The sequence below is a fragment of the Mesorhizobium montanum genome (assembly GCF_033977145.1).
GTDB lineage: Bacteria > Pseudomonadota > Alphaproteobacteria > Rhizobiales > Rhizobiaceae > Mesorhizobium > Mesorhizobium montanum.
In genome coordinates this window covers 1-55,803 of sequence record NZ_JAVIJF010000025.1, presented here as the reverse complement: position 1 = coordinate 55,803, position 55,803 = coordinate 1, and the positions used below count along the sequence as shown (strand labels likewise).

The window sequence follows — 55,803 nt, the reverse complement described above, 5'->3', positions numbered from 1 at the left end:
ATGGAGCGCACGTCGGCCTCGCTATAGGCGGCCTGGGCCATGAAGAGCGCGTTCAAGGTGGTTTCAGCGAAGGCGTGCGGGACGAACAGCCCGCCAACGAAGACCGCGCCCAGAAGTGTCTTACCGATCGATTTCAGCATTTGTCTTTCTCCCATTTTTCGACAGCTGCGAGTGGGCGGCAAAGGCTGCGCCGCTTCCTCGAATTCGCATCGCGTGTGACCGGATCTGTCCCGAACGGCGTGCGGCGAGAGCTCGAGGCTTTTGCCGTCTTTTTGTAGAGCCGCCCGGGCTTCCCCTATTAAGTCAATTCGCTTGACTTAATTAGTCGATCAATCCCTTAATGGAGTCAAGAGGGGAAACGACAGTGCACGACATCAGCCCGATCCGCGCCAAAAGCGGCACCAACCAGGAAGGCACGAGCGCTCACAACCGCCGCATCATGATCGAAGCGCTGCGGCTCAACGGCGCGCTTTCGCGCGCCGACCTGGCGCGGGCAACGCAGCTTACCAAGCAGGCGGTTTCCAACATCATCGAGGATCTCGAGCAGGACGGCTTGGTCGTGGCGCTGGATGCGGTGCGCAAGGGCAGGGGGCAGCCTTCCACACCCTACCGGCTGGTGCCCGATGGCGCCTTTGCCATCGGGCTGCAGATCGACCGCCATTTGACACGCGTTGTCGTGGTCGACCTCGTCGGCAACGTCATGGCCCGCGCCGAGGCGGGGCTGCCATTCGACGAGCCCTCATCAGGCGTCGAGATCATCCTTGGCCTGATCGACCGCGTCAGAGGCGAACTCGCTTCTTTGTTTGCCCAGTCCGAGCGGCGGCTGGTTGGACTGGGTGTCGCCATGCCGGGGCCGTTCGGGCTGAAGAGCCCCGACAACAAATGGATGATGCCGGCCTGGCAGCAATTTCCGCTGGTGGAGGCCCTTGCGGCCGGTACCGGGCTCAATGTCGGCCTGCAGAACGATGCGGCGGCCTGTGCAACGGCGGAGCGGATCGTCGGCGCCGCGCACGGCGTCGATCACGCCGTCTGCCTTTATGTCGGTTACGGCATAGCCGCCGGGCTGATCCTCAACGGCGAACTCTATAGCGGCGGCAACGGCAATGCGGGCGAGGTCGGCATGGCGCTGCTTTCGCCGGCCGGTCCCGGCTCGACGCCATTGGAGCATCGCGCCTCGCTCGCCTCGCTCTACCAGCATCTCGGTCTCGACCCCACCGAGAGGAGGCTTTGCGAGAAACTCGGCACGCTGGCGCTTGCGCAAGACCCGAGGGTCATGAGCTGGGTCGAAAGAGCAGCGTCCGACCTGCGCTGGTGCGTTCATCTGATCGAAACGATCTTCGATCCGCAGACCGTCATCCTCACCAGCAGCGCACCGGAGGCGCTGGCCCGGCTTCTGCTTCAGGCCATGCATCCGCTGCTGCCGTCGATTGCGGATCGTCCCGTCCGGCGCCTGCCACGGTTGCAACTCGGCACCACGGATCCCTGGGCGATCGCCGTGGGCGCTGCGGCCGAGCCGATCAGCCGGGCTTTCGATCCACGTTTTTCGGCCATCCTGAAAGCCGGATAGAGAAGCGAGAAGACGCTCAGTCGGTCGCGTGCTTCACGCTGGCGGCGAAGGCGGCGTCGATGATGGCGAGCTTGACCGCCTGCGCGGTGACATATTCGCCGTAGAACTCGTTCGAGATCCACATGACGGAATGGCCGCGCCGCCCGAGCCAGCCGACGCTGCCGAGCGCCTCGGCGTCGCGCAGCTTGCGCGAGAGATGGGTGCGCGACAGCTTCAGCCACCTTGCGAAGTCGCCGATCGAAAGGACGCCGGTCGGGATGCGCTCCTGGCCGGCATTTTCGGGGTCGACGCCGGCGATCAGCCAGTCCATGACGACGCCGCCATTGTTGAGCCAGGTGAACAGCGAAAAAGTCTGTTGCGGCTCGCGCACCGGTCCGGAGGAAATCAGGCCGTCCGCGATCAGCGGCTGCAACTTGGCCAGCATTTGCGGCCTTGCCTGAAATGTTTCCAGCCGCTTGGCGCCGTCAAGAGCATCAAGCGTGCTCAGATGGATATGAATCCAGCCGATCAACGGCTCCAAGGTCATCACGGCGGGCAGTTGCAGGGGCCGAATGCGGCCGTCGTCGCCCGCCGGCCCAACCTCGATGAAATTATAGTGCTGCATTTCCTTGATGAAGGCATGAGCCGTGTTTCGGCTTGCCACCGCATGCTGAACGGTGACGTCGACAAAACGCGCCGCCGTCAGTTCCTTTCGGTAGTCGCCGGGATCCCTGCGGAAATGCAGGGCAAGACCGATATGGGCCATCAACCAGCGCTGCTGGGTGGCGAAGACCGCGGACGCCCGCGGGTTTCCTTCATAGGCCTGCTGCATCGCCCGCGCCTGTGCCTGGATACAAGCGCGCAGCGCGGGGTGGGCCGCAATCTCTTCGAAGTTCAGCGCCATCCCCCCAGACTCGGCCAAATATCGCAATATCGCGATGCGAATAGCAGTTTTGGCAGGCGCCCGCCAGTGCAACCGTAGGTTTTTGCCGACAGGGCCTGAGACGCGGCCTGCTGTGGGCTCAGCTCGCGGCTTTGTTGTAAAAACAAGCTTCGAAAGCTGCGTCGACGACCGCGAGCTTGGACGCCTGGACGGCCATGTATTCGTCGAAGAATTGCCGCGAGACCCACATCACGGAATGGCCGCGCTGGCCGACCCAGCCGATGCTGCCAAGCGCTTCGGCATCATGGAGTTTCCGCGCCAGATGGGTGCGCGAGAGCTTCAGCCAATGCGCGAATTCACTGACCGAAATGACGCTGGTCGGTATCCTGTCGAGATGGGCGTCCTCAGGATCGATACCGGACATCAGCCAGTCCATGACGATGCCGCCGTTATTTAGCCAGATAAATAACGAAAAAGTCTGTCCGGGTTCCCGCACGCGGTCGCTGGTCAGCAATCCGTCGGCGATCAACGGCTGCAGGGTGGGCAGCATCTCGGGTCGCTCGAGGAAGTTTTCCAGCCGGTTTCCGCCATCTATAAGGTCGAGCGTTCTCAGATGCGCATAAATCCAGCCGGTGAAAGTCTCGATGGTATCCTCCGTGACTCGCAAGGGGTGGGCACGGCCATCACCGCTGGCCGAAATATATTCGGCAATGTTGTAGTGCAGCATCTCCTTGACGAAAGCCTCGGCGGTGTTGCGGCTGGCCACGGAGTTGTGGCGCACGACCTCGATGAAACGCGCTATCGTCATTTCGGTGCGGCGGTCGTTGGGATCGCGCCGGAAATGCAGAGCCAGGCCGACATGACCGAGCAGCCAGCGCTGCTGGGTGGCAAATACGGCGGCAAGCCGCGGGCTTGTTTCATAAATATGGATGAGCGCCCGAGCCTGCTCCTGGACTCCGCGAAGCGCTGCCGGATGACGGGCGATCTCTGCGGCACTCAGCGGCATTCCTGCGGTACTCCATGCGATTCCAAGCAACGACAAATGAAGATTCCCAGTCTTCGCCGGTTGTGTCCAGTTGCCCTTTGGAACAACGATGAGAGAGTTGCCGCTGGCGATGCGCATACCGCCGATGCGACCACCGCGACTGCGCGGGTCAACAATCTGCCGGTGATGGCAAGGTAACCTGGCTTTGCAGCCCACCGATGGCGGCCTATCCTGCCGGCGGATGCCTGACCATGGCGCGGTCGCCGCCGCAGAGTGAAACGATGCCGAGAACAATCCGGAGCCTGACCGCCAGCGAAGTGGAAATGCTCGTCGACTGGGCGACGGGGGAGGGCTGGAATCCAGGTATCGGCGATGCCGCCGCGCTGCGGACGGCTGATCCGGAGGGGTTCATCGGCGCCTTCGTCGGCGGCGAGATGGTGGCCGGAATTTCGGCCGTCGCATACGGCTCGGGCTTCGGCTTCATCGGCCTCTACATTTGCCGGCCCGACCGGCGTGGCGAAGGCCACGGCAAGGCGGTCTGGGACGCCGGCATGGCGCGCCTCGCCAACCGCGTCATCGGTCTCGATGGTGTGGCCGAGCAGCGGGCCAACTACCAGCGCATGGGCTTCGTGCCTGCCTATGAGACCGTGCGCCACAGCGGTCGCCCCGCCGGATTGCCTGACGGCGGCGACATACGGCCCGTGACGGCCGCCGACATAGCGGAGATATTTGCCTACGATCGGCAGTGCTTCCCCGCACCGCGGGAAGCCTTCCTTCGGGAGTGGCTGCGACAGCCAAGGATCGCGCTGCTCTTAGCCGGACCGGCCGGGATTGCCGGCTATGGCGTGGCGCGTCGATGCCATGAAGGTTTCAAGGTCGGGCCGCTGTTCGCCGACGGGACGGAGCTGGCCCTGGCACTGGTGGCGGAGTTCTCGGGCAGGATCGGCGATGAGGCATTGCATATCGACGTGCCAGCCAGCCAGGGTGCATTCACCGCCATGCTTCAGGCCGCCGGCATGGTTGCGGGCTTCACGACGACACGCATGTACAAGGGCGGCAAGCCCGATAACGCCTCGTCGACGGTCTTCGGCATCACGACGCTTGAATTGGGGTGATCGCGCGCGGCACGGCCGACGCTGCCGAGACCATTGTTTTGTCGGACTGGTCCATGCGACATCACCCAATCACATGGTTTAGGCACATGGTTTGCCGCGTCCGGCGCTGCGTTTCGCGGAGGTTATCGAATGGCTGGCAGGACGGTCCTGATCGCCGGCGCCGCCGGGGGCATGGGTCTTGCGACCGGGCTGCGCTTCGCGGCTGACGGCGAGCGGATCGCGCTTGCCGATCTTCCCGGCCCCAGGCTCGACGCCGCCGTGGCCAAGATTGCCGTGACGGGGGCGGATGCGATCGGTTTGCCGCTCGATATCCGCTCCGTCGCTGCCTGCCGCGACGTGGTGGGCAACGCCAGGGACTGGGGCGGCGCCATGGACATTCTCGTCAACGCCGCCGGGGTCTGGCTCGAGGGACCGGCGCGCGAGGTCGAGGAAGACCAGTGGGACCTGGTGCTGGACGTCAATCTCAAGGGAGCATTCTTCCTGATCTCGGCGGCCGTTTCCCATCTGTCGGCGGCGCAAGGCGTGATCGTCAACATCGCGTCCGACGCCGGCATCGTCGGCAACAACGGGGCGGCCGTCTATTGCGCCTCGAAGGGCGGACTGGTGCTGCTGACCAAGGCTCTCGCCCTGGAACTCGCCCCGCAAGGCATCAGGGTCAACGCCGTTTGTCCCGGCGACACGGCAACGCCGATGATCGGATATCAGGCCAGGACCTATGGCGGAGACGACCCCGACGGCTACAAGCGCCGGCTGCTGGGGCACTACCCGCAAGGGGACAAAGCAAGGTCCATCCAGGCGGAAGAGATTGCGTCCTTCATCCACTATCTTTGCCAGCCGGGCGCGGCGCCGATCACCGGAGCCGCGCTTTCGATCGATTTCGGCGTCAGCGCCGGCTATTGAGCCGGGGATCGGTTTCATCGCTGGTAAATTTCCCGCGTCGATATGTCGGCGCTTGCGTCCTAAAGCGGTTCAGCGCTTCACAGAATCGCCGAACCGCTCTAAGTCTTTGTTTTTGCGCAATTCCGGGCCGAAACCGCTACGCACTTTTGCTGGAATTGCTCTGGAGAGGAAATGATCGTGTTTCGCAAATCCCGCAAGGCGCTGGTGACCGGCGCGGGCGCCGCCGATGGCATCGGCATCGCGACCGCGCGGGCGCTGGGCGAGGCCGGTCTCTCGGTCGTCATCACCGCTTCGTCCGCGCGGGTCGAACAGCGGGCAGAGGAACTGCGGGCGGATGGGCTGGATGTCCGCGCCTTGATGGCCGACCTGACGCTTTCTGGCGATGTCGAGCGTCTATGTTCCGACGCCGGCGAGATCGACATCCTCGTCAACAATGCCGGGATGGGTACTGTTGCCCAGCCGGCGCTGCAGCGGCGATTTCTCGATCTCAGCGAAAGCGAGTGGGACCGCGGCATCGACGTCAGCCTGAAAACCGCCTTCTTGAGCACGCGCGGATTTCTGGCCGGCATGGTGCAACGCGGCCACGGGCGCGTCGTCAACATGGCCTCGGTGACCGGGCCTTACGTCTCCAATGAAGGCGAGGCCGCCTATTCGGCGGCCAAGGCCGGCATGATCGGGCTGACGCACGCGCTTGCCCTGGAGGTCGGCCGCAGCGGCGTCACGGTCAACGCCGTGGCGCCAGGCTGGATCGCGACAGGCGCCTCGACGCCGGAGGAACTTGCCGCCGCCCGGAACACGCCGCTCGGCCGTGCCGGCAGCCCCGGAGAAGTCGCGGCCGCCGTGTTGTTCCTGGCATCCGATGGAGCGAGCTACGTCAACGGCGCTGTCCTCATCGTGGATGGCGGCAACATCCTGCAGGAACGCAAGGGCTGACCGCGAGCACGAAAGCAAAAGATGTGAGAGATGGTAGCGGGAGCGCGACCGTCTTTCCCCACACTCGTCGAGCCGCCAGTTCAGGCTTCGCTGCCATGGTTGAGCGAAAGTAGGCTTCTGGAGCACCGGGTTAGAAAGCTGAACTTTGGGTCGCATGCCTGCACAAGACGCGGTCTATGTACCCGTGTTATCAACTCAGCTTTCGCGGGCCGTTCGATCAAGAATATGATTTCGAAAGCAGTTCTGCATTTCTTTGAACGACCTGAAGCCAAGGCGTGGAGCGAGGCGAGATAAGGCTGTCGTTGACACGTTGCATCGACGTGCGATCGAGGCGGAATTCTCGAAGGCGACGTAGTCGGGCTCTACAAACATCACACGGGCGACCTCTTCCAACTTTGCCGGAAGGATGAGCTCCCTCTTGGCAACAAGCATTTTGAGTTCGGCGAGCGTTGGCGCCTCGGTGTTGCGGGCTATTATTTGTCGGACGCCCGCTCGTGAGGGATCAGATAGTCCCGCACGCATGATTGTCACCCTTTGGCTGTTTGCATGAAGCTGTCGAACTAAGCTGTCGAACTCGGCGTCTCCAATCGGAACTGTGTGCTCGTAGCCAGGATATCTGCCGGAATCGACGTCTGCCTTGTACTCCCTAAAGGCCGCCACACGCTCAGCGCCGGCTTGATCCGGCGCCGGCGCTTGACGGCGGCTGGCCGCTGCGCGGCAGATCTTGCTCACTGGCGCGGAATTGCCGTGCGAGCTCGGGGGCGTGCAGATCGAAAGCTTTGAGGTCGATCATCTCGCCTGCCATGGTCCGCTGCAACCGCCTTGTTGGCGATCAGGAAACGGTTTCGGTATCCTTGACCCATGAGTGCTCGGACTCAGTCGATAGGCGCTTGCTGGCATTGAGCTCGAGTTGCCGAGCACGAAAATTGTTGGGCCTGCAAGAGCGCAGCAGCAGCTGGTCGCTTCGTGAGAAAAGGAATCCACCGCGTTCTGGGCTGCCGCCTTCATCGGCTTTGCGGTTCTGTTTGCCGGTAGGCCCAAGCTGTCGCGTCTGAACGAGCGCCGGAATAGCGCTTCTTGAGGATAGACTGGCGACGCTCGGCTGCAATGGACGGCGTGGTGAACAAGTCCACGCAATTTCGGGGCAACCGGTTCCAAATTTGAGCTAGCGCAAAGTCCGCCTGCGAGCGTCGTCTTATAGACCGACGTGGATCGATCATCAGTGATCTCGTCAGATAAACAAGGACACGGAAGAAAATGCGTTCGATGAAACTCGCGCTGTCGGTTGCGACGGCCACTCTGATAGCGGTTGGTGCTGCTCATACCGCCGAGGTTGAGGTCAACATGATGAACATGGGTAAGCACGGGATGTTTCAGCTCGAGCCGTCCTTTCTCAAGGTAGCGCCCGGCGACACCGTCCATTTCGTCGCCAAGGACAAGGGCCATGATGTCGAATCCATTCCCGGTATGCTGCCGGACGGCGCCCAGCCGTTCAAAGGCGAGATGAACAAGGATGTCTCGGTCACATTCACCAAGCCCGGCGTCTACGGCATCAAGTGCAATCCCCACTACGGCATGGGCATGGTCGCCCTCGTCGTGGTCGGCGATCCGAGCAGCAATCTGAAGGCTGCCGAATCTGTCAATCAGCCCGGCAAGGCCAAGAAGGCTTTCGAGGAGCTGTTCAAACAGATCGGCCAATAGTGCGCCCGCACTGACGTTTCGCTGCATCAGCCGAGGGCAATGGCCGCGAGGCTCTGCATGGTTCGATCCGCCGCTTGTTGGGCCGCGGCCAGCACCTGTTCGTCGCGTGTGGTCGGCGAGATCGAGATAGGCCTGGTGCAGCCGTTCGACCTCGGCGAGCGCGGCGCGCAGAAGCGGCAAGGGCTTGGCAGCTCGTGCAACGCCTGCTCTCGCTGCTTCGACAGTTCCGTCGGCGGCTTGAGGCCCGCCCGCGCTCCCGCTCGGCAACCTCGGCGATCGTCTTGGAGGCGGCATTCTCGCCCAAAAGCAAGCCGTGCAGCAATCCGACGATGGATGGCGGCCGCACGCGACTCTAGCCGTAGGCTCTGTCGCGCGAACTCCGGCAGTGACGAGGCGTCGAGTATTGGCCTCCCATCGCGGGCGTGCCTGGCGCCTTCGCGCCGACAGGCGCGACGCCGTTCCCCGCGCAGCGTGGCCGCGTGATCGAGCGCCTTTCCGGCGAGACACTCCGCCGTCGCGAGGACTGCCGCATCGTCGCTTTGCGCCGCGACATAGGAATAGAAGGCGAAGCCAGCATTTCGTTGTCCACCGCGACGCCGAGGGCCCGGTACGGGGTGAGCAGCGCGCCGGCCTCCGCTTCGTCCCATGATCGAGAGATTTCGGAAGGCAGACCGCGCGGATCGGCCTGTGCCGTCGGCGGCCCGTCTACTGACTGGAGCGGCGGGCTATTTCTTCGACATGGTCGCGCTGCTCCTCGACAAGCGCGCTGAATGTTCCGGCAACCTCACGCTCGTTCAGCCGTTCCACATGGGCCGCGAGCCTTTGGTAGCGCCGTACCGCGGTATCCTCCATGGCCGTCGCCAGGCCAAGAAGCGGCGGAACATCGCGCAACTGCACATTGGGTTCTTAGCCGCTTCATGAGCGCGCGCCTCCTCGAGGAATGAGCGCCAATGTGACATCGACTGGTGCCATTTGAGTTTGTCTTAAATCAAAGAGCCGCCGGCGCGATCATCTAAGGGTAGCGCGCGTCCGATCAACGAGCGATCGGGCTTTGGTGCAGACGGCCGGCCGTGGAAATGAAACCAGATTTCGAATTCGGATGGAAATCGGCGGGCCTGGGTTTCCTGGCTTCTTTCTTCCTCGTGCTTGCCCTCCTGTTGCCGCAGGCCGAAGCCAATGCGTCCGGGCGACTCGTCGAGTTTCTCGGCCGGATCAAGGCATCCGACATCGATCCCGCGGCCGACAGCTGCGGCCAGGTCGAGGGCAATCCGCCTGCGGCGAAGCTACTCAAGGGTGGCCAGCTCGTCGGCTATGCCTTCCTCACAAACGACATCGTCGATTCGACCGGCTATTCCGGCAAACCCATCAACATCGTTGTCGGCATCGACCTCGACGGCAAGATCACCGGCGCAAAGCTAGTCGAGCATCACGAGCCGATCGTTCTGGTCGGAATTCCTCTGGCCAAGATCGAGCATTACATCGACGGCTTCGTCGGCCGCCGTGTCCTCGATTCGAGCGACGCGAGCCGCATGCCGGTCGACATCGTCAGCGGCGCAACGGTCACGATGATGGTCATCGCCGACAGCATGACCCAGTCCGCGATCAAGATCGCGCGGTCGCGCAGCCTGGGCGGCGGTGCTGCGAATACCGCTCCTCAGACCGTCCACCGCACAATCGATCAGACCAAGAGCACGGTCGAGACCTGGCAAGCCTTGCTCGGCGACGGATCGGTGCGCGGGCTTGCGATCACAAACAAGGAGCTCGATGATCTGTTTCAGCGGACGGGCAACGCCGCAGCGGTCGCCCGCCCGCAGGCGGGCGACCCCAACGCCTCCTTCGTCGACGTCTATGTTGCGCTGGCAAGCGTGCCGACGATCGGCCGATCGCTGCTCGGCGATGCCGAGTATGAGCGCCTTCGCCAGGACCTGAAGCCCGGCCAGCAGGCGATCCTCGTCGCCGGCGACGGGCCGTATTCCTTTCGCGGCTCCGGTTACGTGCGCGGCGGCATCTTCGATCGCATCGAGCTGATCCAGAGCGAGAGCAGTATTCGGTTCCGCGATCGCAACTATCGGCGGATCGGTTCGGTGGCTGCCGAAGGCGCGCCGGACTTTCCCGAGATCGGTGTCTTCGTCACGCCCGACGGTTCGAATCTCGATCCCGGCGCGCCCTGGCGGTTCCAACTCCTGGTGCAGCGGGCGACCGGTGCGCTCGACAAGGCGTTCGTCACGACTGGGCTCGACTACTCGACCCCCGACAAGTACCTCACCGCGCCTGTTTCGTCGTCGGCGGCAGTTGCGCCGACGGTGACGAGCGCACCGGCGTCGGCTGCCGAGCAACCGACGGCAGCCGAGGACGACGAGCCGCCGCTCTGGCAGCGGATGTGGCAAGCGCGGAAGTTCGACATCGCCATCATGCTCGCCGCCATCGGCGTGCTCACCGGCATCTTCTTCTTCCAGGATTTCCTCGTCAAATGGCCGCGCGCCTATGAGCGCATCCGGCTGGGCTACCTCGCCTTCACTCTGTTCTGGCTCGGCTGGTACGAGCACGCGCAGCTGTCGGTCGTGAACATCCTCACATTCTTCAATTCGCTGCGCGGCGACTTCCGTTGGGACTATTTCCTGCGCGACCCGCTGATCTTCATCCTGTGGTCGTCGGTCGCCGCTGCGCTGCTGTTCTGGGGCCGCGGCGCCTATTGCGGCTGGCTCTGCCCGTTCGGCGCGCTGCAGGAGTGGACGAACCGGCTGGCGCGCTGGGCGCACATTCCGCAGGTCCGCGTGCCGTTCTGGCTCAACCAGCGCCTGTGGCCGTTCAAATACATCATCTTCCTCGCGTTGTTCGGCCTGTCCTTCGGCTCGCTCGGCCTCGCCGAAGAAGCGGCCGAAGTGGAGCCCTTCAAGACCGCGATCATCCTGCATTTCGCCCGCGAGTGGTGGTTCGTCCTGTTCGCCGTCGGCTGCCTCGCGCCCAGCCTTTTCATCGAACGCTTCTACTGCCGCTACCTTTGCGCGCTCGGCGGCGCGCTGGCCATCCCGGCCCGTGTGCGCATGTTCGACTGGCTGAAACGTTACAAGGAATGCGGTTCGCCCTGCCAGCGCTGCTCCAATGATTGTCCCGTCCAGGCGATCCATCCGGAGGGGACAATCAATCCCAACGAATGCATCCAATGCCTCAACTGCCAGGTGCTCTACCACGACGACCAGCGCTGTCCGGTGGTGATCCAGAAACGCATCAAGCGTGAGAAGTTCCTGGCCCTGCAGTCGTCGTCGATGGTGCCGGAGCCCAAGCGCAAGCCGAGGGTCCTGGTGACCGTCAACGGTCGCGAACCATCCGTGGAATGGAAGCCTGCGGCCAGCCAGGCCGCGTCAACTGAAGGAGAGAACCAATGAAAGACGATGATAGACCGGACGAAGCTGGAGTAAGCCGCCGCAAGCTTCTGGCCGGAAGCGGCAAGGCCGCCATATTGGCCGGCCTGGCGAGCGCAGCCGGTGGCGGAGCCGTCGGCGTTGCAGGGTTCACCAGGCCTGCCCACGCCAAGGAGGCGACCGGCGAGATCCGACCGGGCGATCTCGACGAATATTACGGCTTCAGCTCGAGCGGCCAGTGCGGCGAGGTTCGTGTCATCGGCTTGCCTTCGATGCGCGAGCTGATGCGCATTCCGGTGTTCAATCGCTGCAGCGCCACCGGCTGGGGTCTCACCAACGAGAGCCGGAAGATCATGACGGAAGGCCTGATGCCGACCACGCAGGAGTTTCTTGCCAAGCGCGGCGGCGTCTACCTCAATGGCGACCTGCACCACCCGCATATGTCCTTCACGGACGGCACCTATGACGGACGGTACCTGTTCGTCAACGACAAGGCCAATTGCCGTGTCGCACGCATCCGTTGCGACGTGATGAAGTGCGACAAGATCCTTGAGATCCCGAACGCGTCGGACATTCACGGGCTGCGCCCGCAGAAGTTTCCGCGGACCGGTTACGTGTTCGCCAACAGCGAGCACATCATCCCGATCCCGAACGACGGCAAGGTCCTCGACGATCCCAAGCAGTACTGGTCGGTCTTTACGGCGATCGACGGCGATGCCATGAAGATCGCCTGGCAAGTGCTGGTCGACGGCAATCTCGACAACACCGACGCCGACTACCAGGGCAAGTACGCGTTCTCGACCTGCTATAACTCGGAACGGGGCGTAACGCTCGCCGACATGACGTCCGCGGATCGCGACTGGGTGGTGATCTTCAACATCAAGCGCATCGAGGACGCGGTCAAGAAAGGCGACTACAAGGAGATCAACGGCGTTCCGGTGGTCGATGGGCGGCACGGCTCGCGTTACACGCGCTACGTCCCGGCCGGCAACAATCCACATGGCTGCAACGCGGCGCCCGACGGCATCCATGTCGCGATCGCCGGCAAGCTTTCGCCGACCGTCACGCTTCTCGACGTGCGCCGCTTCGACGACCTGTTCGACGACAAGATCAAGCCGCGCGACGTCGTCGTCGCCGAGCCTGAGCTGGGACTCGGACCGCTCCATACGGCATTCGACGGCAAGGGCAACGCCTACACCACGCTGTTCCTCGACAGTCAGGTCGTAAAATGGAACCTCGACAAGGCGATCCAGGCCTACGGCGGCGCCAAGCTCGACCCGATCATCCAGAAAATCGATGTCCACTATCAGCCGGGCCACAACCACACCTCCATGGGCGAGACCAAGGAGGCGGACGGCAAATGGCTGATGTCGCTCAACAAGTTCTCCAAGGACCGCTTCCTGCCGGTGGGACCGCTGCATCCGGAGAACGACCAGCTGATCGATATCTCGGGCGACGAGATGCGCCTTGTCCATGACGGGCCGAGCTTCGCGGAGCCGCACGACATCTGCCTGGTCCACCGCTCCAAGGTCAGGCCCGAGATTGTGTGGAAGCGCGACGACCCAATGTGGGAGGAAGCGCGCCAGCAGGCGGCGAAGGATGGGGTCAAGCTCGAGGAAGCCGCCGACGTCATCCGCGACGGCAACAAGGTGCGCGTCTACATGCACTCGGTCGCGCCGGCCTACAGTCTCGACAAGTTCACGGTGAAGCAGGGCGACGAGGTCACCATCACCGTGACCAACATGGACGATGTCGAGGACTTGACCCACGGCTTCACCATGGTGCGCCACGGCGTTGCAATGGAGATCGGGCCACAGCAGACCGCGTCCGTGACCTTCGTCGCCGATCGTCCAGGCGTCCACTGGTACTATTGCCAGTGGTTCTGCCATGCCCTGCACATGGAAATGGCCGGGCGCATGATCGTGGAGCCTCAGCCGGCATGATCCGGCACCGGCATAGCAGGAGCGCAGTTGCGGCGGCCCTCATCGCCGCCTGCGCCTTCCTCCACCCTGGGGTGGGGCGGGCAGAAACCGTCACCGTCCCCGCGGGAGGTGACGGTCTTCGGCAGGCGATTGCCGCCTCGCATTCCGGCGATAGGCTGAGGCTCGTCGCCGGCGTGTACCAAGGCCCTATCCGGATCGATCACGCCCTCACCATCGAGGCCGAGCCGGGCGCCGTGCTCGACGGGCAGGGTCGGGGCCGCACCATCGAGGTAGTCGCCCCGAACGTCGTCATGCGCGGCCTCACGATACGCAATTCCGGCATCGACGATCCCTTGGATGCGGCGGTCTTTCTCGACGACAGCGCCGCAGGCGCGATCGTCGAGCATAGCCGGATCGAGAACAGCCTGGTCGGCGTCTATGTTCATGGTGCCGCCAATGCGATCGTGCGGAACAACCGCATCGTCGGGCGGACCGATCTCAGGACCAACGAGCTCGGCAACGGCGTCTACGTCTGGAACGCGCCGGGGGCGCAGGTCGTTGGCAACTACATCACGGGCGGACGCGACGGCATCTTCACCAACGCCAGCCGCAACAACGCCTTTCGCGGCAACCGTATCGAGAACGTCCGCTTCGCCGTCCACTACATGTACACGAACGACAGCGAGGTCAGCGACAACGTCTCGCGCGGCAATCATGACGGCTACGTCATCATGTATTCGAGCCGCTTGGCGATCCGCCGCAACCTGTCGGAAGACGATGGCGATCACGGCCTTCTGCTCAACTACGCCAACGACGCGGACATCGAAGGCAATGTGGTGCGGCGGAGCGACCAGTGCGTCTTCATCTACAACGCCAACAAGAATCTGTTCGCCGACAACCGGTTCGAGGACTGCGCCATCGGCATCCATTTCACCGCGGGTTCGGAGCGCAACCGGATGACCGGCAATGCCTTCGTCCATAACCGTTCGCAGGTCGTGTATGTGGGGACACGATCGCTCGACTGGTCGGCGGACGGGCGCGGCAATTACTGGAGCGACAATCCGGCGTTCGACCTCAATGGCGACGGCATCGCCGATACCGCCTACCGTCCGAACGACATCTTCGACAAGGTCGTGTGGACCTATCCGACGGCCAAGCTCCTCATCAACAGCCCGGCCGTGCAGGTCATCCGCTGGGCTCAAGCGGAATTCCCCGCGCTCCATCCGGGAGGCGTCATCGACAGCGCGCCGCTGATGGCGCCCGTCCCGCCCGCGCAGGAGGTGAAGCCATGACCATGTCGCCGACGATCTTCATGGAAGGCGTGTCGAAGCGCTACGGGGAAACCTATGTCGTGCGCGACGTGGATCTCTCGGTCGCGCCGGGCGAGTGCGTTGCCATAGTCGGGCACAACGGAGCCGGCAAGAGCACGCTGGTCAAGATGGCGCTCGGCCTGCTCACGCCGACCGCAGGACGCATCACGCTGCTTGGCGAGAACCCTGCTGGGCGCCAGGCCATGGCATTCCGCCGCAGGATCGGCTTCCTGCCCGAGAACGTCGCCTTCTCTCCGGCCATGACCGGCCGCGAGGTGCTGCGTTTCTACGCGCGTCTCAAGCAAGTGCCGGTTGCGATCACCGACCAGCTCCTGGAACGTGTGGGGCTCGCCGCCGCCGCGCGCCGGCGCGTCGGCACCTATTCGAAGGGCATGCGCCAGCGCCTCGGATTGGCGCAGGCGCTGCTGGGCGAGCCGCGCGTCCTCTTCCTCGACGAACCGACAACAGGCCTCGACATCGAGTCGCGCCAGATGTTCTACGGCGTCATGGCCGAGCTGCGCGATGCCGGTGCGACGCTGCTGCTTTCCTCGCACGCGCTCAGCGACATCGAGCAGGCCGACCGCATCGCCATCATGAAGGCCGGCCGCATGGTCGCATGCGGCGCGCTTCCGGAACTTCGTCGCCAGGCGGACCTGCCGCTTCGCATACGGGTGCACGTCGTCAACGGGAATGCGGCGCGGGAATTCACCGCCCGGCGCAGCGTGCAGTGGCTTGACGATCTGCGCTTCGAGCTCACCTGCGCCGACGACGGCAAGGTCGAAGCGATCCGCAGCGTCTCGCTACTGGAAGGCGTCTCTGACATCGAAATGATGCCGCCGACATTGGTCGATCTTTGCGACGAGCTTACACGGGAGGCCGCGGAATGAATGCCATAGCAACGATCGCTGGCCGCGAGATACGCGACGGCCTGCGCAATCGCTGGGCCCTTGGCGCCGTCCTGCTGATGGCCGGCCTGGCGCTGACGCTTGCGTTTCTCGGCAGCGCGCCCACGGGCGTCGTCGGCGCAAGCCCGCTCGAAGTCACGGTCGTCAGCCTGTCGAGCCTGACGATCTTCCTGGTTCCGCTGATCGCGCTCCTCCTTTCCCACGATGCAATCGTCGGGGAACGTGATCGCGGCACGATGCTCCTTCTCCTTTCCTATCCGCTCTCGCGCTGGCAGATCCTCGTCGGCAAGTTCCTCGGGCACCTCTCGATCCTGGCGGTGGCGACCGTGCTCGGCTACGGCGCCGCCGGGGCAGCCCTCACCCTCGCGGCGGGCGAATTCGATGCCGACAGCCTCCGCAGCTTCGCGTGGATGGTTGGCTCGTCGGTCCTGCTCGGCGCGGTCTTCGTTGCGCTGGGATACCTGATCAGCGCGACCGTGCGTGAGCGCGCGACCGCGGCAGGCCTTGCCGTCGGCATCTGGCTGCTTCTGGTCCTTCTCTATGACATGGCGCTCCTCGGCCTGCTCGTCTCGGATCAGGGCCGGACGATCAGCGCCGCCGCCTTCAACTGGCTGCTGCTGCTCGATCCCGCGGACATCTTCCGGCTCCTCAACCTGGCCGGGCTGTCAGAGACCAGCGTATTCGCCGGAATGGCCGGCCTTGCCGAGCAGATGCAGTTCGGTCGCGCCGTGCTGCTCACGGCGCTGGCGACCTGGGTGGCGGTTCCCCTTGCCCTCGCCGCCTTCGTCTTTTCGAGGAAGGAGCCATGATGCGCGTAAAAATTGTCGGCATGCTTGTTGCCGCTGTCCTGTCCTTACTGCTCGCCGGCTGCAATCAGGACACCGCCGGCTTGCCCAAGCCGCCACCGCAGGAGCCGGCGGCCACATCGGTCGCCTACTTCTGTTCGATGGGTCTGCTCGAACATGGCGGTCCGAAGGCGCAGGCCTTCCGTGCCGGCAAATCCGAGCCGCTTTGGTTCTCGTCCGTTCGCGACGCAGTCGCCTTTTCGATGCTCCGCGGGGAGCCGAAGGACGTCGTTGCCATCTACGTCAATGACATGGCGAAGGCCAGGAACTGGGATCGCCCTGAAGCAGGAGCCTGGGTCGAGGCGCACGATGCCTGGTTCGCGATCGGCAGCGACTACAACGCCGGCATGGGCGGCAAGGAAGCGGTGCCCTTCTCCGATGAAAAGGCCGCCCGGTCGTTCACGGCGACGCACGGCGGAACCGTCATGCGCTTCAACGAGATCCCTGAGAAATACATCTTGGAAAGCGACGAGAGCGATGACGTCGCCGAGGTATCGGCGAGCGGATCCACTTCGCCCAGACACACAGTGAAGCAATGACAGCACCTTCGACAATTCTGCGCTACGGAATGAAACCGGGCGGCGAGCTGGCTGCCCCGATGACCCGACGCCGCTTCATCCGCATCAGCGGCGCGGCGGCGGGCCTCGGCCTTGCGCTTGGGGCAGGTTTTGCGCGGCCGGGCCGGACGTCGCCGCTGTTCCACGAATGGCGAGGCGTCGCCCTCGGCGCCGACGCCTCGCTGCGGATATACCATCCCGATGCCGCCGAAGCCGGGCGCCTGATCACCGATGCGCTCTCCGAGGTGCATCGGCTGGAGCGCGTGTTCAGCCTTTACGACGAGGCGTCCGCGCTATCCCGGTTGAACCGCGAGGGCGAGCTGGCCGATCCGCCGCAGGAACTCGTCGAGCTTCTGGCAACGAGTGCGCGCTATGCTCGCGCAACCGGCGGCGCCTTCGACCCGACGGTGCAGCCGCTCTGGGCGCTGTACGCGAAGCATTTCGGCATGGCTGACGCCGATCCGAATGGTCCGTCGCCGGTCGACGTCAGAGGCGCTGTGGCCAAATGCGGTTATCAGCGCGTGACCGTCGACGCCGGAAAGGTGGCGTTCGGGCTACCCGGCATGGCCCTGACCCTCAATGGCATCGCGCAAGGCTACATAACCGATCGCGTCGCTGAGCTTCTGCGCGCTCGTGGGGTCACGCACACCTTGGTCGATATAGGGGAGACGCGTGCGCTCGATGCTCATCCAGTGGGTCGGCCCTGGTCGATCGGAATAAAGGACCCGCGAGCTGAGGGTCGCCTACTTGCAACACTTGCTGTCGATAACCAGGCCGTCGCTACATCGGGCGGCTACGGCACTGAATTCGATGCAGCGGGGAGGTTCAATCACATCTTCGATCCCGCGACGGGTTTGTGCGCGAACCGCTATCTCAGCGTCTCGGTCGTGGCGCCGACCGCGACCTGCGCCGACGCGCTATCGACCGCCTTTTCCGTTATGCCCATAGATCGCGCTTCTTCGGCTCTCACCGACGCCGGAGCGATGCGGGCTTATTTCGTGCTTCCTGACGGGCACGTCGTCGACCGGAGCGCCTGACGCGGGCCGAGGAATCGGGGATCAATTCACATCAATCTGGCGGCGTTCGCAGGCTAATGCCGGACTCGCTTGAAGCTGTTCGATATCTGCTTTTCAAGAGCAGATTTGCGCGAACGCAAAGAAGCGACATCGTCGATCCGATAGCGTTCCTTGGCTGTCCCACCAGGGCAGTGGGTTCAGATGGATATGGGCCGTCAGGCCGGCGGGCATGCCTGCATGCCCTTAGGCATACCCGCAAGCAAAGTGAAAGGTGATGAAGTTCATGACCGAGGAGCAAAAAGTGATCGAAGAGTGGCCAGCTCTCGTATTCAGCACTGAAGCGGCAAGCGGGGCCAAGACGGGCCACACGTTGCTGCCTATGCTTATCGTGGGGCTGTCCCTGATCGTTCTCGGTGGCATGGTCGTGATGACCTTTGTGTAGCAAAAATCTGCGCGGAACTGGCGGCGCCTCACAACTTTGGCAGAACTTTCCGCGAATTGTTTGCGCTTCGGCAAATGAACGGATTTCGACTGGGCTAGATTTTGGCGCCGGGCCAAGGTGTCGCCTGCTCGGCGCTTTCCACAGCAGTCGGGATTTATGAATATGTCTGAATCAGAAGTTGTATCCCAGCCCCAGCTAGACGTGCGCGCCATCCCGCCTATGGAACGCCATGCTCAAATTTTCGGAATGGTCCATGCGTTGGCCGAGGGTCAGTCGTTCGTAATCGTGAACAATCACGATCCGCGACCTTTGCGCTATCAGATGGAAGCCAGATATCCTGGCCTGTTCGATTGGGAATACCTGCAGCAAGGTCCGGATATTTGGCGCGTTGAGATCAAGAGATTGCAATCGTCCGGCTGCGATTGCTGCTGCGGCGGCTGACGATCAGCCTGTCCAGAGCAATTCCAGAAAAAGTGCGCAGCGGTTTTCCGTCCGGAATTGCGGAAACAAATGCTTAGAGCATTTGGCGAACTGCCACAGAGCAAATGTTCAGACAGAACCATTCCTCGCCATGCGAATATCCTTGGAGGTTAACGGTCAGGCGGCCGAGACAGAGGTTTCTGCCGTCTCGCGGTTAAGCGGTTTCCTGCGCGATGTTCTTGGCCTGACAGGTGTCAAGGAAGGCTGTTGCGAAGGCGAGTGCGGAGCCTGCACCGTGTTGCTGGATGGCCGGCCGGTCAATTCTTGCCTGGTAATGACATTCCAGGCTGCGGGGTGCGAAGTCACTACAGTCGAGGGGCTCGGTAGAAGCAGCGGCCTGCAAGATGCTTTCCTGCAGATGGGCGCTGTGCAATGCGGCTATTGCACGCCGGGGATATTGATGGCGGTCGAGGGGCTCTTGCGTGACAAATCCAGTCCGTCCGAAGCCGAAATCCGCCACGCGCTGGCGGGCAATATCTGCCGCTGCACAGGTTTCGAGGCCATTGTTCAGGCCGTCGCCACCCACGCCGCCGCTCGCCAGGGGAGCTATTGATGGACGGGCTCTCGGTCACCGCGCCGGCCCACATGGCGGAGCTGCGGGCGCTGTTCGCCGCAACGGAGGGGCCGATGAACTTCATCGCCGGCGGGACGGACATGCTGATCGCCGGCCGTCTACTGCCCGCGGGTGGGTTGCTGATCGATCTCTCTCGCATAGCGGGCATGGCCTCCATCTCCACCGATGGCGGCGATATCCGCATTGGAGGCGCGACCACTGTCGCTTCGATTGCAGCGGATCGCGGGCTCGCAGCAAGGCTGCACGCGCTTGCCGAGGCTGCCGCGCAATGTGGCTGTGTTCAGGTACGCAACCGGGCCACCATCGGCGGCAACATCGCAAATGCCGCCCCGGCCGCCGATCTTGTGCCGGTATTGGTCGCAGCCGAAGCCCGGCTTGAGTGCATCGGACGCGATGGCGCATCGTTTGAGCTCGCGATTTGCGACTACACGCCTGATCATGGATACCTGATTGCGCAAGTGATCCTGTCAACGAACGGCCTCCTTCCCAATAGCGCATTTGTCAAGCTTGGGCCGCGGCAGGACCTCAGCATCTCGCGCCTCAATATCGCGCTACTGGCCGAGTTTCGGGATGGTCATTTCGGTGCTGTGCGAATCGCCGCCGGCGCGCTGGGGCCGCATCCTCTGCGCTTGCCCCTTGCCGAGGTTGCGCTTGCGGGCAAGGATCTGTGTTCCGCGACCCTGCGCGATTTTCTTTCGGCCCTGACCGCCGAGGTCGATGCGGCCATCCCGGGCCGAAGCTCGCAAGCCTACAAGCGTCGCGCGATCACCGGGCTAGGGCTTGACCTGGTTGCGCAAGCGCTTGGGCGGAGCCCGCGCGAGCGTCTGTTCGAGGACGCAGCGCGATGAACCAGTTGTCCCGCCGCGTGCCGCTTGTCGACGGCGTCGCGAAACTGACTGGCGCTTTGCGCTTCACCGCCGACCTGCATATCGATGGCCTGCTGCACGGCGCGCTGGTGCTGAGCACCCATCCCCATGCTCGCGTCGTCCGTATAGACACCGCGGCCGCTTTGGCGATCGAGGGGGTGCACGAAGTGTTCTGGCACGGCAACACGCCGTCCCACCACTATAACAGCTCAATATGGTTTTCAGGGCAGAAGGCGCTGGCGGACGAGCAGATGTTTCCGCAGATCGTGCGCCACGTGGGTGATCGGGTGGCGGCGGTGGTTGCCGACACGGAAGAGATCGCACGCCATGCGGCGCGGTTGATCGAGGTCGACTATTTGGATCTTCCCGCCATCTTCGATCCGGAGGTCGCGCTGGGTCATGCGGGGCTGCCGCTCCGGGACGACGATACCCCGACATTCTTGAACCCCGTTGCCGGCGAGACCTTCGTCTACGGCGACCTGGAGGCCGGCTTCGCCGCCGCCGATCTGATTGTCGAGACCCGCGTCACTACCCCGCGCAGCCATCATTGTGCCGTGGAGACCCATGCCTGTATCGCCAGGCCCGAGCCCGACGGCCGCATACTCATTCTGTCGCCATGCCAGAGCGTCTTTGCCGTTCAGGCGGTCGTCGGCCAGGCGCTCGGCCTGGCTCCCGAGAAAATAAGAGTCCAAAAAACCCCGATTGGTGGGTCGTTCGGAGGAAAGGCGGAGCCCATTCTCGACCCTCTGTGCGCTTTCTTTGCGCTGCAACTGCGTCGACCGGTTATTATCCGCTTCGACCGGCATGAAACATTCACTGCTACCCGGACGCGCTCCAGCGTCACGGGGTGGATGCGGACCGGGTTTGGAGTCGACGGCCGAATCCTGGCGCGCGAGACCTATGCGCTGGTCGATATTGGCGCCTACTGCACCGGCGGCAATTACCTGCCGAGTTCAATGCTTCAGCGGCTGGTGCGGCTCTATGACGTTCCGGCAGAGCGGTACAGCGGCCGTGCCGTATACACGAACACCGTGCCTGCAGGCGCCTTCCGCGGCTATGGCTCGCCCCAAATTCACACGATAGCGGAAATTTCGCTGGATATAGCCGCCCGCCGGATGGGCATGGATCCGGTGGCCTTGCGCCAGAGAAACCTCGTCGGCCCGGGCGCGATTGAACCTTGGCAGGGGCTCGACCTCGGTAACGCCCGCGGCAGAGAGTGTTTGGCGCGTGGCGCCGAGGCGTTCGGCTGGGCTGGACGCTACCAGAAGGGCGTTGGGCGAGGGCGATGGCGACGGGGAGTTGGGGTCGCCTCAGCCACTCACATCAATGGCTGTTATCCAGGGTTCCATGAAGAGACCACGGCCTCATTGAGACTGCTGCCGAACGGGCGGGCCGAACTCGTCTGCGCTCTCCACGATCTCGGCTGCGGGGCTGACACCACGCTGTCGCAGATTGCGGCCGAGACGCTGGGGCTGAGGGCGTGCGACATCGTCATCGTTCCCGCCGATACCGATACCTGTCCCTATGACCTCGGCACGCGGGCCAGTCGCATGACCTACATCTGTGGGGAAGCCATCCGTCGCGCTGGCGTCGCGCTTGCAAAGTCGATCCGCGCAGCCGCGGGTCTGGAGCTGAATACGCCAGCCGATGATCTATGTCTCGAAGCCGGCACTGTGCGTTGCCGGGACGACGCCGGCATCACGCTCACGGACCTCGCTGCCCGCTTGGATAGCCGCGGGGTCGAACTGCCGACGGCGACCGAAAGCTATCGAGCCCAGGCCAATCCGGGCTCGTATGCGGCGCATTTCGCGGAGGTCGAGGTCGACAGGCTTACCGGTCGCGTAAAGGTGACCGACTACGTCGCCGCTCATGACGTCGGCTGGGCGATCAATCCGATGCTGGTGGAGGGCCAGATCCACGGGGGGATCCAGATCGGCATCGGCTACGCGCTCTATGAGGATGTCGCAATCGACCGGGCCACGGGCCGGATGCGCGGCGACAGTTTCAGTCGCTACACGCTGGCCAATGCGCCCGAGATGCCGCCGATACGCGTGCTGCTCGTCGAAGAGGGCGAACCCACCGGCCCCTTCGGCGCCAAGGCCGTTGGGGAGATTGCGACGATCCCGGTTGCGGCGGCGGTGGTCAACGCAGTCAACAACGCCTTGGGCACCGAGCTCACGGAACTGCCGCTTTCGCCCGAGCGCGTCGTTGCGGCGATAGGCTAAGGAAAGCAGCGACTGCGCCGGCCTGCTCGGCGGATCATCCTAAGAAGAATTCACCACGATCGAGCCCGCACCGATGAGTTCGAGACAGTAGGGCACGGCGGGGAAGACGGCGCTGAGGCACACGTCGATGGAAGACGGTTTTCCGGGCAGGTTTATGATCAGCGATCGGCCGCGCACCCCGGCAGTCTGACGTGAAAGGATGGCCGTTCGCACATGCTGCAGGCTCGCTTGCCGCATGAGTTCGCCGAACCCGGGCAACTCCTTGGTGATGACCTGCCGCATGGCTTCCGGAGTGAGGTCTCTTGGGGAGGGGCCGGTTCCGCCCGTCGTAAGGATCAGATCGACGCCTGCCTGGTCGCAAAGCTCGATGAGCACGTCACGGACACTCTCCAGGCCGTCGGGGACGATGCGGCGAGCAAAACCACAGGGCTCTGCCAAGACACCACGGAGCCAGCGCTCGATTGCCGGTCCGCCGAGATCCTCGTACTCGCCGCGGCTCGCACGGTCGGAGATGGTCACGATTGCAATCTGGGTCATTTCCGTCAGGCCGGGGCAGTCACGTGCCATCCGGGCTTGGCATGGGCGTACCCGTCGACAAGTGTTCCAGGCAGATCGAGGCACGACAGGGCGAAGCGGGCATCTTCGGGCTCCTCTTTGCCGTCGGCAAGTCGTCTGTAAATCCTCGCTACCTCGACCATGTCGCATGTCTGGGGGGACAAACGAAGGCGCCTGACACCCTTTGAGACGAGTGCGTCAGGCGCGGGGCAAAAGGCCTGAACCTGATTGGAAAGGGTCTGCACGCCGTTGACGGCAAGGAACTGCTGGTCGTCGAGCGTATCGACCGAGAGACCGTCGGGATCTTGTTCGCATGTGAACTGGCACGAATCCTTGTGAAGGCCGTGGATCCGCGCGTGATAACACCGTCCGGAAAGCGCGAGCGGCAGCCGGCCGAACGCGAAAATCTCGAACTCAGCCCCCGGACATTTCAAGGCCATGGCGCCGATCGCCGCAAACGACAATTCCACGGGCGGGCAGATCGTTTGCGCGCCGAGTTGGATCAGGAACTTTGCGGAAGCCTCGTTGTAGACGTTCAGAAACGGGCCCGTGATGAACGATTTGCCGGAACGTGACGGCAGGCCGGAGACGTCATTGATCTCGACCAGCCGTTCGTCCCCGCAAAGATCCTCGACGCTTCTACGCTCCCGAACGGTTGCCGGCGCTGCCAGCGTGGCCAGCACCACCTGCTTACCGCCGCGCTCCAGCCGCTCGATGACCGCAGGCCATGCTGGATCCGAAAACGGCATCCGCTTTCCGCAGACGACTTCACCGACGTGAACCCGGTCGATCGGGGCCTCGTCCGCTATCCTGCGATAAAAGTCGAGGAGACGGTCGGGGGACCAGTGGAAGAAGACCGGTCCAAGCGTCAAGGCGATTTCCGTCAGGGCGATTTCGGACACCGGCTATCTCCATTTCTTCTCGTAAGCGCCGGCCGTCTGCCGAGCTCCTTCCGACTGGCCGGCGAGAAGCCGGTCGACGTCGACAGCCTCACCGCCCTCTTCGACCGCATCGACGGCTTTCCTGAAGGCGCGCACGACCTCGCTTACATAGCCCTTGCCGCGCTGGCGTCCTTCGATTTTCAACGCAGTCACCCCGGCGGCCTTCAGACCCGAAATCATCCCGCCGGCATTCAGGCTGACGGGATCCTCGAACAGGTGGGATGTCTTCTCTCCGGCTTTGAATCTGCCCTTGCACAGGGTGGGATAACCCACCGGCTGGCCGCGCCCATATCGGTCGATCGTGAAGCCCGACAGCCGTGCCGCTGTGCCGCTCGGCTCTTCGTCATAGCTCACCATTTCGGGTGGCGAGCAGACGCCGTTGAGATTGGGCGATTTTCCCGTCGCGTATGAAGAGAGATAGCAGCGTCCCTCGATCATCACGCAAAGGCCGCCGAAAACGAAGGCTTCGGTTTCCACGTCGATCGCGCGGTTCAGCGCGGCTATCTCCTGGAGCGAGAGAACCCTTGGAAGCACCACGCGTCGGATGCCGAACTGGGCCGCATAGAATCCGATCGCTTCCGGCGTCGCCGCGGCAGCCTGCACCGACAGATGAAGACGGATTTGCTTGTGGTTCCTTGCCACGTGATCGAGGACGGCGAAGTCCGCGGCTATGATGGCATCCGCACCGCTTTCGGCCGCCATGTCCACTGCCTTCTTCCAGATGTCGACATCGTCGACGCGCGCGAATGTATTGATTGCGACCAGAACCTTGCTGCCATGGTCGTGCGCGAAGCGTACGCCCTCGGCGAGTTCGTCCCGGGAGAAGTTGAGCCCGGGAAAATTGCGGGCATTCGTTTCATCGCGAAATCCGCAATAAACCGCGTCCGCACCCGCCTGGACGGCTGCCCTCAACGTAGCCGGGGTCCCCGCCGGACAGACAAGTTCCATGCGTGTCGTCGTCATGCTTTCTGCGCCTCGCTTGGGCTGTTGTCGGCCAATCGCCGCGCGGCGCCCAGGGCGCCGAGGACACCCGTATCGACACAGCGGGCCAGGATGCCGTGCAGCCCGAGCAGGTCTGACGGACGAAGCTCGGCATCCTCTATCGTGTTCCTCAAAGCGAGTACCGCTTCCGTGCGCCCGCTTATCGAGATGATGCGGCTGAAGAACATCGCATCGCCGTCAAGCGTGCCGTCAAGCAGGCTCAACAGGGTCAAAAGCGGTCCCTTGATCAGCACGTCCGACCCTGCAGTCGCATCTTTGCTCACGACGCGGACACTCGATCGTTGTCCGTCCGGGACGACGCGAAATGCGAATGCGAGGTCCACAGGATCGATGCCGAAGCAAGCTGATCGGTATTCGCCCAAGCGCTCGAAAAGGCCGGGACGCCGCCTGGCAAGCGAGCGCAAGGACAATGTCAGCAGCGGTCCGATCGGCAGCCCTGCGACTGTCGGAAACAGGTGGCGAACAAATCCTGGTAACATTGGCTCGGCGTTTTGAGGCCGCATCTTCAAGCGCTGTCCGGTCTACGTTCGATCATGAAGGTTTTTACGGCCGGCTAGGCATCGCATCTCTTGCCGAGCAGCGTCGAAAAATTATCCCTGTTGGGGCAGAAATCCCGATAGTGGCTTTCGAAATCGAAGGCCTGCATATGATCGTGACATCTGCGGCGATGGGGACATGTGATGCAGGTTCGGGACATCAAGCGGTCATGCGCGAACTCCAGGGTATGAAAGTTGTCGGGATCGATCCCAACCGAAAGCATCGCCAACGTGAGGAAATCCTGCGCGGCATAAGGCAGATGCATGGCGTCATCGAATTCGCTGGGCGACATGCCGATGTCATTCAGCATGCCCGTGCATTCCCCCAGTCCAAGCGCCCAGAACTCTCTTCTCGCGGCCTTGCTCCGTCTACGATCCTTGAAAATGGCGATTGCAAACCGGCATGCTTCAAAAGTGTCGTTGATTAGGTTGCTGGCCATCTGAACGTCTCCCCGACACTGCCTCGACATCAACCAGCCCCTCGGGCGAGCGGACCGTTGGATTTAACGTACCGTGCGCAAACGGCCCGTTCTTTGACCTAGCGCAATGTTCTCGAGCGGCCGTCGTGAGAGAACGGCGTCGCCGACGGACCGGTCGTGCCGGATTTCGCCATGCATTATCGCCTTCTTCCCCAGTTCTGTGATCTCGGCTCCTTTCTTTCGTACCTGGATGGGAAGGGCCAGCTTCGCGAAATCAGCGCCCCCGTATCGACGCGGTTCGAGTTGACGGAGATACATAAGCGGGTGATCGCGGCGCAGGGGCCGGCGCTGCGCATGACCATGCCGGTGGACGACCAGGGAGGCGGCTCGTCCTTTCCGGTCGTGGCAAATATCTTTGGGACGCGGGAGCGTGTCGCGTGGGGGCTGGGCACGGACATTCGCGGACTGGAGACCCTCGGCGCTCTGCTGGCATGGATGAGGTCCCCTCAGGTTCCGCAAAACTTGCGTCAGGCCCGCCATATGTTCTCCGCCGCGCGCGGCGCGTTGGCCGCGCGCCCGAAGATCGTTTCGTCGTCAAGACCATGGAGGGATGCGGATCCGGATTTCGCAATCCTTCCCGTCCAGACCTGCTGGCCTGAGGACGCCGGTCCTCTCATCACATGGCCGGTTGTCGTCACTCGACCGCCAGGCGACGGTGATCCCGGCAGGTACAATCTAGGCATATATCGTATGCAGGTTATCGCCCGGGACCGGGCGATCATAAGATGGCTGCCCATCCGAGGCGGCGCGGCCCACCATCGCATGTGGCAGGCGAGGGGGCTCGAGATGCCCGTCGCCGTCGTCATCGGCGCGGATCCCGCGACATTGATAGCCGCGGTGATGCCGGCACCCGAAGGGGTATCGGAACTATCGCTGTCCGGGATGATCAACGATCGGCGGATTGGATTGTCTCCATGCAAGAGCATCGAGCTCCATGTTCCCGCCAGTTCCGAGATCGTGCTGGAGGGAACCGTTTCACCCAACGAAACGGCCGAGGAAGGGCCCTTCGGCGATCACACCGGATACTATAATGGCGCTGAGCACTTTCCCGTCTTCAAGCTCAAGCGAATTCGCGTGAGGGACGGCGCGAACTATCTCACGACGTTCACCGGGCGCGCGCCCGACGAGCCGTCCGTCCTCGCAGAGGCATTGCTCGACGTCTACAAGCCGCTGCTGCGCCAGCAGATACCGGAAATTCTCGATGTCTGGCTTCCGCCGGAAGCCTGCTCCTACAGGATTGCGGTCATATCGATCGTCAAGAAATATGCCGGCCAGGCGCGGCGCGTGATGATGGGGTTCTGGGCCTTGTTGCCGCAATTCTCGATGACCAAGATGGTCGTCGTCGTGGACGATGACATCGACATCCGGTCGTGGTCGGACGTGATGTGGGCGGTCGCCACCCGCATGGATTTCTCGCGCGATCTGATGAAGCTTGATCGAACCCCTATCGACTCCCTCGACTTCGCGTCGCCGCTGGAAGGGCTTGGAGGAAAAATCGGATTCGACGCGACGCGCAAGATCGGGTCCGAGACATCTCGCGAGTGGGGGAAGGAGTTGAAGATGTCATCCCAGATCGTTGAAAGAGTTTCGGAGCGTTGGGCCGAGCTTTTTCCGCGACCAATCGGATCGGCGCAGAAATGACCAAACGGATAATAGTAGGGGTTACGGGCGCGTCCGGCTCGGTGCTGGCCCTCGAGACCATACGCCAACTGGTCAGAGCTGGAGCCGAAACGCATCTTGTCGTCTCAAAAGGCGCGCGCATGACCATCGCTTACGAGCTTGGCGCCGATGGACTGGCGCAGCTCGCTTCACTCGCCAACCACACCCATAGCCACCAGGACTTGGCCGCGCCCATCGCCAGCGGCTCCTTCAGGACGGACGGGATGATCGTCGTGCCCTGCTCGATGCGGACTTTGGCGGCGATGGCGCATGGCCTGGGCGACAATCTCCTTACCAGGGCAGCCGACGTCGTCCTGAAGGAGAGGCGCCGGTTGGTCGTTGTGCCGCGTGAGGCGCCTCTGCATGAAGGGCATCTCGATGCGATGCTGAGATTGACGCGGATCGGAGCGATCATCGCGCCGCCGGTGCCGCCATTCTACGTCAAGCCGACGTCGGTCGAGGCGATGGTCGCCGAGATGGCGGCACGGCTCGTCAACTGGGCCGGCGTGGACCCTGGCGACAAGTTGACGCGATGGGGCGAAAAGAACGTCGCAGCCCATCGGTCATTTTGATGGAGCTGCCCAATGGGAGGAAAGGCTCCGACGAATTGTAAGGAGCAGCAAACCGAGCCGTTTGATGTGAGGCGACTTCATGCGGCAAGGAAGCAGTCGGCCATCATGTCGATGTTCGATGGCCTCAAACCGGGCCAGACATTCTCGGTGATCCTGGATTTTGATCCCGGCCGACTGAAGCGTCAGCTCGAGGGATCTTTTGCTGGCGATTTCGTTTGGGTTTGCCTTGAGATTGGGCCACCGGAATGGCTGATCGAAATCGGGAAAAGAGAACCGGCTCGATGAACGGTGGCTCAAGTCTCGGCTACGGTCCAACCGTCCCGAGCGCAGCGAATTGACCGAGCTGCCCGCATCGAAAAAGCGCCGTTCTTTGCGATCGTCGCGATGTCGTCAAAGAGAAGGGCGAAGTCCAGGTAGACGCTGCTATCCCGTTCGGCCTCTCCTATCTCGTCGAGATCCTGCAGGAACAATAGAATGGTTTCGATATGAGCGCGCTGATGGCGAGCGTTGGTGAGATGCTCGCGAGCCGCCGGCCCTATTTCCAAAGTGGCGAACCGAGACAGTGTCTCGTCGAGCTTGGAACGACACTCGCAGTCCAACCCCGCCTCATTGATCAACCCTGATAGCCGAGCGACGGCGTTCGCCATTTCTGCGGCGCTATTTTCGGGAGGCTCATGTTTCATGTCTGCTTCGCCTGTTGCAATCTGCCTCACCTGCGGTCGCGCAGCTGACCCTTGTCGTGGGCGATCTGTAAGGGCATGCCCCACGCCAGGAACCGGAAGCCATTGGGATCAGGCTTCTTCGAGAACAATCCCTAGGATAGCCGATGCTTCTGGAGGATGTTTGTGCTGGAGCAAACAGCAATTCGATCCTCGAACCTATTGCGCAGGTGCCTGTCCTTTCTTGTGGCCCCATCTAAAGGCCGCGACGCAAGGCGGGCACATTGCCACAAGGTTCCAAGGAACGGGTTCGATGGCCGCCGACGGCAACTTCAACGCCTTCAAACCGAAGCCGGCGCATTTGCCGTTTCGGCCGTTCTTTCTCGCGGCCGTGGTCGACGCCTTCGTGGGCGCCGCTGGCTGGTTGCCGTCGGCGGTGGGAATACAAGCCTTCGGCGCAACTGCAATCTCTGCTGGCGATTGGCATCGCGACTTGCTTCTGTTCGGGATGGTCCCGGCAGTATTGACCGGCTTTCTGCTGACCGCGCTGCCTCGCTGGACGGGACGTCAGGCAGTGCTGCCACACACGACATACTTGCTCATTGCCTTATGGGTCTGCAGCCGTTTAGCCTTCTTGTTGCTGCTACCGTCCTTCGGGCTTGCGTGTTCGGCGATCTGGATTCTCGCGCTTTTGTTGATCGCGGCCAGAGTAGTGATCGCCAGTCGGGATCGCCGCAATCTCAAGATACTGCTTCTCCTGGCTGTCTACTGCGGCAGCAATGTACTTGTCGCGGTATCCTATCAGGTCGAATTTGCATTGAGACTGGCGCTCGTCTCGATCATCGGCCTTATCATCATCATCGGAGGGCGGGTCGTGCCGGCCTTGACCGTGGCCTATGTCGAGAGCGCCGGCGGCCAAGTTGCTTTGCGTCGCTCGGCTGCGACGGAGTACACGGCAGTGCTGATGACGATTTGTGCGCTTTGTTCCTGGGTCGTTGCGCCGGAGGCGCAACTTACTGGCCTTGCCTGTGCTCTTGCCGGCCTCAGCCAAGCGATCCGGGCCGCCCAATGGAAAGGCTGGCGCAGCCTGTCGTCGTCGACAGTGCTTGGCCTTCACATCGGTTACGGATGGATCGTCACGGGTTTTGCATTTCTGGCGATCCATATCTTCGCTCCGGCAGTGCTGGGCCAGGCGACCGCTGTTCATGCGTGGACCATCGGCGCCATCGGCACGATGGCCCTGGCCATCATGGCGAGCATGATCCGCAAGCACAGCCGTCTCGCCTTCGTGCCCTCGGCCCCTGCGACCGGGGCGCTCGCGGCAATGACGGCCTGCTGCCTGTCCCGCCTCCTGATCGAAGTGCTGCCCGCCTACAGCGGTCCTCTGGCAAGCCTTTCGGGCACTTTGTGGATTGTCGCGTTTGGCCTGTTTTTGATGGCCTATCGGGGTACTTTCCGGGGAAATAGAGGGCTGGCGTCGATCCGGATCAATAAGAACGGCGGTCTCCAATGCCGATGATCATAATCCGGCATTCCAGATTCCTCGGTCAGATCGGAAAACCCTCGCCATCCGTCTCGTCGATGAGAGGGTCGGGGGCGCATACGGCGGCGAGGCGGGTCGCATCAAGAATTTCGATCATCTGGCCGTCGACCCTGATGCCTGACTTTCCCAAGCTCGACAGCGCACGCGAAAAGGACTCCCGGGTTATTCCGAGCTCGGAGGCGATGAGCGTCTTCTCGAATGGCAGGACGGCTCGATCCGGCGTGCCCTGCCGCTTCGACAGGGCCAGGAGATAGCATCCGACGCGCTCGATCGAGTTCCTCAGCTTGAGGTTCTTGATCTGCCGGACCATGCGTCGAAATTGAGCGGCGAGGCTTCCGATCGCCGCATGTGCCAGCAAGGGTTCTGCTTCCACCGCCGCGCGAAACGCCGCCGCATGGATCAATAAAAACCGCGAAGGCTCGGGCACTCGGGCCTGCATGAGATAAGGCGCGCCGGTCAGGACGGCGGCAGGGATGATGAGATCCGGAGCCCGGACAGCCTCGATCAAGACTTCACGACCTTCGGTCGATCGTCCGAACAAATGCGCGGATCCCGCCAGCACGATCAGCTGGAAGTTCGGTACGTCGCCTTGTTCGAACAAAACGGTGCCTGAGGGCACGCCGTGCACCATGGCATGTCGCAGCAGGTTGGTCCGGCGCGGCGCTGGTAGCCCCCGAAACAGCGGCAGTTCTTCCAGCTCCACGTCCTCGTACGTCATTTCATCCAACAAATATCTCTTCTCCGATTGAGGCCTCCCGGCCATCGCCGCATCGTCTGTGACAAATGTCACGTCATGCCTTGATTTGGATCAATGCTGGATCACGCCGGCTTGCCCATCTTGGCCTCAATCGGGCGAGAGTCCGATCCTTGAGGCCAATGTCGAAGGGGGCTGCCGACAATGAAAACGACCGCGTATCCGAAGTCCGGTCAAATCCTGGGCGCAAGCACGGCCGCGTTTACGGTCTGCTTCGCGGTCTGGACCATCTTCTCCATTATCGGCATTCGCATTCGCCAGGAACTCGGTCTCACCGAGACGCAGTTCGGCCTGCTTGTCGGCACACCGATCCTGACCGGTTCCCTGCTCAGGGTCGCGCTTGGCATCTGGACCGACCGGTACGGCGGCCGGATCGTCTTCACGGTGAACATGCTGGCGGCCGCGGCCGCGACTTTCCTGCTGTCTTATGCTCACACGTATCCGCAGATGCTGGTCGCGGCTCTCGGCGTCGGCATCGCCGGCGGCTCCTTTTCGGTCGGCGTCGCCTATGTGTCGCGCTGGTTCCCGCCACAACGGCAAGGTACGGCGCTCGGCATCTTCGGCGCGGGCAATGTCGGCGCCGCGATCACCAAACTCCTCGCCCCCTTTGTGCTCGTCGCCTTCGGATGGCAGGCCGTGGCTGAGGTCTGGGCAGGGGCCCTCGTCGTCATGGCCGTCATCTTCTGGTTCACGACGGACGATGATCCGGTCATCGTCGAACGTCGGCGGTCGGGCATCAAGCCGAAAAGCGCCTGGCTCGAACTCGAGCCTCTGAAGAACGTGCAGATCTGGCGTTTCGCGCTCTACTATTTCTTCGTGTTCGGCGCCTTTGTCGCGCTCGCGCTCTGGCTGCCGCAATATCTGATCAATGTCTACGGCCTCGACATCAAGACGGCCGGCATGATCGCTGCCTTCTTCTCGGTGCCGGCGAGCCTGTTTCGCGCCTATGGCGGGCACCTCTCTGACAGCTTCGGCGCGCGCCGCGTGCTCTACTGGACTTTCCTGGTTTCGGTCGCGGCGGCCTTTGTCCTGTCCTATCCGCCAACCGACTACATCGTCCACGGCGTCAACGGCCCGAGCTCCTTCCACATCGAGATGGGCCTCTTCGGCTTCATCGTCACGATCTTCGTGCTCGGTTTCTTCATGGCCCTCGGCAAGGCCGCCGTCTACAAGCACATCCCGGTCTACTATCCCGACCATGTCGGTTCGGTCGGCGGACTCGTCGGCATGATCGGCGGCCTGGGCGGTTTCGTGCTGCCGATCCTGTTCGGCCTGCTGCTCGACCTGACCGGCCTCTGGACGAGCTGCTTCATGGCGCTCTTCCTGCTGGTTTCCGGCGCGCTGCTCTGGATGCATATGGCCATCCGCCAGATGGAACGCGGAGCCGTCGGCGAGGCCCTCGCCAAGCTGCCGCCTTTCCCCGAAATGCAGCAAATGCCGGAGCCTGTGGCAAGGACCCGAACGGGCGGCGCCCTTACCGACTGGCGTCCGGAGGACAAGACCTTCTGGGCTGAAACCGGCCACCGCATCGCCAAGCGCAACCTGTGGCTTTCGATCCCGGCGCTGCTGCTTTCCTTCGCGATCTGGCAGGTGTGGTCGGTCGTCGTCGCCAAGCTTCCGCTCGTCGGCTTCACCTTCACCACCGACCAGCTCTTCTGGCTCGCCGCCCTGCCCGGACTCTCCGGGGCGACGCTGCGCATCTTCTATTCCTTCATGGTGCCGATCTTCGGCGGCAGGCTCTGGACGACGCTGACGACCTGGTCACTCATCATACCGGCCGTCGGCATCGGCTATGCGGTGCAGAACCCCGACACGCCCTATGCAGTGCTGTTGATCCTGGCGCTGCTCTGCGGCTTCGGCGGCGGCAACTTCGCCTCCTCCATGGCCAACATCTCCTTCTTCTTCCCGAAGGCGCAGAAGGGAAATGCGCTTGCGCTCAACGCCGGCCTCGGCAATCTCGGTGTCAGCGTCGTCCAGTTCGTCGTGCCGCTGGCGATCACCACCGGGATGTTCGGCTGGCTCGGCGGCGACCCGGCCATGGTCAAGGGACCGGCCGGCGATGCGCCGCTCTGGCTGCAGAACGCCGGCTTCGTTTTCGTGCCTTTTATCGCGCTCTCGGCATTTACCGCCTGGTTTGGCATGAACGACATCGCTTCGGCCAAGGCATCCTTTGCCGAGCAGGCCGTGATCTTCCAGCGCCGCCACAACTGGATCATGTGCTGGCTTTACACAGGCACTTTCGGATCCTTCATCGGTTATTCGGCCGGCTTCCCGCTGCTCACGAAGATGCTGTTTCCGGACGTCAACGCACTCCAGTTCGCCTTCCTCGGCCCGCTCGTGGGCGCTCTCTCGCGCTCGGGCTCCGGCTGGCTCGCGGATAAATATGGCGGTGCGCGTGTCACCTTCTGGGCCTTTGTGCTGATGATCGCAGGCGTTTCCGGGGTCTTGTGGTTCATCGGCATCAAGGATCAGCCGGGCGCGTTCATGGGCTTCTTCGCGGCCTTCCTGCTGTTGTTCTTCGCCACCGGCGTCGGCAACGCCTCCACCTTCCAGATGATCCCGGTGATCATGGCCAAGGAGATGGGCCGCTTGTTGCCGAAAGCCAACGCGGAAGCGCGTCGGCAGCAGGCGGAGAAGGAGTCCGCCGCCATCACGGGCTTCACCTCGGCGATCGCGGCCTTCGGCGCGTTCTTCATCCCGAAGAGCTATGGCACCTCGATCGCGCTCACGGGCACGCCGAATGCGGCCTTGTGGGGTTTCCTTCTCTTCTACGTGAGCTGCCTCGCCGTCACCTGGACTGTCTACACCCGCAAGGGGGGCCTTCTCCACGCCATCGAGCGCGCCAAGCGCGGCGCGCCCGCCCATCCGGCCGCAGCCGAATAACCAGGGGCAAAAGAATGTCACATTTTCTCGACCGGCTAACCTTCTTCCGCAAGACCGTCGACAGTTTCTCCGACGGCCACGGGATCGTGACCAATGAGGATCGCTTCTGGGAAGACGGCTACCGCAAGCGCTGGCAGCACGACAAGATCGTGCGCTCCACCCACGGCGTGAATTGCACCGGCTCATGCTCGTGGAAGATCTACGTCAAGGGCGGCATCGTCACCTGGGAGACGCAGCAGACCGACTATCCGCGAACGCGGCCCGATCTGCCCAACCACGAGCCTCGCGGTTGCGCGCGCGGCGCCTCCTACAGCTGGTATCTCTATTCCGGCGCCCGGGTGAAATATCCGATGGTTCGCGGCAGGCTGTTGAAGCTGTGGCGGGCGGCCCGCGCCAAGATGAGGCCCGTCGCGGCCTGGGCCTCGATCGTCGAGGATGAAAGCAAACGCAAGTCCTACACCTCGATCCGCGGCCATGGCGGCTTCGTGCGTGCCACCTGGGACGAGGTGAACGAGCTCGTCGCGGCGGCCAATGCCTATACGGTGAAGTCTCATGGTCCCGATCGCGTCATCGGCTTCTCGCCGATCCCCGCCATGTCGATGGTCTCCTATGCCGCGGGCTCGCGCTATCTGTCACTGATGGGCGGCGTGTGCATGTCGTTCTATGACTGGTACTGCGACCTGCCGCCGGCGAGCCCGCAGACCTGGGGCGAGCAGACGGACGTTCCCGAAAGCGCCGACTGGTACAATGCCGGCTTCATCATCGTCTGGGGCTCCAACGTTCCGCAGACGCGCACTCCGGATGCGCACTTCTATACCGAAGTCCGTTACAAGGGCACCAAGAGCGCGGTCGTCAGCCCGGATTACGCCGAGGCGACCAAGTTTGCCGATATCTGGCTCAACCCGAAGCAAGGAACGGACGCCGCGCTGGCGCTGGCGATGGGGCATGTCATCCTTCGCGAGTACTACCTCGATCGCGCGGTGCCCTATTTCGACGACTACGCCCGCAAATACACCGACTTGCCATTCCTTGTTCGCCTGACCGAACGCGACGGCCGGTTCGTTCCCGAACGGCTGCTTCGCGCCTCCGAAATAGCCGGCGGCCTGGGCGAAACCAACAATCCGGATTGGAAGACGGTTGCGATCGACGACAATACGGACGCTCTCGTCGCGCCGCGCGGCTCGATCGGTTATCGCTGGGGCGAGAACGCAAAATGGAATCTCGAGGAGAAGGACGGCAAGGGCCAAGACATTCGCCTCAAGCTGACGCTTGCCGGCAAGAAGGCCGAGATTGCGGCTGTCGATTTTCCCTATTTCGGCGGCCGCGCCACCGAACATTTCGTCTCGACCGATCACGGTGAAATCCTCACCCGCAATCTGCCGATCCGGCGGATCAAGCTGAGCGACGGCTCGAAGGTGGCGGTGGCCACGGTATGCGACCTGATGATGGCAAATTACGGCCTCGACCGAGGCTTTGGCGGCGATCACACGGCCAGCAATTACGACGAAGATGTGCCGTTCACGCCGGCATGGGCGGAGCGCGTCACCGGTGTCGAACGTGACGCGATCGTCACCGTCGCACGCGAGTTCGCCACCAATGCGGAAAAGACCAACGGCCGTTCGATGGTGATCCTCGGCGCCGGCGTCAACCATTGGTACCACATGGACATGACTTACCGTGGGATCATCAATCTCCTGGTGTTCTGCGGCGCCATCGGCCAGTCGGGCGGCGGCTGGTCACACTATGTCGGGCAGGAGAAGCTGCGGCCGCAGACCGGCTGGACGCCGCTTGCCTTCGCGCTCGACTGGAACCGGCCCCCTCGGCACATGAACTCGACCTCCTTCTTCTACGCCCAGACCGACCAGTGGCGCTACGAGACGCTCACGGCCGCTGAGATATTGTCGCCGACAGCGCCGGAGGGAGACTGGAACAAGAGCTTCATCGACTACAATGTCCGCGCCGAGCGCATGGGCTGGCTGCCCTCGGCGCCTCAGCTCAAGCAGAACCCGCTGACGATCGCCGCCAAGGCCGAGGCCACCGGCCTCGAGCCGAAGGACTATGTCGCCAAGGCGCTGAAATCCGGCGACCTGGAACTGTCCTGCCACGACCCGGACGATCCCGCCAACTGGCCGCGCAACATGTTCGTCTGGCGTTCCAACCTGCTCGGCTCGTCCGGCAAGGGACATGAATATTTCCTCAAGCATCTGCTCGGCACCACCCACGGCGTGATGGGCAAGGACCTCGGTCCCGAAGGGGCGGTCCGCAACACCGAAGTCGCCTGGCATGAGACGGCGCCGCAGGGAAAGCTCGACCTCCTGGTCACGCTGGACTTCCGCATGTCGACCACCTGTGTCTACTCCGATATCGTGCTGCCAACGGCTACCTGGTACGAGAAGAACGACCTCAACACGTCCGACATGCATCCCTTCATCCATCCGCTGTCGGCGGCGGTGGATCCGGCATGGGAGGCGCGCTCCGACTGGGAGATTTACAAGGCCCTCGCCAAAGCTTTCTCGGAAGTGTCGCCGGAGGTGCTGGGCGTCGAGCAGGATGTGGTTCTCACACCGATCCAGCATGACAGCCCTGCCGAGATGGCCCAGGCCCTCGACGTCAAGGACTGGAAGCTTGGCGAAGTCGAGCCAATCCCGGGCAAGACGATGCCATCGGTGGCGCTCGTCACCCGCGACTATCCCAATCTCTATGCCCAGTTCACGGCGTTGGGGCCGCTGATGACGAAAGTCGGCAATGGGGGCAAAGGCATTGCCTGGGACACCAGGCACGAAGTCGAGGCACTTGGAGCATTGAACGGGCTACACCGCCTGGGTGCGGGCAAGGGATTGCCGAAGATCGAGACCGACATCGACGCCGCAGAGGTCATCCTCATGCTGGCGCCGGAGACCAATGGCGAGGTGGCGATCAAGGCCTGGGAAGCCTTGTCGGAGATTACCGGTCGGGAGCACGCCCACCTTGCCTTGCCGAAGGAAGACGAGAAGATCCGCTTTCGCGATATCCAGGCGCAGCCGCGCAAGATCATTTCGTCGCCGACATGGTCTGGCATCGAAAGCGAGAAGGTCTGCTACAACGCCGGCTATACCAACGTCCACGAATTGATCCCGTGGCGGACGTTGACCGGCCGCCAGCAGCTCTACCAGGATCACCTGTGGATGCGCGCTTTCGGCGAGGGGCTCGTTACCTGGAAGCCGCCGGTGGATCTCAAGACGATCCCGGGCATCAAGGACGTCCGCCCCAACGGGCACAAGGAGATCGTCCTCAACTTCATCACGCCGCACCAGAAGTGGGGCATCCACTCCACGTACTCGGATAATCTCCTGATGCTGACGCTTAACCGCGGCGGTCCGGTGGTGTGGATCTCCGAGACCGACGCCAAGACGGCCGGTCTCGTCGACAATGACTGGGTCGAAGTCTTCAACATCAACGGCGCGCTCACCGCGCGAGCCGTCGTATCCCAGCGCGTCAAGCCGGGCATGATGCTGATGTATCACGCCCAGGAAAAGATCGTGAACACGCCAGGATCGGAAATGACTGGCAATCGTGGCGGCATCCATAACTCGGTCACCCGAACGGTGCTGAAACCCACTCACATGATCGGCGGCTACGCACAGCAGTCCTACGGATTCAACTATTACGGCACCGTGGGTTCCAACCGCGACGAATTCATCGTCGTCCGCAAGATGGCCAATGTCGACTGGCTCGAAGGGCCGCTCGAATCCGAAGCGCCGAAGGAGGCCGCAGAATGAAAATCCGTGCGCAGATCGCGATGGTGCTGAACCTCGACAAATGCATCGGGTGTCACACCTGCTCGGTCACCTGCAAGAACGTCTGGACCAACCGTGAAGGGGTCGAATACGCCTGGTTCAACAATGTCGAGACCAAGCCGGGTGTCGGCTATCCCAAGGAGTGGGAGAACCAGAAGAAATGGAATGGCGGCTGGAGGCGTAAAGCCAACGGCAAGATCGAGCCGAAGATGGGCGCGAAATGGCGCATCCTTGCCAACATCTTCGCAAACCCTGATTTGCCGGAGATCGACGACTACTACGAGCCGTTCACCTTCGACTACCAGCATCTGCACACCGCGAAGGAATCGAAGGCTTTTCCGACGGCCCGCCCGCGCTCGGCCATTACCGGCGAGCGGATGGAGAAGATCGAATGGGGACCGAACTGGGAAGAGATCCTCGGCGGCGAATTCGAGAAGCGGTCGAAGGACGTGAATTTCGAGGGCGTCCAGAAGGACATCTACGGTCAGTTCGAAAACACCTTCATGATGTACCTGCCGAGGCTTTGCGAGCACTGCCTCAACCCGGCCTGCGCAGCGGTGTGCCCGTCGGGCGCCATCTACAAGCGCGAGGAGGACGGCATCGTCCTGATCGACCAGGACAAATGCCGGGGATGGCGCATGTGCGTTTCCGGCTGCCCCTACAAGAAGATCTACTACAACTGGTCGTCGGGCAAATCGGAGAAATGTATCTTCTGTTATCCCCGCATCGAGGCGGGGCAGCCGACGGTTTGTTCTGAAACCTGCGTCGGGCGCATTCGCTATCTTGGCGTGATTCTCTACGACGCGGACCGGATCGAGGCAGCCGCCAGCATTCCCGATGAGAAGGATCTCTATCAGGCGCAGCTCGACGTCTTCCTCAATCCCAACGACCCGGCCGTCATCGCCCGGGCCCGCGCCGACGGGATTCCCGACAACTGGCTGGAGGCGGCCAAACTGTCGCCCGTCTGGAAGATGGCGATGGAGTGGAAGATCGCCTTTCCCCTGCACCCGGAATACCGCACCCTGCCGATGGTCTGGTATGTCCCGCCGCTCTCGCCCATCCAGTCGGCAGCGGCCGCCGGCAAGATGGGCCTGGACGGCGACATGCCCGACGTGCGCAGCCTGCGCATCCCGCTACAGTATCTTGCCAATCTGCTGACGGCCGGCAATGAGGAGCCCGTGGCCCTTGCGCTCGAACGCATGCTGGCGATGCGAAGCTACATGCGAGCAAAAACGATCGACGGCCGCCTCGACGAGTCGATCGCGGCGCGGGTCGGCCTGACAGGCGCAGCCATCGACGACATGTACAAGGTGATGGCGATCGCCAATTACGAAGATCGTTTCGTCATCCCGACGTCGCACCGCGAATGGAGCGAGGATGCCCAGGACCTGCGTGGCTCCTGCGGCTTCTCCTTCGGCAATGGCTGCTCGGGCGGTTCCACCGAGACCAATCTCTTCGGCACCAAGCAGACCAAGCGGCCGACAAATCCGATGGAGATCGCGTGATGCTGTCGAACAGGACCTTCAAGGCGCTCTCGGCGCTCCTTTCCTATCCGACCGAGGAGCTTTGCGCGGCAATCCCGGAAATCGCCGCGACGATTGGGGACGAAGGATTGGTATCGGACGAAGCAGGCAAGCACCTGCAGGCCTTGCTTGCCGATCTGGCCACCCTGGATCTCTACGACCTGCAGGAGCGCTATGTCGAGTTGTTCGACAAGACGCGCCGCCACTCGCTGCATCTGTTCGAGCACATCCATGGCGAAAGCCGCGATCGCGGCCAGGCGATGGTCGACCTGGCTGAACATTACCGGTGTGGCGGCCTTGTCGTCGCGGCAAACGAATTGCCCGACTTCATTCCGCTTTTCCTCGAGTTTCTTTCTGCCCGTCCCTTTGAGGAGGCGCGTGGCCTGCTCAATGAAACCGCCCACATCTTCTCGCTTCTGGAAGAGCGGCTCGCCAAGCGCAACGCAGGCTATGCCGCCGTGTTCACGGCCATACGCTCGATTGCCAGCGAGCCCACCATGGCGGCGGATGCTGCCGAAATCGACGAGCCCGACGACCTGGCGGCCATCGACGCCGCCTGGGAAGAGACCGCCGTCGCATTCGGTCCCGGAAATGCGACCGACGGCTGTTCCGTCGACCGGCTGAGAATCCAGATGCGCGCCGTCAATCGCGATGCGCGCAACAACGCGGCCTGACGGAGGCAAGCTATGTCCGACACAATCAACCACGCCCTCTTTGGCTGGTATCCCTATTTCTGCCTGACCATCTTCCTGCTCGGCAGCCTGATCCGCTTCGATCGCGAGCAATATACCTGGAAGACGGGCTCCTCCCAGCTGCTGCGGCGGCGCCAGCTCCGCTGGGGCTCCAATCTGTTCCATGTGGGCATCCTGGTGATCTTCGGCGGCCATTTCGTCGGCCTGCTGACGCCGATCTGGATCTTCGATGCGCTTGGGGTCTCGCATAGTTTCAAGCAGGGCCTTGCCATCACCGCCGGCGGCATCGCCGGCGTTGCCTGCTTCATCGGCATAGCGCTCCTTGCCCATCGCCGGCTGTTTGATCCGCGCATCCGCAACACGTCGGCGCCGGGCGACATCGCGATCTTGTTGCTGCTCTGGCTGCAGCTCACGCTTGGCCTTTCAACCATATTCGTCTCGCTCGGCCACATGGACGGCCACGAGATGGTGAAATTCATGAACTGGGCGCAAGGCATTCTCACCTTGCAGCCGGCGGCCGCGGCCTATGTCGCCGACGTCAACCCGATCTTCAAGGCGCATCTCCTGCTCGGCATGACGATCTTCCTGGTCTTCCCGTTCACGAGGCTTGTCCATGTCTGGAGCGCGCCGGTCTGGTACCTCGGCCGTCCCGGCTATCAGGTCGTGCGCACGCGCTTCGCCGTCCGCCGGTCGCCCGCGCTCGCGCCGGTGATGCGGTCGCCTGCGCCGATGCGACGGCCCGCCGCCGCTCCCTCCCACCAGCCTGCGGAGTAGACCATGGCCGCGCTCGTCATCGATCATTCGGCCGACCGCAAATCGTCCGAACATCCGCACGAACACCGGCCCGCAACTCCCGACACGACGCCGTCCCGCGAACGCGTGGCGATGCCGCCAGTGACCGTCAACGGCGTGGCGATATCGCGAAAGGCGATCGCCGCCGAGGTGCAGAACTTTCCCGCCCGCAATCCCGGCGAGGGCTGGCGTGCCGCAACCCGCGCGCTCGTCATCCGCGAGCTGCTCCTGCAAGAGGCCCGGCGTATCGGTATCGTTGCCGAGCAGCGGATCGATCGGGATGGGCGTAGGGAGACCGTCGAAGACGCGCTGGCGCGCGGCCTGATCGAACGCGAGGTTCGCGTTCCCGAGGCGGACGAGGAGATGCTGAGGCGCTTCTATGAGAACAATCTTCGCCGTTTCGTGACGCCATCGCTCTATGAAGCCGACCATATTCTCATAGTGGCTCGTCGCGATGACAATGAGGCCTTTGCCGCCGCGCGTGAAAAGGCGCTCTCGCTCAGGTCCCGCCTGGCCACGGCGCCTGGGCGTTTCGCGGCGCTGGCGCAAGACTGCTCGGATTGCCCGTCGGGAGCCCTTGGCGGCAGCCTCGGCCAGATCGGGCCGGGCGACACGACGCCCGAGTTCGAGGCCGCTCTCGTCGATCTCGCCCCAGGCGATATCTCGCAGCCGGTGGAGACGCGCTACGGCGTCCACCTCATCCGCCTGACGCGGCGCATCGACGGCCGCGAGCTTCCGTTCGAGGCCGTGCGGGAACGCATCGCGTCCTATCTAGCCGATCACGTCAATCGGCAGGCGACGGCGCAATATGTGGCTCTCCTTGTCGGCCGGGCGGATATCGGCGGAATTGCCATCGACGGCGCATCCTCGCCGCTGGTGCAGTGAGGAGGAGGCGATGCTCGGGAACCTCATTGCCTCGCTGGACGATCCGGACGCAGCCATGGCCATCGTTGCCGCTATCGATGCGCCTGCCCTGGTCGCGCGCCTGGCCGCGGCCGCCGATCAGTCCGGCCGTTCGCCGGCCGATGTCGTCGGCTCGGCCGTCCGCAATTTCATCGACACCGCCTCCGACGATCTGTGGACCCAGCTCATCGGTCTCATGAACCGCGCCCAAGATCCTGGCCTCGCCGCCATGCGCGCGATTCTCGAAAAGGCGCTGCCTGCAGCGGGCGAGGCGTGACGGGTCGTGTCGGCGGCCCGGCCTGTGGGGTGACGGACCGGAACCGCCCGACAGGCAAGAATTCCAGTTGAAGGAGATCCATCATGCAGCGCGACTGTCCCATTACCGCGATCGTTTACTCGAACGGATCGGAGTTCGAGGCATTCCTGCGGGAAATTGCCGCCATCATGGCCGAGCGGGAGATGCGATTGGCCGGCCTTGTCCAGCTGAGCGAGCCGAAACCGGATCGCGTGAAATGCGACATGCATCTGCGGGACCTCGCGACAGGCAAGCTCCACGGCATATTCGACGATCGGGGTGGCCATGCCCGCGGCTGCGTTTTGAATACCGATCGGCTGCTTCGCGCCTGCGAAGCCGCCGGAGCTGAGTTGTCCGGCAAGACCGATCTCCTGGTTCTCTGCAAATTCGGAAAGACCGAGGTCGAAGGCGGTGGCTTCAGGCCCCTGATTGCAAAGGCGCTAGACCTTTCCGTGCCGGTGCTGATCGGCGTGCCCGTCATCAATCTCGCACCGTTCCGCGAATTTGCAGCCGACCTCGCCCGAGAAATAGAACTGCCTCGTCTGCCGTCCGATCGGTTCGCGGCGTTGGACCGTCTGCTCGACCGCAGTGCGACGGCGCGTGGCCCCTATCAATCCCAGGACGGGAGAATGGCCGGTGCCGAGGTGGCTTGAGATCATCGTGCGTTCCGTCGTTGCCGGCGGAACCGTGGGTGTTTGGGCGGCTATTGTCAATTTGGCGGGAGGCCCTTCAGTCTTGGTCGCCCTGGTGGCGATCCTGATAGTGTTCGGCGTCTCCAGCGATCTCCGCCAGAGCTGACGCAATTCCAGGAAAAGTGTGAAACTGTCAGGTTCGGCGACTTCGCCGTGGCCTTCCGTCTGGAATTGCATCAAAACAAAGAGATAGAGCGGCTCGCCGTTTCCGTGAAACGGTGAAACGATCTATTGGCTTGCTGGCTCGGGACTCTTGGTCAGCGGTGCTGCGACAGGTTCGTTGTAACCAGCATCGGCACGCGGGCCACCGCGCAGCGCCACATAGATCGCCGGGATGACCAGCACCGTCAACAGCGTCGACGAGGCGAGGCCGAACAGCAACGAGATAGCCAGCCCCTGGAAGATAGGGTCGGTAAGGATTACTGCGGCCCCGATCATCGCCGCGAGGGCGGTGAGCAGGATCGGCTTGAAGCGGATCGCTCCGGCCTTGAGCAGCACGTGAACGAGCGGTCCGTCTGTCGCCCTGGCGTGCCGGATGAAATCCACCAGCAGGATCGAATTGCGCACGATGATCCCGGCGAGCGCGATGAAACCGATCATCGAGGTGGCCGTGAAGGGCGCGGCGAAGGCCCAGTGGCCGAGCATGATGCCGATCAGCGTCAGCGGGATCGGGGTCAGGATTACCAGCGGCAGCTTGAACGAGCCGAACTGCGCGACGACCAGGATGTAGATGCCGAGGATTGCCACCATGAAGGCCGCGCCCATGTCGCGGAAGGTCACCCAGGTCACCTCCCACTCGCCATCCCACAACAATGTGGGCTTGGACTCGTCGTCCGGCTGGCCGTGCAGCGCGATCTGCGGCTTCGGCAGCGCGCCCCAGTCCGCCTTGGCGATCGCATCGTCCACGGCGAGCATGCCGTAGACCGGCGCCTCGAACGCGCCGGCCAGTTCGCCCATCACCATCTCGGCCGGGCGCCCGTTGTGGCGGAAGATCGGGTAGGAGGCCGCCTCCCGGCTGACCTGCACGACGTCGCCAAGCTCGACAACATCGCGCGCGCCGGGAAGCGCGTTGGCGGCCACCGGCGTGGCCTTGGCACGCTGATCGACCACGCCATTTGTCTTGGACAAGGCGATGCGGATCGGGATCGGCAGGCGTCCGCCGCCTCGGTGCGAGTAGCCGACCGTGGTCCCGCCGTAGAGATAGCTCAACGTGTCATACACATCCGTCTGCTCGACCTTGTAATATTCCAGCTTGTCCTGGTCGATCGAAAGTCGGAGCCGTTCCGGCTGGTTGTGGAAGCTGTCGTCGACATCGACGATGAACGGGATGCTGGCAAAGGTCTCGCGAACCTTGGCCGCGACCGCGCGGCGGGTCTCGGCGTCCGGCCCGTAGATTTCGGCCAGCAGCGTGCCGAGCACCGGCGGCCCCGGTGGCGGCTCGACCACCTTCAGCACCGTGCCCGCCGGCATCGCCATTCCCTTCAGGCGCTCGCGCAAATCGAGCGCAATTGCATGGCTGGCGCGGCTGCGCTCGCCCTTGGGAAGCAGGTTGACGGCGATGTCGCCCTGCTCGGGGCTTGATCGCAGATAGTAATGGCGCACCAGGCCGTTGAAGTTGAAAGGCGCGGAAGCGCCTGCGTAGGTCTGGAGCGAAACCACTTCGGGCACGGAGGCCAGCCGGTTCACGGCTGCCTGCAGCAGCCGGTCGGTGTCCTCGACCGACGAGCCCTTGGGCAAGTCCGCGACTATCTGGAGTTCGGTCTTGTTATCGAAGGGCAGAAGCTTGACCGTCACGTGCTTGGTGTAGATCAGCGCCATGGACGCAATGGTGGCAATGCCCACGACCGAAAGGAACGCCCAGGCTCTGAGCCGCGACTTCAAGATCGGCCGCGCCACCACGACATAGATCCGTCCCAGCACGCCGCCATGCGCGCTGCCGCCGTGGCCATGCGCGCCGGCCTGATCCTTCCCACCGAGCTTCATCATCAGCCATGGTGTCAGCATCACCGCGACGAAGAAGGAAAAAAGCATCGCGGCCGAGGCATTGGCCGGGATCGGGCTCATATAGGGGCCCATGAGGCCGGAGACGAACAGCATGGGAAGCAGCGCCGCCACCACGGTCAGCGTCGCCACAATGGTGGGATTGCCGACCTCGGCAACGGCATCGATCGCTGCCTGGGCGCGCGAGCGTCCATCGTCCATCGCCCAGTGGCGCGCGATGTTCTCGATGACCACGATGGCGTCGTCGACGAGAATGCCGATGGAGAAGATCAGCGCGAACAGGCTGACACGGTTCAGCGTGTAGCCCATGATGCGCGATGCGAACATAGTCAGCAGGATGGTCGTGGGTATCACGACAGCCACGACCAGAGCCTCTCTCCAGCCGATAGCGACGGCGACCAGCAGGACGATGGAGATGGTCGCCAGGCCCAGATGGAAGAGCAGTTCGTTGGCTTTCTCATTGGCCGTCTCACCGTAGTTGCGCGTCACGCGCATCTCGACATCCCTTGGGAAGACCTGGCCGCGCACCTGCTCGAGGCGCTTGACGATCGTATCGGCGATGACGACCGCATTGGTGCCCGGTCGCTTCGCGATCGCCACCGACACGGCCGGCGTGCGCTCGAGACCGGGGTCGGACTTGATGATGTTGGTGACGCGGTTCTCCGCCGGCGACGTCGCGAGCACGACGCTGGCGACGTCGCGGACATAGACCGGCCGGCCGTCGCGAGCCGTCAGCAAAAGGTTGCCGATGTCTGACAGAGCCTGCAGCGTCTGGCCGGCCACCAGCACACGCTGATTGCCCTGGTCGCGCACTGCGCCGATTTGGAAAGATCGGTTGGCGCCCGCGATCTTGCCCGTCAACTGCTGCAGCGTGATGCCATACAGCGAAAGCTTTTCCGGATCCGGCTCGACCTGGATTTCTTCCGGCTGCTCGCCGACTATGTAGGTGAGGCCGATATCGGGAAGCTTTGCGACCTCGACCTGCAGTTCATGCGCAAGACGCGTCAAGTCGGCCGAAGAGTAGCGTGCCGCCGCTTGCGGCGCCGGCGCCAGCGTCACCACAACTATGGCCACGTCATCGATGCCGCGGCCGACGATCAGCGGCTCCGGAATCCCGACAGGGATGCGATCCATGTTGGCCCGGACCTTGTCGTGGACACGCAGGATCGCGGCGTCCGAGCTGGTGCCGACCTTGAAGCGCGCAGTTACCAGCGCGCCGTCATCCATCGTCTGCGAGTAGACGTGCTCGACGCCGTCTATGCCCTTGATGATCGTCTCCAGTGGCTCGGTCACGAGCTTGACGGCATCCTCGGCCTTCAGGCCGTTCGCGGATACGTGGATGTCGACCATGGGTACGGAGATCTGCGGCTCCTCCTCGCGCGGCAGCGTGATCAGGGCCACAAGCCCAAGCGCCAGGGCGGCCAGCAGGAACAGGGGCGTCAGCGGCGACGCGATGAAGGAACGGGTAAGCCATCCGGCGATGCCGAGTTTCATGGCAGGATGACCTTGTCGCCATCGGCAAGACCACTCAGGATCTCGATGCGCGGCTGGCCGGCGTCCTGGAATTCCCCGCCCAGCACGACGGCGACCTCGAGCGGGCCGTCCGCCGTCTCGACCGTCACGTAGTCTATGCCGTGGACGATCCTGAGTGCCTCGGGCGGGACGCCGAGCATGGTCCGTTTGGCAACTGGTATCGACACGAGCGTGCGCTCATTGACGAAATAGGTTCCGATATCGGCGACTTCGACGTCGGCAATCACGCGACCGTTCTCGATCTCGGGGTAGACCTTGGCGATCCGCCCCTCGCTGGCCTTGACGAAGCCGGCATTGGTCCCTGTGCCGCGTTCGCCGATGTCGACGCGGGCGCCTTCCGTTATCTCGACGGCGTGCCGTTCCGGCAAGGACAGTCGCAGATAGTACTGGCCCGACGCCACCCGCGCGGCGGGCTCGCCCGCCATGATCACCGAGCCGGCGGCTACTGGAACCGTCAGCACCCGGCCGTCGGCCGGAGCTAGGACATCGCCTTCCCTGGTACTTTGCTCGATGACCGCCTTCTCGGCAATCGCGGCTGCCAGCTGGTTCGTGACGACATCGAACTGCGTCTTTGCGGCGTCGACCCGGCTTTGGGCGGCCGCCCCTTTGGCGAGCAGGTCTTGCGCGCGCTGCAGATCGACGCGGGCGCTATCGAGTTGCGAATCCAGCGCCGCGATCTTGGCGTCAGCGGCTCTGAGCTGCAACGCGAGCTTGTCGTCGACCACCGTGGCGATCACGTCGCCCTTGCCTACCTGGGCACCCTCCGAGACGCGGACGGACGAGACGGTTCCCGAAATCCTCGCCCTGGCCGGCAGGATGGCGCGGCTCTCCACTTGTCCGTACACCGCCTTCATCTCGGTGACGGTGGAGGCCTTGACTATGAATTCGGCTGCGCCCGCATCGGCCGCGACAAAGCCGGCGGCGCCGATCAGAAGAATATTCGTGAGGGCGGACAGCATGGTTCTCATTGCGCTTGTCTCGTCGGTTGAAATGGTCCGGGAGGCGACTGAGCCGCCTCCCGGACGCCATCCGATGCTCGATGGCTTGCCGTTATTTGAACGCCACGCCCGGCTTGCAGCCGAGTTTCTTGAAGGCCATCGCCGCCGGGCAGAAGCCCGTGACCGAGGCCTGCATCATGTTGAGCCCGGCGAATGCGGTCAGCAGGAACCAGTAGGGCGAATAGTAGATGCCGAGCGCGAGCGATATCAGCACCATGGAGCCCGCGAACATGAGAACCGCCCTGTCTATCGTCATGATCCTTTTCTCCTGAAGTTTGCCGGAGCCTATTCGGCCGGCTCGATTTGGATTGCCTTGAGTTTCTTGATGCCGAGAATGTCGAGCGCGAGCCCCTCGTAGAAGGTCTCGCTCTTTCCCTGCCGGACCTTGTGCAGGAAGTATTTCTCGAAGCCGACCTTGGCCGCGTGGACCCACTTGCCTTGCGAGGACCAGTTGACGTTGCGCGGCGGGATCTGTGGCTGCGCGACGAAGGCTATGCCTTCATCGCCGAAATCGGCGAGGCAGACCGCGTTCCACGTAGCGACAGCCCTGGGCTCCTCGCCGCGCAACAGCGCGCCGATGTTCTCGGCAGTCGCCGTGACCATGGATTCGATCATGAAGCCGGTCTTGGGAACGCCGACCGGCAGCGGCGTCTTGCCGACCGGAGGGATGGCGACGCAGACGCCGATCGCGAATACGTTCGGATGGGCCTGATTGCGCTGATATTTGTCGATGTTGACGAAGCCGCGCGGATTGACCAGGCCCTCGACACCCGTCAAAGCCGGAACCCCGCGGAAAGCGGGCAGCATCATCGAGAAGGCGAAGGGCAGGTCGTGTTTTGCCTTGGTCGTTCCGTCCTCGTTGACTTCATCGACATGCATCATGTCGGCGTCGACAGAAGCGACCTTGGCGTTGGTGATCCACTTGATGTGGCGATCGCGCATGGCGCTCTCGAGCAGGCCCTTGGTGTCGCCGACCCCGTCGAGTCCGAGATGACCGATGTAGGGCTCCGGCGTCACGAAGGTCATCGGCACGCGGTCGCGTACCTTGGCCCTGCGCAACGCGGTGTCGAGGATGAAGGCGAACTCGTAGGCAGGGCCGTAGCAGGACGCGCCCTGAACGGCGCCCACGACGACTGGGCCGGGCTTGCGGACCAGTTCATCGAACTTCGCCCGCGTGGCGACGGCATGGTCGATGTGACAAATGGATTGGGTATGCCCGGCAGGTCCGAGACCCGGCACTTCATCGAAGGCAAGATCGGGGCCGGTCGCGATGATCAGATAGTCATAGTCGACGAAGGAGCCATCGTTGAGCTCAACCCGGTTTTCCTTCGGATGCACCTTCTTGGCGCCTTCGGGACGCAGCGCGATGCCGCGCCGCTTGAAGGTATCCGCCAGATCGACAGTGACGTCATTGCGCTCCCGCCATCCTACGGCCACCCAGGGATTGGAAGGTACGAAGGAATAGGACGTGCCGAGCGTGACGACGGTCAGCCGGTCCTCTCGGCGCAGCTTGTCACGCATTTCGTACGCCATGATCGTGCCGCCGAGGCCTGCTCCGAGGACGACGATGTGGGACATGATGATCCTCCCGTTGGTTCGATCTTTGCAGCATCCTGCGCGGGAAAGTCGTGTTCCGCGTTGATCAGGCTCAATTTCCAAACGGGGCGCTGCGACTGTAAGGTGCGGCGTCGAAGAGCCCGAATGGCGAGCTTGCATGTAACATTCAAAGATTATAAATTCAAGAACATGAATGTAAGAGATTTGATCCCGGCCTCGGGCCGGGCGGCGGAGCTGCTTCGGAGCCTGTCGCACCCGCAGCGGTTGCTCGTGCTGTGCGCCCTCGGCAATGAGGAGCGTTCGGTGGCCGAGTTGCGAGAGCTTCTCGACATCGATCAGGTGCCGATGTCGCAACAGCTTATGCGGCTGAGGGCCGACGGACTGGTCGAAGCCCGTCGCGAAGGGACGACGGTCTACTACCGGATCACGCGGCCGGAGGTGCTCACGGTGATCGAGGCACTACATTCAGCCTTCTGCCCGAATTAGCCTGGTGCGTTGCCCGCAGCATCTTTCGCTATCATGGGCCGGTCATGGCCTTGCCCGGCTTTGATCAGGGTCAAGGCGACGCAGCTCGATCCGGGGTTACCTGCCTGGCATAGCAATGAAATGACCGGACGGCGCTGCGGCGCTCGGCTGATCCGACTTCGGAGAAACACATGATCCTGAATAACGGCACTCTTGTCGCGGTCACGGATGGCGAGAGCTTGCGGCTGTTCCACAACAAGGGACACGAACCTCATCTCGACCTGATCGAAGTCGAGGATTCCGTCCTTCAAGTGGCCCACGCCGGATCGGGCGGCAGACATCGCAATTCAACCGCCAATCCGGACGAGTCGCGCCTGCGTGAAGACGATTTTGCAGGATCGGTCGCAGCCTATCTCAATTATCAGGCGCATGAAAAAGACTGCGAGCACATCCTGGTCATCGCCGATCCGCGCACTCTTGGTGAGATGCGAAGGCACTATAAGCCATCGTTGAGCGCCAAACTTGTCGGCGAGATCGCCAAGGACTTTGTCAAGCATTCTGTGATGTCGATCAAAGGCGCCATAGAAACTGCCTGACCCAATCGACACTCTGCTCGCTTCGATCAGCATGGTCACCCACGTCTAATCGCTATGCCGTGAGGGCCTCGCGACAGCACGATTGAACATTCGATGTGCCTGTCCCAGGGAGTACAGGCCCCGGTCGCCTGCTCGCCGCTTCTTGCGCTCGACATATGGATCACTTGTCGCGATCCTACCCCCGAGGAGCTGGGGACCGGAGCCCCGCGTACGTCGCAATGCACATTGCGACGGCGTTTAGCCATTCACAACTCGCGCCCGCGGTTTCGCTGGCCGAGCACGCCCGCGGCTCGTCGCCGGGCGTGCTCGGTGCCGTTTCACTGAACTTTGATGGTGGCCCACATGCCGTTCATGAAATGATCGGGGATGTTGCAGAAAACCGCGTAGAAGCCAGGCTTAAGGTCGAGCGTCAAGGAACCCGCCTTGCCCGGATCGAGTTCCGAGACCTCGCCCAGATGGCCGGCCGCGTCCTCATCGACACGGTTCTCGTTCGGAACATATGGCAGCGTCGTCTTCTTGGGGTCGGTCACGGGCACAACAATCATCTCATGGACGGTGGCCTTCGAGGTGTTGGTCACATCGAAGGTCACCTTGCCTGCCGGCACGACCTTCTTGTCGAGCTGAATCTTCATCATCGCCATGCTCATGTTCGCCGGCATGCCCATCCCCATCTTGGCGTCGGGGTTCACGTCGCCACTCTTGTCCCACAATTTGACGTTGACCGTGGTCTCCGCGAATGCCGGCGCCGCAACTGCCAGCGTGGTCAACGCCAATCCAATTTTCAAAAACTGCATCGAGTGCTCCTGACCGCCATCCGGCGACCACAGCTGGCGGGCTGCTTTGAAACATGATCGGTCGCGGGCGCCGTCTAGCAAACGCAGCCTGACAGGACGCTGACGATAGCCGGCGATGCGAACCCTAAAGATGTTTGATTTGACGCAAAACGTGGGAGCGGTTCGGATCTGCTCGGGGGTCAAGGTAATGCTTCCAGCATCGAGGCAGCGGGGGGCGCAATGGCCTTGATCCGCATCAAGTTCAGCGGGAGGCGTTCAACCAGTCCAGCGATCGCTTGGGTGCTCAGCTCACAGAAGCGAGAAATGCGAGCCCCGGAACACGAGGAATTGGCCGGTGATCAAAGGGACCCGCAAGATGGGACCGTCCTCTGCGCTGTCTTGCACTGGTTGTCCGCGCACCCAAGGGTGCGCCTTCAGCACATCTCTCCAGATGGTTGGAAAGTCCAATCCCTTGCTTCTTTCGGCGTTGCACGTGTCGACAAGCTTAGCGACGGCATTTCTCATTGAGCGAAGTTTACCTGACTGGCTGATTGCGAGACATATGAAGGATTTTGACCCGAAGAATTTGATCTCGATCAATGCACCGAAAAAATTCGCTCACAGCGGCACCCACGCATTTCGGGGCGTCAGTTCGACATCAGCCGGTTGAGCCAGACCTCGTCGAGCAGCGAGCGGGTGACGCCGCCGAATACCCATTCCCTCAACCGGCTGTGTCCGTAGGCACCCGACACGATGAGTTCGGCATTCACCGCGGCGAAAAAATCGACGAGACGATTGTTCTCGTCGTCGTCCGTCTTGACTATTTCGGTACGCGCCTTGATGCCGTGGCCAGCCAGGAAGCTCGCTACATCATTGACACCGTTCCTGATCCAATCGTCCGGATTGCGATCGACCGCCACTATGGTGACTTCATTGGCCATGACCATCAGCGGCACGGCATCCGCCACCGCACGCCTCGCTTCGCGCGTGTCCTTCCAGGCCACCACGATCCGGCGGGCTGGCAAACCCGTCGCGCCATCGGCAGCGACCAGGACCGGCCGGCCGGCGCGCAGCACCAGCGACCCCGGATCGACTGTGCGGTAGGAATCGCCCGTGGATGCGCCTTGTGAAGCGCTGGCGACAACCATGTCGGCCATACGAGCTCCCCTGGCCAGGGCATGATCCGGATTTTCGATCGCGCCATGCCAGCCCGTCTTGACCGCTCCGGCCACCAGTCCCTCGAATTCACCCTTCAGTTCGATCAGGCGGCGTCGGATCTCATCCCTCGACTGCTCCCAAATCTCGGTGGCGATGGCCGCGCCCTCAGGCGCCATCGTCACCGGCAATGGAGCGTCCGCGGCGCAGAATCCGATCAAACGGGCGTCAAAGCGCTTGGCCAGGTCCACACCAACCCGCGTGAGCGGTTCGATCGGACCATCAATATTGAGGTTCAGGAGGATTGATTTGTAGCTCATCGCACGCACTTCCGGTTTGATTGCTCTCGGTGAGCTGAACCCTATTTCGGAGAAACGCGCGCGCCTTGATGCGGATCAAAGTCGTCCCTGCTCCGGCACCCAACCTCAAGGCATGCGGGATTCGAAATAGATTGCCTCGCCATCGACGACGAAGGCGCCGTTCCCGATGTGATGGATGGTTTTCGGCCTCGGCTGTCCCGGGTCGATCCAGGCTTTGAGGACTTCCAGCACGAAAAGATTGTATTTGTTGACCATGCGCGTATCGACCACGCGGCATTCGAGATTGGCGAAGCACTCGGCCACGAGCGGCGCCGATACCCGCTCGGCGTGAAGCGGCGTCAACCATGCCGTTGCGAACTTATCCGTATCCCGGCCGGAGCAGTTGCCGACCTTCACGACCTTCTCCGCAAGGCCGACGGCAGGGATTGCAATCACGCACTCCTTCGTTTGACGCAAGGCGAAGAACGAGAGGTCATTGCTTGATACGATGCAGGCAATCATTGGCGGCGCGACTGACACCATCGTGTGCCAGGACATGGTCATGACATTCGAGCGGCCCTGCCCGGATCGCGTCGAAAGCAGGACGACTGGACCGGGCTCGATGAGCCGGTAGACTTCGGCAAGCGGCAATTCCTTCATATCCGTCTCTCGCTTTGCATCTGCAATGGGCCTGTTGTTGTGGACTTGTCGCGGGCATTGCCATCATTCGCGTTGATCAAGGTCAAAGCCGAGATGCCGGGCCGAATGGCGACCGAGCCGGATTGATCCTGATCAATGCGAGCTTGCGCCGGACCTGCGATGTTGGAGCAGGACGAACAAGGGCTCGTCCATGTCCATTCAAGATGGAGCACGCCAATGCAGAAGGCTTTGATGAAGTCCGTCGCGGTAGCGAGCGCTGCTCTGGCCCTTGTGCCAAGTGCAGCATGGGCGCAGGCACCGTCCGACATCGGAAGGTATGATTGGGGACCCCACATGATGTGGTGGGGCGGAGGTTGGTATGCCATGATTTTCGGTCCGCTGTTCATGATCCTCTTCCTCGCGTTGCTATTGGCAGCCGCGGTCTTTCTCGTCCGCGGCCTGGGCGGACCGTCGTCGGGGCCAGTGTCACAGCATCACCCGGTCGCCAGCCGCACACCGGTTGACATTCTCAGGGAACGATTTGCGCGCGGCGAGATCGATAAGGAAGAGCTCGAAGAAAGGCGCCGTGTGCTCGGCGAATAACCGGTGTTTGCGCTCCGGCAGGAGTTATGGACGTCGGCCGCCTTGAAAGCGCGCGTCCATGGTGGTCTCCGAAATCATGTGACCAGCCCCTGGCGGCATCCTGACGGCCGTCGGCCTTGATGCTTGTCGACTGCAAGGACGGGTATCCGAAACGCGGCTATGCTTCGAACCAGGTGCCCTGCCGGCCTTTGACGATCTCCACCACGTCTTCGAGCCGCCCAATCGCAGACGGATTGCCGGTTGCTTGAACGAATTCGATCGCAGCGCTGATCTTGGGATCCATCGAGCCGGCCGGAAAAGCGAATCCACGACAGGATGCCTTAGATGGGCCGCTCAAGCAGCCAGTAGCTTCGAGCGGCCGTCTGCCTTGCATGGCTTCCGCTCGGCCTCGCCATGGTCAGCTCTCGATCGCCTCGCGGCCCGATACTTGCGCGATGAAAATTCTGAAGAATACGTGCGGGAGGTGCTCGGCATCTGAGGAGGTGGCCGGCTTGAGCGCGCCTGGCTCCCACCAGTCGGCGTGCTTGCTCAGGAGGGACCAGGCGTGATCGAGTTGGACCTTGTGTCCGATCCGATCGGGAAGTTCCTCATAGCGGCCATTGACTATCACACTTTTCCAGCCCCGACCCGCACCATGTTCGTCGACCTGCACGGACACGAGCGGATTGGTGCGCATCCAGTCGATCTTCTTGCCCTGCATGGAAAAGGCATAGAGGTGGTTGTCCGCGTGAGCGTAGTAGAAGGGGACGATATAGGGCTGCCCGTCCTTCGCGCAGGCCAGGCGGCCGACCCGATTGGCTGTCAGTAGCTTGGTGCACTCTATCGCCGAAAGGGTGCGGATCATCATAGGTGAAACTCCTAAGCTTCGTGCCGCGACTTGTCTGTGGCGTGCGGCCCGGAACGCCTTCCTTCGCCGGCGTTACGACGACCACCTCGCGCCTGAGCAGCGAGGGCCATGATGTCGAGGACCTCGCTGTCGCAGAGCTGCGGGAAGTTGCCATAATAATAGCTGAGTGCCCGAAAACGGGCAGGCTGATTGAGGCAGATCGTCAAATCCGCTTCTTGTGCAAGTTCGTCCACGATCTCCGGTGGCGCCACGGGCAGCGCCACAATAATCTTTCGCGGCGAACGTCGCTTCAAGGCGCGAATGGCGACCTTCATCGTCGTTCCGGTCGCCGCCCCGTCGTCGACGATGATAACGGTCTTGTCGGCCACCGACAGGGGCGGGTCTTTCCCACGATATACCGTTCGGCGCCGTTCCAGTTCGGGGCGTTCTTGCGCGATCAAAACACGAAGAGCGCCGTCGTCGAGAGCATAGGCTTCCACGATCTCCCGGTTGAGAACGACGTCGGGAGGGTCTCCGTCCACGATGGCGGCCACGGCCAGTTCCGGATTGCCCGGTGCTCCGACCTTTCGAACGATCACCAGATCCAGCGGCGCCTTGAGGGCCTTGGCCATCTCGGCGGCCACGGGGACGCCGCCTCGTGGCAGGGCAAGCACAATCGGATCCTTCAGCTGAAGCGGCTGCAGGGATGCTCCGAGCTTCTGCCCCGCCTCCTGGCGATCGCGAAACATCGGTCATCCCTCCGGCCAGAGTTGGCGCAGTGATTTTTTCATCGAGTTTCGGACCTGGACGATCTCGCCGTGGGAAATGTGCCGGTCGAGGAGCTTGAACACCGCTCCGATGGCCTTGTCGACGTCGATCTCCGGCTCGTAGCCAAAGCTGTCGCGGACACAAACGACGAAGTCGCGTTTCTTCCGTTCCCATGCCGGTTCGGCCGGGTTCCACCCTTCGAAGTAGATGCCTCTGATCAGCGTTGGCAGCTGGGCCGACAGATCGGCCATTTCCTCCTGCGAGAGCCAGTCGCGCAAGGTATGCAGGACCGCCTTCAACAGGCGAAACGCGCTCTGTTCATTCCAGTCCAAATCCTTTGCAAGTTCGTTCACCCATTGCTGCGCCTGCTCGGAGGCATGGGTGATGGAAGTGTGTGAAACAGCGTGCGTCATCATTATCATCCCTCGACTGTTTCTATTCTCTCTTACCGGGAACTGCGCGCATTGTTCCGGATCAAGTTTTACGCGTTGGATTTCAGCCGCCTGACTTCGGCACCAGCAGCGGAATAATGCGGTCGCTCTTGGCAACGGCCGGGCGCCCGGTCGCGCCATAGGGAATGCCCAGCGCGTCCCAGGTCTCGACCAGCGCATCCTGCAGCTCGGCGATCAGCGCGTCCGAGTGGAACGGCGTCGGCGTGATGCGCAGCCGCTCGGTGCCGCGCGGCACCGTCGGATAGTTGATCGGCTGAATGTAGATGCCGTGCACACCAAGCAGGCGGTCGCTCGCCATCTTGCAAAGCTCGGGAT

56 protein-coding genes (1 of these 56 only partly in view) are annotated in these 55,803 nt (G+C 62.8%); 33 read left to right on the top strand and 23 right to left on the bottom strand.

Going from position 1 to position 55,803, the window contains the following annotated elements; translation table 11 throughout:
* On the bottom strand, positions 1-140 hold the beginning of the coding sequence (locus tag RFM68_RS28070) for an extracellular solute-binding protein (protein WP_320236263.1). 1,099 nt of this gene lie to the left of the window's left edge; the window shows 140 of its 1,239 coding nt (coding positions 1-140); the start codon lies at positions 138-140; its stop codon lies off the left edge, out of view.
* A 224-nt stretch (positions 141-364) separates the two neighbouring features.
* Between RFM68_RS28070 and RFM68_RS28065 the strand changes: the two genes are divergently transcribed.
* Entirely contained in the window at positions 365-1,567 is a 1,203-nt protein-coding gene (locus RFM68_RS28065) for an ROK family transcriptional regulator (protein WP_320236262.1), read from the top strand.
* Positions 1,568-1,583: 16 nt separating this feature from the next.
* Here the strand turns inward: RFM68_RS28065 and RFM68_RS28060 are convergent, their stop codons facing one another.
* Together RFM68_RS28060 and RFM68_RS28055 are read right to left on the bottom strand one after the other, a co-directional pair.
* Positions 1,584-2,450, bottom strand: coding sequence for a hypothetical protein (locus tag RFM68_RS28060; protein ID WP_320236261.1), 867 nt, complete (start codon positions 2,448-2,450; stop codon positions 1,584-1,586).
* A gap of 118 nt (positions 2,451-2,568) precedes the next feature.
* On the bottom strand, positions 2,569-3,435 hold the full coding sequence (locus RFM68_RS28055; protein ID WP_320236296.1) for a hypothetical protein: 867 nt from the start codon (positions 3,433-3,435) through the stop codon (positions 2,569-2,571).
* 260 nt (positions 3,436-3,695) lie between these two features.
* On the opposite strand from RFM68_RS28055, the gene RFM68_RS28050 reads away from it, so the two are divergent.
* The 3 genes from RFM68_RS28050 (at position 3,696) to RFM68_RS28040 (ending at position 6,362) form a co-directional block, all read left to right on the top strand.
* Positions 3,696-4,529 (top strand): GNAT family N-acetyltransferase, encoded by an 834-nt coding sequence (locus RFM68_RS28050; RefSeq protein ID WP_320236260.1) that lies wholly within the window; start codon positions 3,696-3,698, stop codon positions 4,527-4,529.
* Positions 4,530-4,658: 129 nt separating this feature from the next.
* The gene (locus RFM68_RS28045) at positions 4,659-5,429 is read left to right on the top strand and encodes an SDR family NAD(P)-dependent oxidoreductase (RefSeq protein WP_320236259.1); all 771 of its coding nucleotides are present in this window, start codon (positions 4,659-4,661) and stop codon (positions 5,427-5,429) included.
* A gap of 171 nt (positions 5,430-5,600) precedes the next feature.
* Positions 5,601-6,362, top strand: coding sequence for an SDR family oxidoreductase (locus tag RFM68_RS28040; RefSeq protein WP_430694952.1), 762 nt, complete (start codon positions 5,601-5,603; stop codon positions 6,360-6,362).
* 664 nt (positions 6,363-7,026) lie between these two features.
* Here the strand turns inward: RFM68_RS28040 and RFM68_RS28035 are convergent.
* Complete coding sequence (locus RFM68_RS28035) at positions 7,027-7,167, bottom strand: hypothetical protein (RefSeq protein WP_320236257.1); 141 nt, start codon at positions 7,165-7,167, stop codon at positions 7,027-7,029.
* Positions 7,168-7,619: 452 nt separating this feature from the next.
* Between RFM68_RS28035 and RFM68_RS28030 the strand changes: the two genes are divergently transcribed.
* Positions 7,620-8,063, top strand: coding sequence for a pseudoazurin (locus RFM68_RS28030; protein ID WP_320236256.1), 444 nt, complete (start codon positions 7,620-7,622; stop codon positions 8,061-8,063).
* A 705-nt stretch (positions 8,064-8,768) separates the two neighbouring features.
* Here the strand turns inward: RFM68_RS28030 and RFM68_RS28025 are convergent.
* Positions 8,769-8,960, bottom strand: a complete 192-nt coding sequence (locus RFM68_RS28025; RefSeq protein ID WP_320236255.1) for a ferritin family protein — start codon at positions 8,958-8,960, stop codon at positions 8,769-8,771.
* Positions 8,961-9,139: 179 nt separating this feature from the next.
* Here RFM68_RS28025 and RFM68_RS28020 point away from each other — a divergent pair, with 179 nt between their 5' ends.
* The 12 genes from RFM68_RS28020 to RFM68_RS27965 all read left to right on the top strand — a co-directional run bounded on the left by RFM68_RS28020 (position 9,140) and on the right by RFM68_RS27965 (position 22,567).
* A complete protein-coding gene (locus tag RFM68_RS28020) occupies positions 9,140-11,449 on the top strand; it encodes a 4Fe-4S binding protein (RefSeq protein WP_320236254.1) in 2,310 nt (769 codons plus the stop codon).
* Positions 11,446-13,368, top strand: a complete 1,923-nt coding sequence (gene nosZ, locus RFM68_RS28015; protein ID WP_320236253.1) for a TAT-dependent nitrous-oxide reductase — start codon at positions 11,446-11,448, stop codon at positions 13,366-13,368. The genes RFM68_RS28020 and nosZ overlap by 4 nt, the downstream gene beginning before the upstream one ends.
* Positions 13,365-14,639, top strand: a complete 1,275-nt coding sequence (locus RFM68_RS28010) for a nitrous oxide reductase family maturation protein NosD (RefSeq protein ID WP_320236252.1) — start codon at positions 13,365-13,367, stop codon at positions 14,637-14,639. Before nosZ ends, RFM68_RS28010 begins: the two co-directional genes overlap by 4 nt.
* Positions 14,636-15,544 carry an ABC transporter ATP-binding protein gene (locus tag RFM68_RS28005; RefSeq protein WP_320236251.1) on the top strand — a complete coding sequence of 303 codons (909 nt, stop codon included), beginning with the start codon at positions 14,636-14,638 and terminating at the stop codon, positions 15,542-15,544. Before RFM68_RS28010 ends, RFM68_RS28005 begins: the two co-directional genes overlap by 4 nt.
* Positions 15,541-16,371 (top strand): ABC transporter permease, encoded by an 831-nt coding sequence (locus RFM68_RS28000; protein WP_320236250.1) that lies wholly within the window; start codon positions 15,541-15,543, stop codon positions 16,369-16,371. The genes RFM68_RS28005 and RFM68_RS28000 overlap by 4 nt, the downstream gene beginning before the upstream one ends.
* On the top strand, positions 16,368-16,946 hold the full coding sequence (locus RFM68_RS27995) for a nitrous oxide reductase accessory protein NosL (RefSeq protein ID WP_320236249.1): 579 nt from the start codon (positions 16,368-16,370) through the stop codon (positions 16,944-16,946). Before RFM68_RS28000 ends, RFM68_RS27995 begins: the two co-directional genes overlap by 4 nt.
* A gap of 59 nt (positions 16,947-17,005) precedes the next feature.
* Complete coding sequence (locus RFM68_RS27990) at positions 17,006-18,001, top strand: FAD:protein FMN transferase (RefSeq protein WP_320236248.1); 996 nt, start codon at positions 17,006-17,008, stop codon at positions 17,999-18,001.
* A gap of 253 nt (positions 18,002-18,254) precedes the next feature.
* Positions 18,255-18,422, top strand: a complete 168-nt coding sequence (locus RFM68_RS27985; protein WP_320236247.1) for a hypothetical protein — start codon at positions 18,255-18,257, stop codon at positions 18,420-18,422.
* Positions 18,423-18,584: 162 nt separating this feature from the next.
* Positions 18,585-18,863: a DUF2249 domain-containing protein gene (locus RFM68_RS27980; protein WP_320236246.1), complete on the top strand. Its 279-nt coding sequence runs from the start codon at positions 18,585-18,587 to the stop codon at positions 18,861-18,863.
* 130 nt (positions 18,864-18,993) lie between these two features.
* Positions 18,994-19,455 (top strand): (2Fe-2S)-binding protein, encoded by a 462-nt coding sequence (locus RFM68_RS27975; protein WP_320236245.1) that lies wholly within the window; start codon positions 18,994-18,996, stop codon positions 19,453-19,455.
* Positions 19,455-20,324 carry an FAD binding domain-containing protein gene (locus RFM68_RS27970; protein WP_320236244.1) on the top strand — a complete coding sequence of 290 codons (870 nt, stop codon included), beginning with the start codon at positions 19,455-19,457 and terminating at the stop codon, positions 20,322-20,324. Before RFM68_RS27975 ends, RFM68_RS27970 begins: the two co-directional genes overlap by 1 nt.
* Positions 20,321-22,567 (top strand): xanthine dehydrogenase family protein molybdopterin-binding subunit, encoded by a 2,247-nt coding sequence (locus RFM68_RS27965; protein WP_320236243.1) that lies wholly within the window; start codon positions 20,321-20,323, stop codon positions 22,565-22,567. The genes RFM68_RS27970 and RFM68_RS27965 overlap by 4 nt, the downstream gene beginning before the upstream one ends.
* A gap of 39 nt (positions 22,568-22,606) precedes the next feature.
* Here the strand turns inward: RFM68_RS27965 and mog are convergent, their stop codons facing one another.
* Genes mog through ubiT form a run of 4 tightly spaced genes read right to left on the bottom strand, consistent with a single transcriptional unit; the run spans position 22,607 to position 25,544 of the window.
* Entirely contained in the window at positions 22,607-23,104 is a 498-nt protein-coding gene (gene mog, locus RFM68_RS27960) for a molybdopterin adenylyltransferase (RefSeq protein ID WP_320236242.1), read from the bottom strand.
* Positions 23,105-23,109: 5 nt separating this feature from the next.
* Complete coding sequence (gene ubiV / locus RFM68_RS27955) at positions 23,110-24,009, bottom strand: ubiquinone anaerobic biosynthesis protein UbiV (RefSeq protein ID WP_430694958.1); 900 nt, start codon at positions 24,007-24,009, stop codon at positions 23,110-23,112.
* 18 nt (positions 24,010-24,027) lie between these two features.
* Positions 24,028-25,026 (bottom strand): ubiquinone anaerobic biosynthesis protein UbiU, encoded by a 999-nt coding sequence (ubiU, locus tag RFM68_RS27950; RefSeq protein ID WP_320236240.1) that lies wholly within the window; start codon positions 25,024-25,026, stop codon positions 24,028-24,030.
* Positions 25,023-25,544, bottom strand: coding sequence for a ubiquinone anaerobic biosynthesis accessory factor UbiT (gene ubiT / locus RFM68_RS27945; protein ID WP_320236239.1), 522 nt, complete (start codon positions 25,542-25,544; stop codon positions 25,023-25,025). The genes ubiU and ubiT overlap by 4 nt, the downstream gene beginning before the upstream one ends.
* Between ubiT and RFM68_RS27940 the strand changes: the two genes are divergently transcribed.
* The 4 genes from RFM68_RS27940 (at position 25,475) to RFM68_RS27925 (ending at position 28,596) form a co-directional block, all read left to right on the top strand.
* A complete protein-coding gene (locus tag RFM68_RS27940; protein WP_320236301.1) occupies positions 25,475-26,029 on the top strand; it encodes a hypothetical protein in 555 nt (184 codons plus the stop codon). The genes ubiT and RFM68_RS27940 overlap by 70 nt on opposite strands.
* A 183-nt stretch (positions 26,030-26,212) precedes the next feature.
* A complete protein-coding gene (locus tag RFM68_RS27935; protein WP_430694957.1) occupies positions 26,213-27,721 on the top strand; it encodes a UbiD family decarboxylase in 1,509 nt (502 codons plus the stop codon).
* A complete protein-coding gene (locus tag RFM68_RS27930) occupies positions 27,718-28,311 on the top strand; it encodes a UbiX family flavin prenyltransferase (RefSeq protein ID WP_320236237.1) in 594 nt (197 codons plus the stop codon). The genes RFM68_RS27935 and RFM68_RS27930 overlap by 4 nt, the downstream gene beginning before the upstream one ends.
* 12 nt (positions 28,312-28,323) lie before the next feature.
* A complete protein-coding gene (locus RFM68_RS27925) occupies positions 28,324-28,596 on the top strand; it encodes a DUF2249 domain-containing protein (RefSeq protein WP_320236236.1) in 273 nt (90 codons plus the stop codon).
* A gap of 8 nt (positions 28,597-28,604) precedes the next feature.
* Here the strand turns inward: RFM68_RS27925 and RFM68_RS27920 are convergent, their stop codons facing one another.
* Entirely contained in the window at positions 28,605-28,994 is a 390-nt protein-coding gene (locus tag RFM68_RS27920) for a hypothetical protein (RefSeq protein WP_320236235.1), read from the bottom strand.
* 289 nt (positions 28,995-29,283) lie between these two features.
* Between RFM68_RS27920 and RFM68_RS27915 the strand changes: the two genes are divergently transcribed.
* Positions 29,284-30,489: an NnrS family protein gene (locus RFM68_RS27915; protein WP_320236234.1), complete on the top strand. Its 1,206-nt coding sequence runs from the start codon at positions 29,284-29,286 to the stop codon at positions 30,487-30,489.
* Between the two features lie 28 nt (positions 30,490-30,517).
* Here RFM68_RS27915 and RFM68_RS27910 read toward each other — a convergent pair whose 3' ends face one another.
* Complete coding sequence (locus RFM68_RS27910; protein WP_320236295.1) at positions 30,518-31,231, bottom strand: helix-turn-helix domain-containing protein; 714 nt, start codon at positions 31,229-31,231, stop codon at positions 30,518-30,520.
* Between the two features lie 180 nt (positions 31,232-31,411).
* Between RFM68_RS27910 and RFM68_RS27905 the strand changes: the two genes are divergently transcribed.
* The 8 genes from RFM68_RS27905 to RFM68_RS27870 all read left to right on the top strand — a co-directional run bounded on the left by RFM68_RS27905 (position 31,412) and on the right by RFM68_RS27870 (position 42,784).
* A complete protein-coding gene (locus RFM68_RS27905; protein WP_320236233.1) occupies positions 31,412-34,150 on the top strand; it encodes a nitrate/nitrite transporter in 2,739 nt (912 codons plus the stop codon).
* Between the two features lie 14 nt (positions 34,151-34,164).
* Positions 34,165-37,908: a nitrate reductase subunit alpha gene (locus RFM68_RS27900; protein WP_320236232.1), complete on the top strand. Its 3,744-nt coding sequence runs from the start codon at positions 34,165-34,167 to the stop codon at positions 37,906-37,908.
* Positions 37,905-39,431 (top strand): nitrate reductase subunit beta, encoded by a 1,527-nt coding sequence (gene narH / locus RFM68_RS27895; RefSeq protein WP_320236231.1) that lies wholly within the window; start codon positions 37,905-37,907, stop codon positions 39,429-39,431. The genes RFM68_RS27900 and narH overlap by 4 nt, the downstream gene beginning before the upstream one ends.
* Positions 39,431-40,123 carry a nitrate reductase molybdenum cofactor assembly chaperone gene (gene narJ, locus RFM68_RS27890; protein WP_320236230.1) on the top strand — a complete coding sequence of 231 codons (693 nt, stop codon included), beginning with the start codon at positions 39,431-39,433 and terminating at the stop codon, positions 40,121-40,123. Before narH ends, narJ begins: the two co-directional genes overlap by 1 nt.
* 12 nt (positions 40,124-40,135) lie before the next feature.
* On the top strand, positions 40,136-40,915 hold the full coding sequence (gene narI, locus RFM68_RS27885; protein WP_320236229.1) for a respiratory nitrate reductase subunit gamma: 780 nt from the start codon (positions 40,136-40,138) through the stop codon (positions 40,913-40,915).
* A gap of 3 nt (positions 40,916-40,918) precedes the next feature.
* Complete coding sequence (locus RFM68_RS27880) at positions 40,919-41,818, top strand: peptidylprolyl isomerase (protein WP_320236228.1); 900 nt, start codon at positions 40,919-40,921, stop codon at positions 41,816-41,818.
* A gap of 10 nt (positions 41,819-41,828) precedes the next feature.
* Positions 41,829-42,113 carry a hypothetical protein gene (locus RFM68_RS27875; RefSeq protein ID WP_320236227.1) on the top strand — a complete coding sequence of 95 codons (285 nt, stop codon included), beginning with the start codon at positions 41,829-41,831 and terminating at the stop codon, positions 42,111-42,113.
* Positions 42,114-42,196: 83 nt separating this feature from the next.
* On the top strand, positions 42,197-42,784 hold the full coding sequence (locus tag RFM68_RS27870) for a DUF2478 domain-containing protein (protein ID WP_320236226.1): 588 nt from the start codon (positions 42,197-42,199) through the stop codon (positions 42,782-42,784).
* Between the two features lie 267 nt (positions 42,785-43,051).
* On the opposite strand, the gene RFM68_RS27865 is transcribed toward RFM68_RS27870, so the two are convergent.
* From RFM68_RS27865 to RFM68_RS27850, 4 genes are all read right to left on the bottom strand, one after another.
* Complete coding sequence (locus tag RFM68_RS27865) at positions 43,052-46,318, bottom strand: efflux RND transporter permease subunit (RefSeq protein WP_320236225.1); 3,267 nt, start codon at positions 46,316-46,318, stop codon at positions 43,052-43,054.
* Positions 46,315-47,316 carry an efflux RND transporter periplasmic adaptor subunit gene (locus RFM68_RS27860; protein WP_320236224.1) on the bottom strand — a complete coding sequence of 334 codons (1,002 nt, stop codon included), beginning with the start codon at positions 47,314-47,316 and terminating at the stop codon, positions 46,315-46,317. The genes RFM68_RS27865 and RFM68_RS27860 overlap by 4 nt, the downstream gene beginning before the upstream one ends.
* A 91-nt stretch (positions 47,317-47,407) precedes the next feature.
* Positions 47,408-47,611, bottom strand: coding sequence for a YgaP family membrane protein (locus tag RFM68_RS27855; protein ID WP_320236223.1), 204 nt, complete (start codon positions 47,609-47,611; stop codon positions 47,408-47,410).
* Between the two features lie 29 nt (positions 47,612-47,640).
* Positions 47,641-48,933, bottom strand: coding sequence for an NAD(P)/FAD-dependent oxidoreductase (locus RFM68_RS27850; RefSeq protein ID WP_320236222.1), 1,293 nt, complete (start codon positions 48,931-48,933; stop codon positions 47,641-47,643).
* Positions 48,934-49,056: 123 nt separating this feature from the next.
* Between RFM68_RS27850 and RFM68_RS27845 the strand changes: the two genes are divergently transcribed.
* Both RFM68_RS27845 and RFM68_RS27840 read left to right on the top strand, forming a co-directional pair.
* Entirely contained in the window at positions 49,057-49,398 is a 342-nt protein-coding gene (locus tag RFM68_RS27845; protein WP_430694951.1) for an ArsR/SmtB family transcription factor, read from the top strand.
* A gap of 170 nt (positions 49,399-49,568) precedes the next feature.
* Positions 49,569-49,973: a host attachment family protein gene (locus tag RFM68_RS27840; protein ID WP_320236221.1), complete on the top strand. Its 405-nt coding sequence runs from the start codon at positions 49,569-49,571 to the stop codon at positions 49,971-49,973.
* Between the two features lie 317 nt (positions 49,974-50,290).
* On the opposite strand, the gene RFM68_RS27835 is transcribed toward RFM68_RS27840, so the two are convergent.
* The 3 genes from RFM68_RS27835 to RFM68_RS27825 all read right to left on the bottom strand — a co-directional run bounded on the left by RFM68_RS27835 (position 50,291) and on the right by RFM68_RS27825 (position 52,860).
* Positions 50,291-50,950, bottom strand: coding sequence for a plastocyanin/azurin family copper-binding protein (locus RFM68_RS27835; RefSeq protein ID WP_320236220.1), 660 nt, complete (start codon positions 50,948-50,950; stop codon positions 50,291-50,293).
* Positions 50,951-51,393: 443 nt separating this feature from the next.
* On the bottom strand, positions 51,394-52,221 hold the full coding sequence (locus tag RFM68_RS27830; protein WP_320236294.1) for a universal stress protein: 828 nt from the start codon (positions 52,219-52,221) through the stop codon (positions 51,394-51,396).
* Positions 52,222-52,326: 105 nt separating this feature from the next.
* On the bottom strand, positions 52,327-52,860 hold the full coding sequence (locus tag RFM68_RS27825; protein ID WP_320236219.1) for a flavin reductase family protein: 534 nt from the start codon (positions 52,858-52,860) through the stop codon (positions 52,327-52,329).
* Between the two features lie 216 nt (positions 52,861-53,076).
* On the opposite strand from RFM68_RS27825, the gene RFM68_RS27820 reads away from it, so the two are divergent.
* Positions 53,077-53,442 (top strand): SHOCT domain-containing protein, encoded by a 366-nt coding sequence (locus RFM68_RS27820; RefSeq protein ID WP_320236218.1) that lies wholly within the window; start codon positions 53,077-53,079, stop codon positions 53,440-53,442.
* Between the two features lie 157 nt (positions 53,443-53,599).
* Here the strand turns inward: RFM68_RS27820 and RFM68_RS27815 are convergent, their stop codons facing one another.
* The 5 genes from RFM68_RS27815 to RFM68_RS27795 form a co-directional block, all read right to left on the bottom strand.
* The gene (locus tag RFM68_RS27815) at positions 53,600-53,725 is read right to left on the bottom strand and encodes a hypothetical protein (protein ID WP_320236217.1); all 126 of its coding nucleotides are present in this window, start codon (positions 53,723-53,725) and stop codon (positions 53,600-53,602) included.
* A 114-nt stretch (positions 53,726-53,839) separates the two neighbouring features.
* Positions 53,840-54,289: a pyridoxamine 5'-phosphate oxidase family protein gene (locus tag RFM68_RS27810; protein ID WP_320236216.1), complete on the bottom strand. Its 450-nt coding sequence runs from the start codon at positions 54,287-54,289 to the stop codon at positions 53,840-53,842.
* An 11-nt stretch (positions 54,290-54,300) separates the two neighbouring features.
* On the bottom strand, positions 54,301-55,017 hold the full coding sequence (locus RFM68_RS27805) for a phosphoribosyltransferase (RefSeq protein WP_320236215.1): 717 nt from the start codon (positions 55,015-55,017) through the stop codon (positions 54,301-54,303).
* 3 nt (positions 55,018-55,020) lie between these two features.
* The gene (locus RFM68_RS27800; protein WP_320236214.1) at positions 55,021-55,452 is read right to left on the bottom strand and encodes a DUF2267 domain-containing protein; all 432 of its coding nucleotides are present in this window, start codon (positions 55,450-55,452) and stop codon (positions 55,021-55,023) included.
* A gap of 79 nt (positions 55,453-55,531) precedes the next feature.
* Positions 55,532-55,803: aminotransferase class I/II-fold pyridoxal phosphate-dependent enzyme (locus tag RFM68_RS27795; RefSeq protein WP_320236213.1), on the bottom strand; the 272-nt coding region annotated here is incomplete at its 5' end.

Excerpts from the sequence above, each read along its gene's own strand:
- RFM68_RS27905 (WP_320236233.1), top strand. The coding sequence starts at position 31,412 with ATGAAAACGACCGCGTATCCGAAGTCCGGTCAAATCCTGGGCGCAAGC.
- RFM68_RS27995 (WP_320236249.1), top strand. The coding sequence starts at position 16,368 with ATGATGCGCGTAAAAATTGTCGGCATGCTTGTTGCCGCTGTCCTGTCC.
- RFM68_RS27810 (WP_320236216.1), bottom strand. The coding sequence starts at position 54,289 with ATGATGATCCGCACCCTTTCGGCGATAGAGTGCACCAAGCTACTGACA.
- RFM68_RS27940 (WP_320236301.1), top strand. The coding sequence starts at position 25,475 with ATGTCAGCAGCGGTCCGATCGGCAGCCCTGCGACTGTCGGAAACAGGT.
- ubiT (WP_320236239.1), bottom strand. The coding sequence starts at position 25,544 with ATGTTACCAGGATTTGTTCGCCACCTGTTTCCGACAGTCGCAGGGCTG.
- RFM68_RS28005 (WP_320236251.1), top strand. The coding sequence starts at position 14,636 with ATGACCATGTCGCCGACGATCTTCATGGAAGGCGTGTCGAAGCGCTAC.
- narI (WP_320236229.1), top strand. The coding sequence starts at position 40,136 with ATGTCCGACACAATCAACCACGCCCTCTTTGGCTGGTATCCCTATTTC.
- RFM68_RS28000 (WP_320236250.1), top strand. The coding sequence starts at position 15,541 with ATGAATGCCATAGCAACGATCGCTGGCCGCGAGATACGCGACGGCCTG.
- RFM68_RS27920 (WP_320236235.1), bottom strand. The coding sequence starts at position 28,994 with ATGAAACATGAGCCTCCCGAAAATAGCGCCGCAGAAATGGCGAACGCC.
- RFM68_RS28030 (WP_320236256.1), top strand. The coding sequence starts at position 7,620 with ATGCGTTCGATGAAACTCGCGCTGTCGGTTGCGACGGCCACTCTGATA.
- RFM68_RS28050 (WP_320236260.1), top strand. The coding sequence starts at position 3,696 with ATGCCGAGAACAATCCGGAGCCTGACCGCCAGCGAAGTGGAAATGCTC.
- RFM68_RS28045 (WP_320236259.1), top strand. The coding sequence starts at position 4,659 with ATGGCTGGCAGGACGGTCCTGATCGCCGGCGCCGCCGGGGGCATGGGT.
- RFM68_RS27935 (WP_430694957.1), top strand. The coding sequence starts at position 26,213 with ATGCATTATCGCCTTCTTCCCCAGTTCTGTGATCTCGGCTCCTTTCTT.
- RFM68_RS27855 (WP_320236223.1), bottom strand. The coding sequence starts at position 47,611 with ATGACGATAGACAGGGCGGTTCTCATGTTCGCGGGCTCCATGGTGCTG.
- ubiU (WP_320236240.1), bottom strand. The coding sequence starts at position 25,026 with ATGACGACGACACGCATGGAACTTGTCTGTCCGGCGGGGACCCCGGCT.
- RFM68_RS27850 (WP_320236222.1), bottom strand. The coding sequence starts at position 48,933 with ATGTCCCACATCGTCGTCCTCGGAGCAGGCCTCGGCGGCACGATCATG.
- RFM68_RS27825 (WP_320236219.1), bottom strand. The coding sequence starts at position 52,860 with ATGAAGGAATTGCCGCTTGCCGAAGTCTACCGGCTCATCGAGCCCGGT.
- RFM68_RS27985 (WP_320236247.1), top strand. The coding sequence starts at position 18,255 with ATGAAGTTCATGACCGAGGAGCAAAAAGTGATCGAAGAGTGGCCAGCT.
- mog (WP_320236242.1), bottom strand. The coding sequence starts at position 23,104 with ATGACCCAGATTGCAATCGTGACCATCTCCGACCGTGCGAGCCGCGGC.
- RFM68_RS27975 (WP_320236245.1), top strand. The coding sequence starts at position 18,994 with ATGCGAATATCCTTGGAGGTTAACGGTCAGGCGGCCGAGACAGAGGTT.
- RFM68_RS27875 (WP_320236227.1), top strand. The coding sequence starts at position 41,829 with ATGCTCGGGAACCTCATTGCCTCGCTGGACGATCCGGACGCAGCCATG.
- RFM68_RS27805 (WP_320236215.1), bottom strand. The coding sequence starts at position 55,017 with ATGTTTCGCGATCGCCAGGAGGCGGGGCAGAAGCTCGGAGCATCCCTG.
- RFM68_RS27865 (WP_320236225.1), bottom strand. The coding sequence starts at position 46,318 with ATGAAACTCGGCATCGCCGGATGGCTTACCCGTTCCTTCATCGCGTCG.
- nosZ (WP_320236253.1), top strand. The coding sequence starts at position 11,446 with ATGAAAGACGATGATAGACCGGACGAAGCTGGAGTAAGCCGCCGCAAG.
- RFM68_RS27910 (WP_320236295.1), bottom strand. The coding sequence starts at position 31,231 with ATGACGTACGAGGACGTGGAGCTGGAAGAACTGCCGCTGTTTCGGGGG.
- narH (WP_320236231.1), top strand. The coding sequence starts at position 37,905 with ATGAAAATCCGTGCGCAGATCGCGATGGTGCTGAACCTCGACAAATGC.
- RFM68_RS27900 (WP_320236232.1), top strand. The coding sequence starts at position 34,165 with ATGTCACATTTTCTCGACCGGCTAACCTTCTTCCGCAAGACCGTCGAC.
- RFM68_RS27965 (WP_320236243.1), top strand. The coding sequence starts at position 20,321 with ATGAACCAGTTGTCCCGCCGCGTGCCGCTTGTCGACGGCGTCGCGAAA.
- RFM68_RS28010 (WP_320236252.1), top strand. The coding sequence starts at position 13,365 with ATGATCCGGCACCGGCATAGCAGGAGCGCAGTTGCGGCGGCCCTCATC.
- narJ (WP_320236230.1), top strand. The coding sequence starts at position 39,431 with ATGCTGTCGAACAGGACCTTCAAGGCGCTCTCGGCGCTCCTTTCCTAT.
- RFM68_RS27845 (WP_430694951.1), top strand. The coding sequence starts at position 49,057 with ATGGCGAGCTTGCATGTAACATTCAAAGATTATAAATTCAAGAACATG.
- RFM68_RS27980 (WP_320236246.1), top strand. The coding sequence starts at position 18,585 with ATGTCTGAATCAGAAGTTGTATCCCAGCCCCAGCTAGACGTGCGCGCC.
- RFM68_RS27860 (WP_320236224.1), bottom strand. The coding sequence starts at position 47,316 with ATGCTGTCCGCCCTCACGAATATTCTTCTGATCGGCGCCGCCGGCTTT.
- RFM68_RS27830 (WP_320236294.1), bottom strand. The coding sequence starts at position 52,221 with ATGAGCTACAAATCAATCCTCCTGAACCTCAATATTGATGGTCCGATC.
- RFM68_RS27925 (WP_320236236.1), top strand. The coding sequence starts at position 28,324 with ATGGGAGGAAAGGCTCCGACGAATTGTAAGGAGCAGCAAACCGAGCCG.
- RFM68_RS28060 (WP_320236261.1), bottom strand. The coding sequence starts at position 2,450 with ATGGCGCTGAACTTCGAAGAGATTGCGGCCCACCCCGCGCTGCGCGCT.
- RFM68_RS27815 (WP_320236217.1), bottom strand. The coding sequence starts at position 53,725 with ATGGATCCCAAGATCAGCGCTGCGATCGAATTCGTTCAAGCAACCGGC.
- RFM68_RS27990 (WP_320236248.1), top strand. The coding sequence starts at position 17,006 with ATGACCCGACGCCGCTTCATCCGCATCAGCGGCGCGGCGGCGGGCCTC.
- RFM68_RS28035 (WP_320236257.1), bottom strand. The coding sequence starts at position 7,167 with ATGGCAGGCGAGATGATCGACCTCAAAGCTTTCGATCTGCACGCCCCC.
- RFM68_RS27880 (WP_320236228.1), top strand. The coding sequence starts at position 40,919 with ATGGCCGCGCTCGTCATCGATCATTCGGCCGACCGCAAATCGTCCGAA.
- RFM68_RS27820 (WP_320236218.1), top strand. The coding sequence starts at position 53,077 with ATGCAGAAGGCTTTGATGAAGTCCGTCGCGGTAGCGAGCGCTGCTCTG.
- RFM68_RS27840 (WP_320236221.1), top strand. The coding sequence starts at position 49,569 with ATGATCCTGAATAACGGCACTCTTGTCGCGGTCACGGATGGCGAGAGC.
- RFM68_RS27915 (WP_320236234.1), top strand. The coding sequence starts at position 29,284 with ATGGCCGCCGACGGCAACTTCAACGCCTTCAAACCGAAGCCGGCGCAT.
- RFM68_RS27800 (WP_320236214.1), bottom strand. The coding sequence starts at position 55,452 with ATGATGACGCACGCTGTTTCACACACTTCCATCACCCATGCCTCCGAG.
- RFM68_RS27970 (WP_320236244.1), top strand. The coding sequence starts at position 19,455 with ATGGACGGGCTCTCGGTCACCGCGCCGGCCCACATGGCGGAGCTGCGG.
- RFM68_RS28055 (WP_320236296.1), bottom strand. The coding sequence starts at position 3,435 with ATGCCGCTGAGTGCCGCAGAGATCGCCCGTCATCCGGCAGCGCTTCGC.
- RFM68_RS27930 (WP_320236237.1), top strand. The coding sequence starts at position 27,718 with ATGACCAAACGGATAATAGTAGGGGTTACGGGCGCGTCCGGCTCGGTG.
- RFM68_RS27870 (WP_320236226.1), top strand. The coding sequence starts at position 42,197 with ATGCAGCGCGACTGTCCCATTACCGCGATCGTTTACTCGAACGGATCG.
- RFM68_RS28020 (WP_320236254.1), top strand. The coding sequence starts at position 9,140 with ATGAAACCAGATTTCGAATTCGGATGGAAATCGGCGGGCCTGGGTTTC.
- RFM68_RS28040 (WP_430694952.1), top strand. The coding sequence starts at position 5,601 with ATGATCGTGTTTCGCAAATCCCGCAAGGCGCTGGTGACCGGCGCGGGC.